Below are 57,671 nucleotides of genomic sequence, written 5' to 3' on the forward strand. Positions count from 1 at the left end.
TAATCCTATCAACAAAATTGATATGTCAGTAAACAGTTTCGGCGAGCCTTTGGCTCGCCGAAACTGTTTACTGACAAAAAAGATAAATTAAGAATTAAATTTATCGGCAAATTCTTTCGCAAAATTCTCTAACTTAACTTCTCCATTCACAACAGAACCATGCTCAATAAAATCTTTCTGAACAACACCTTTTCTTATTCCCAATCCCATTTCAGTATATAATTCTGCCATTTCCTGTGGAAGTCCGGCTTGAAGCATTCCGTTTAAAGAATCTTCATCTTTAAATTCAACCCACGGAAGTTCTGGTTTTCCAATCGCATTTCCAAAAACTTTAGCAAAATCTGATGCAGAACGCACATCACTTACAATATATCTTACATTTTTTCCATCAAAATTCTTAGTTAATTCTTTTGCAGCAGCTTTTGCAATATCAGTCGGATGAACTAACGGAATAGTTGCTGTTTCAGGGAAATTAGCTCCAATAATTCCGGCATTTTTAATTAATGGAATATCATTAAAGAAATTCAGATAAAAATATCCTGCTCTTAAAAAAGTTACGGACGTATGTTCCAATTCGTTGTAGAATTTTTCGATGAAGTGTAGACTTTTTATGGGTCCGTTTTCAACAGGAGATTCTACTCCGATGCTGCTTAACATCACAATTTTCTTAACTCCACTTTGTTTAATTGCTTCGACATAATTTTTACCCGCATTGATTGTATTTTCTACAATATTAGTTCCGCCCATATTCGGAGGAGTCATCAAAAATGCGGCATCAATTCCTTCAAAAGTTTTAATTAAGAAATCTAAATCTGTGATAGAACCGATTGCTGGTTTTGCACCCAAAGCTTCAATTTCATTTCCCTTAGAATCATTACTGCTGATTATGGTAATGTCATGTCCTTCATCGATTAATTGTTGAGCAAGAGGTTTTGCTACATTTCCTAGTGAACCAGTGATTACAATTTTCATAATAATTTTTTATTGTTTGTAAATATTTTTTTATTTCTGAGAACAAAGGTATATTTGTACTTACTTTTATACAAGTACTTACCCTAAAGTATGTATTATGACAGCTATTAAAGAAGCATCAACAATTCAGCAGAACAAAAAATATGCACTCGAACTTTGTCCGGTAACTTATGTGATGGAGAAAATCGGAGGCTACTGGAAACCTATTATCTTGTATCATCTTTCAACAAGTGACAAAAGATATAGTGAATTGAAGCGTGCAATTCCTGCTGTGACAGAAAAAATGCTCATTCAAAATTTAAAACAATTGGAAAATGATGGATTGGTGATAAGAACTGCAAAACCTGTTGTTCCTCCTCACGTAACGTATAATTTAAGCGAGTCTGGAAAAGGTTTAATTCCCGTTATTCATGCAATGGCAGAATGGGCTTTTAAAGAGATGGAAGGGTAAATATTCATGTGAAATATAAAAATTTATCAAATATTAATAAGCTTTAGCCTATTTTGAAAATTAAAATAATTGTATTTCTTTCTTAAATGAAATGCCTTTGTTTTTCTTTAAAACACGATTTCTTTAAAAAAACTTTGTCTCCCTTTGCGATAAGAAAACAAAAAAAAGACTCTCCAAAAAATGAAGAGTCTCAATTATTTTAAAAGTAAGCAATTACAAAGACTGCATATCAATCACAAATCTGTATCTCACATCACTTTTCAACATTCTTTTATACGCTTCGTTGATATCTTGCATTTTGATGATTTCAATTTCAGAAACAATATTATGTTCGCCACAAAAATCAAGCATTTCCTGAGTTTCGGCAATCCCTCCAATCACAGAGCCTGCAACTGATCTTCTTCCCATAATCATCGGTGGAGTAAATAAAGCATCTTCCATTTTTCCGATAAATCCTACCAAAACGTGAGTTCCATTAATATTTAGAGTCGAAATGTAAGGATTTACATCATGATCGTAAGGAACAGTGTCGATAATTAAATCGAACTTACCTTTTACAGAATCCATTTGAGAATTATCTGTAGAAATTACAACGTGATCAGCTCCTAATTTCTTTGCATCTTCAGTTTTTCCCGGAGTTCTTGAAAATAAAGTAACTTCAGCGCCCAAACCTTTTGCTAATTTAATTGCCATATGTCCCAATCCTCCTAAACCAACAACGGCAACTTTAGAATTTGCACCGACGTTCCAGTGTTTCAAAGGCGACCAAGTTGTGATTCCTGCACAAAGAAGCGGTGCAACTGCTGCCAAATCTAGGTTTTTCGGAATTTTTAAGCCATAATCTGCATTTACTACCACTTTCTGAGAATATCCTCCAAAAGTATAACCACCTAAATGCTCATCTTTTCCATTATAAGTTCCGACAAATCCTTCCAAACAGTATTGTTCAAGATCTTGTTTGCAACTGTCACAAGTTCCGCAAGAATCAACGATACAACCAACTCCAGCTAAATCTCCAACTTTAAATTTAGAAACATCGCTTCCAACTTTTGTAATTTTTCCGATGATTTCATGTCCGGGAACTGATGGGTATTTTGTTCCGCCCCAATCATTTCTTGCTGTATGAAGATCAGAATGGCAAACTCCGCAATAAAGAATTTCAATTTCTATATCATTTGCGGTTACTTCTCTTCTTTCAATATTCATTTCTGCTAAATCGGCAGTTTTAGATTCTGCTCCAAAAGCTTTTACTGAAAATGTATTCATATTAATTTTGATTTATTTTTCTTAGTACAAAAATCGGTTCTTTTACTCAAATATCACTTATATAAATAACAGAATCATCTACCAATTTTACAGATTTCTTGTAATCGTTTCGTTCTCAAATTAAATTATTGATTTTATGTTGTTAAAAAGTTAAGTCTTTCCAATTAACTAAAAATGTTAAACTTCTTAAATATAACTGAGCATGTTGGAATCAAGTTTTCGAGCTATTTTAAAATCTTTACTATTTAAATTAGGGATGATACAATATTCAAGCATTGAGTAATTTAGATTGTAAATCGAAACTATTTAGAATCATTCAAAATATGATAAATATCAGTATTTTTTTTGTCAGCTTAAATTTTATTTTTAATTTTACCTAACAAATGTTAGTTAGTTTTATGGGTTTTTCAGTTGAATATTTAAAACTCGACCAATTGAGACAGCTTCAATCTGAGCGATTGAGTGATTTGGTTGGTTATCTTGAGGAAAAGTCAGATTTCTACAGAGGAAAATTTGACGAAATGGGAATATCTAAAAATGATATAAGGTCAATTGAAGATATTGCTAAACTTCCGATTACTTACAAACAGGATTTAAGGGATAATTACCCTTTCGGATTGTTTACCGTTCCCAAGAATGAGCTTCAGAGAATTCACTGTTCAAGCGGAACAACAGGAAAACCGACCGTTGTTGGTTATACTGGAGAAGATGTAGATCTCTTCAGCGAAGTCGTTGCAAGATCTTTGAATGCAGCTGGAGCAAGACCCGGAATGCAATTGCACAACGCTTACGGTTACGGAATTTTCACCGGTGGACTCGGACTTCATTATGGCGCAGAAAAATTAGGGATGAGCGTTCTTCCAATTTCAGGAGGGATGACTTCAAGACAGGTTGATCTGATCATCGATTTTCAACCGGAAGTTCTTTGCTGTTCGCCTTCTTACGCTTTAACCATCGCTGACGAATTTGCAAAAAGAGGAATTTCTGCAGACGAGATCAGTTTAAAATACGCCGTTCTAGGTTCAGAACCTTGGACGGAAATTATCAGACATCACATCGAAGAAAGATTGGGCGTTCATGCAACCAATATTTATGGTTTAAGTGAGATTATCGGTCCCGGAGTTTCGATGGAAGATTTTGAGGAGAAAGGCGGATCTTACATTTGGGAAGATCATTTTTATCCTGAAATTTTAGATCCGGTTACCAAAGAACCGCTTCCTTATGGTGAAGAAGGCGTTTTGGTAATTACAACTTTAACTAAAAAGGCAATGCCGCTTCTTCGTTATTGGACGAACGATATTACAAGTTTATACTACGATGAAAATGCCAAAAGAACCATGGTTAAAATGAAACCAATTCTTGGAAGAGCCGATGATATGCTGATTGTAAGAGGTGTAAATGTCTATCCAAGTCAGATTGAGGAAGCTTTTTCTCATGTGAAAGGTGTAGTTCCGAATTATTATCTGACACCAATTGAAAAAGAACAGATGTGTGTAGCACTGGATATCGACGTCGAAATTGATGATGAATTGGTAGCCGAAGAAAATTTAAATATAAATTCAGATGAATATCTTATTTTCGCAGGAAATTTTGGGAAAAGCATCGAAAACGAAATAAAAAAGAGAGTAGGGATTACCACGAAAGTCAAAATTCATGCTCAGGACAGCTTACCAAAATGCGAAGGTGGAAAAATTAACAGAATACTAAAGACAAAATGAATTCATTTTATAAATTAAAAACTGTAAAAGTTCAAAAAGATACCAATGATGCCGTGAATGTAGCATTGGAAATTCCTGAGGAGCTGAAGGATAAATTCAGGTTCAAACAGGGGCAGTATCTGAATTTTAAACTTATTGTTAACGGTAATGAAGAGCGCCGTTCTTATTCTATCTGCAATGCGCCGAGCGAAAAAAGCAACACGCTGGAAGTATTAGTTAAGCTTTTAGAAGGTGGAAAAGTTTCAGGATATTTCAACGAGCATCTTCATATGGATGAAGTTCTTGAAGTGATGCCTCCGATGGGCGGCTTTAATACATCTTATCACCCGACAAACGTAAAAACTTACGTTGGTTTGGCGGCAGGAAGCGGAATTTCTCCGGTGTTATCAAATATCAAAGAAAGTCTTTACCAGGAGCCGAATTCAAACGCTTATCTGTTCTATAGCAACAGAAGCATGAATCATGTGATGAAAAAGGCTGAGATCGATAAATTGGTTGAGACTTTTAACGGAAGACTGAAAGTTGTTTATTTAGTAAGCCGTGAGCAGCATGAAGATCCGATTTTTGAAGGAAGAATTTCTCCTGAAAAATTAGATTTATTATTTGAAAGATATGCAGATATCGATGTTAAAGAATCTACATTTTTCATTTGCGGACCTTCAGAAATGATTAAAGGGATTTCTGATTATTTAAAGAAAGATAAAAAAGTTCCTGCGATTCAGGTTTTGTTTGAATATTTCTCGGCTCCGGACGAAGAAGATTCTGCGGAAATGAGTGATGAATTCAAGGCAATAGCGAATATTGAAAGTATGGTGACGGTGATTATCGATGATGATGAATATTCGTTCCATTTGAATTCAAAAAAAGAGAGTATCTTAGATAAAGCATTGAAAGACAATCTTCCTGTGCCTTTCGCATGTAAAGGTGGAGTTTGTTGTACTTGTAAAGCGGAAGTTCTCGAAGGAGAAGTTTTCATGGAGAAAAATTTCGCACTTACCGAAGACGAAGTAGCCAGAGGTTTTGTTCTGACTTGCCAGTGTCATCCGACTACGAACGTGGTGATGCTAAATTATGATGTATAATTAACTAATGTAGCAATCTACCAATGTAAAAATGTAACAATCAATTTGTCTTGCTGAGCTTGCCGAAGCATTTCATTGGTAAACTGTTAAATTGGTACATTGTTAAATTATTAACACATTGCTAAATTGAAAAAATTATGGACTTAGAAAAATTTGTACAATACGTACACGATGAAAATAAAGTAGAACCAAAAGATGTAATGCCCGATGATTACAGAAAATTATTGGTTCGCCAGATTTCACAGCACGCGCATTCTGAGATTGTCGGGATGTTGCCAGAAGCGAACTGGGTTTCAAGAGCACCTTCTTTGAGAAGAAAAATGGCTTTGTTAGCTAAAGTTCAGGATGAAGCAGGTCATGGTTTATACCTTTATTCTGCTACCGAAACTTTAGGAAACGGAACCGTTAGAGCCGACAGAGATGCCACTTACGAAGATATGTTGGAAGGAAAAGCGAAATACTCAAGTATTTTCAATTATCCAACGTTGAGCTGGGCAGACATTGGCGCAATCGGTTGGTTGGTTGATGGTGCTGCGATTATGAATCAGGTCATGTTGATGGGGAATTCTTACGGTCCTTACTCAAGAGCGATGGTAAAAATCTGTAAAGAAGAATCTTTCCACCAAAGACAGGGTTATGAGATCTTGATGGCACTTTGCCGTGGTACAAAACAGCAGAAAGAAATGGCTCAGGCTTCGTTAAACCGTTTCTGGTGGCCGGCTTTAATGATGTTTGGTCCCAATGACGACAGTTCGCCCAACTCTAAAATCTCTATGAACTACAGAGTGAAAAGAGAAAGTAATGACAGTCTACGTCAGAGATTTATCGACGTTACCGTTTCTCAGGCCGAATTTTTAGGATTAACCGTTCCGGATAAAGATTTGAAATGGAATGAAGAAAGACAACATTACGATTTCGGAGAACTTCCCTGGGATGAATTCATGGAAATCTTAAAAGGAAACGGCCCTGCAAACAAAAAAAGACTGCAGACTAAAGTAAAAGCACAACAGGAAAATCTTTGGGTAAAAGAAGCGGCGAAAGCTTTTGCTGATAAGCAAAACGAAAAGGTAAACTAATATTTAAAATCAAACTGAAATGTTTTAACCATTAAGATTTTGTTTAGAAGTTAAGTTTAATTAAGATAGAATCATTAGGATTTTTAAACTTAAAGCGAAGCTAAACTTAATATTCTTAACAACTTAATTACTCTTAATGTTTTAAAACTAATAAAATCTAGATAAAAATTAAAATTTGACTATGGCAAATTTAGATATGTGGGAAGTGTTTATTCAGACTAAACCGGGATTATCTCACAAACACGTTGGAATTGTACAGGCACCAACAGCAGAAATGGCTTTGCAGAACGCAAGAGACGTTTATACAAGAAGAAAAGAGGGAACTTCTGTTTGGGTTGTTCCAAGCAAATATATTGTGACTTCGGAAGGAGTGGATAAAGAAGCATTCTTCGATCCTGCTGATGACAAACTGTACCGTCACCCGACGTTCTACAATATTCCTAACGATGTGAAAAATATGTAATAAAGAAGTTAGAAGTTAGATTCTAGAATTTAGTCTAATTTCTAATTTCTAACCTCTAATTTCTATAAAAAATGAATCCATTATATAATTATTTATTAAAGTTTGCTGATGACAGTTTCATCATGGGACAAAGATTGTCTGCGTGGTGCGGTGAAGGTCCTTACTTAGAGGAAGATATTGCTTTGACAAACATTGCTTTGGATGAGCTTGGTCAGGCGAATAACTTTTACGTTTACGCTTCGAGAGTTGCCGATAACGGGAAAAGTGAAGACGATTTGGCTTTCCTGAGATACGAGCACGAATATCTGAATGCACATTGGACAGAACTTCCCAACGAAGATTACGCTCAGACCATTTTGAAAGTATATGTTTTTTCTGTGTACCAGAAATTAATGTATGAAGCATTGTCAAGCTCTGAAAATGAAGAACTTTCAGCCATTGCTCAAAAATCTTTGAAAGAAGTAAGATATCACTACACTCACGCTGCTTCCTGGATGAAAATTTTCGGACAGGGAACTAAAGAAAGTAAAATGCGTTTGGAAAGAAGCATCGAAAATATCTGGGAGTACACGAAAGGTTTATTTGCAAAAACAGAAGGAGAAGATCATTTAATTGCTTTAAATATCGCTCCAAATGTTGATGCTCTTTATGAAGATTTCCTTTCTATTACACAAAAAGATTTTGCAGATTTCGGTTTAGAATATCCAACAAATCCTTTTATGCAGCCAAAATCAAGAACAGGATATCACACAGAATACTTCGGATATATTCTTTGTGAGTTGCAGTATATGCAGAGAGCGTATCCAGGTTGCACGTGGTAAATTTTTTGAAACTAAAATTACCTTTGAATTTAATCTTTATAGACTTTGTTGAGCGAAACGCCTTTAGGAACTTAAAAACAGTTAGTAGTCAAAAAAAACTTAGCGCACTTTGCGTTTAAAAAAAATCAGATAAAAGAAGATTGAAAAATCCTTTAGAAATATTAGAATTAGTTCCCGATCCGGAAATTCCGGTAATCAATATCGTGGAATTGGGCATTGTGAGAGAAGCGAAAGTTACTAGCGACAATTCTTGTGAAGTAACGATTACGCCAACTTATTCTGCCTGTCCCGCCATGTTTACCATTGAGGAAGATATCATCAAAATCATGAAGGAAAACGGATGGGATGCTAAAGTTGTTACCAAAATGTTTCCTATCTGGACAACAGACTGGCTGACCGATGAAGCTAGAGAAAAACTACGTGTTTACGGAATTTCACCTCCCGAAAAAGGAGCAGATGAACATCACATTGGAAAACCGAAAAAATGTCCGCGTTGTGGTTCTATGAACTCTAAGCAAATCAGCAGATTTGGGTCTACTTTGTGTAAGGCTTCTTACCAATGTTTAGACTGTTTAGAGCCTTTCGACTATTTTAAATGTCATTAATTAAAAAAGATTTTTAGCAATATGATAATTCACATCACAATTAATTTCAGCAACCGATGAATTAATAGTAAATTAGAGTATTATTAAAACCTTATAAAAATATAAAGCCATGTACACACAACTTGATATTGAATCACATTTTGATGGTAAACTAAAAATCGCTTACCTCAATCAGCCTGATACTATGAATGCGCTTACAAAGCCGTCTTTAGGAGATTTAAAAGATTTCATTAAAGAGTGTAGCGATGATCCTACGGTAAGATGCGTGGCGATTTCTGGTAGAGGAAGGGCTTTTTGTTCTGGTCAAAATCTGGATGATGCCTTTGTACAAGGTAATGACCATCACGATGATGATATCATCAGAAGAATTGTAACCGATTATTACAATCCTTTGGTGCTTGAAATTACACGTTGCAAAAAACCAGTAATTGCTTTGGTTAATGGTCCTGCAGTAGGAGCCGGAGCAATGTTGGCATTGATTTGTGATTTCGTTTTAGCTTCTAATAAAGCATATTTTGCTCAGGCATTCTCTAATATCGGTTTAATTCCTGATACGGGAGGAACATATTTCTTGCCAAAATTATTGGGAAGACAATTGGCAAATTATTTAGCTTTTACCGGAAAAAAACTATCTGCTGAAGAATCAAAATCATATGGTTTGGTGGCTGAAGTTTTCACTGAGGAAGAATTCAATTCAAAATCCATGGAAATCTTAGAAAAAGTTTCCAATATGCCGACAGTAGGTTTAAAATTAACCAAAAAAGCTTTCGCCGCTTCTTATAATAATTCATTGAAAGATCAATTGGAACTTGAAGGAGATTTACAACAAGAAGCCGCTGAAACTGAAGATTTCAAAGAAGGTGTACAAGCCTTTTTAGAGAAAAGAAAGCCTGAATATAAAGGAAAATAAAATTATAGAATTTAGAAATTAGAGGTTAGAAATTAGCAAAAGTCTGGCTTCTAACTTCTGGCTTCTAACATCTATAAATAATGAAAAATATAGGAATTATCGGTGCTGGAACGATGGGAATTGGCATCGCACAAGTAGCCGCAACGAACGGATGCAAAGTTTGGGTTTATGACGCTAACGCAAAACAAGTAGAAACGGCAACCGTAGGTTTGGAAAAAACATTGACCAAATTGGTGGATAAACAGAAAATTTCGTCAGAGAAAATGGTCGAAATTCTATCTAATATTTCCATCGCTACAGAATTGAAGGACTTCAAAGATTGCGAATTGGTCATCGAAGCCATCATCGAAAATAAAGAAATCAAGACCAAAGTTTTCACAGAATTAGAGAAACATGTTTCAGAAAGCTGTGTGATTGCTTCCAATACATCATCAATTTCCATCACTTCTCTCGGTGCAGAATTACAAAAACCGGAGCGTTTCATTGGAATTCACTTTTTCAATCCGGCTCCTTTGATGCCTTTGGTAGAAATCATTCCATCTTTACTGACCGAAAAATCTTTAGCCGAGAAAATGTACAGTCTCATGAAAGATTGGGGCAAAGTTCCTGTGATTGCCAAAGACATTCCTGGATTTATCGTTAACAGAATTGCCCGTCCATACTACGGGGAAGGTTTGAGAATTGTTGAAGAAAATATTGCAACGGTTGAGCAGGTTGATGATGCCATGAAAACAATCGGAAACTTCAAAATGGGACCTTTTGAATTAATGGATTTAATTGGTGTTGATGTTAATTTCTCCGTAACCAAAACAGTTTACAACGAATATTTCTACGATCCGAAATATAAACCATCTCTTCTCCAACAAAGAATGTCTGAAGCAAAACTTCATGGCAGAAAAACCGGAAAAGGCTTCTATGATTATGCTGAAGGTGATGTAAAACCAGAACCTGTAAAAGATGATGCTCTTTATCAACAAATATTTTTAAGAATCATTTCAATGTTGATTAACGAAGCGGTTGAAGCAAAAAGATTAGGAATTGCTTCTGATGAAGATCTAGAACTTGCAATGCAAAAAGGCGTAAACTATCCAAAAGGACTATTGGCTTGGGGGAAAGAAATCGGTTATACCAAAATCTCCGAAACACTGCAGAATCTTTACGAAGAATATCAGGAAGAAAGATACAGACAAAGTCCTTTATTGAGAAAACTTATTTAGTTGGATAAGAAAATTCTTAGAATAGATTTGTTATCCGATTGGCAAAAACATTTTGCTTTCGGGTTGGGAGAAGTTGTATTAAGAGAAAGAGATTCTCATAATAATATAGTTTATGAATTACTTTTAGCTACAAATGCTTTTGATTTAATAATGAATTTAAGTAATGATTACCTAAGTCAAATACCAGAAAGTACAATCTATAAATATAAATATTCCAGAGATTTTAAAGAGAATGCATGGGCTTCAAGAAATGAGGAATTAATTGCTGATATCGAAGGTTTTTACTGTTATCTCAAAGGCAATAAGAGTAATGTTGATGAAAATTTATTCGGAAAAGAATATAATGAAGTAATAAAAATATGTAAGTCAATCATCAAAAATGAAACTAGTCTTTATTTGATTGCTGATGATTATTAAATTAGAATTATGAATCCAAGACAGGTTGTAGATTACATGATGGAGAAAGATTATTTCTCCCAATTTTTAGGAATAAAAATCATCGACATTAAAGAAAATTATTCTTTGATTGAAATGGAAATCATCAAACAAATGCTCAACGGATTGGGAACGGTTCATGGTGGAGTAACGTTTGCATTTGCAGATTCAGCATTTGCATTTTCATCAAACAACGACGGAAACGCCGCAGTGGCTTTAAGTGTAACAATCAACTTCACTAAAGCAGGAAGAGAAGGCGATATTTTCAGAGCTGAAAGTGTTTTGGTCAACAATACAAGAAAAACAGCAATCTACGACATTAACATTACCAATCAGAACAAAGAATTGGTTGCGAAATTCGTGGGAACAGTATATAAAATCGGAAAAAAAGTAACAGAATTATAAATTAAGATAAAAGACATCAGATGTCAGATATTAGATTTGAAAATGTCTGTTGTCTGAAATCTATTATCTAAAATCTAATAAAAAATGAACAACGTATACATCATAGATTACATTAGAACTCCTATTTCAAAACTAAGTGGAGGTCTTTCAGAAGTTCGTGCCGATGATTTGGCGGCGGTTGTCCTTAAGGAAATCGTAGCAAGAAACCCTGAAGTTCCAGTTGAAGAAATCGAGGATGTTATTTTCGGATGTGCCAATCAGGCGGGCGAAGATAACAGAAACGTCGCAAGAATGGGACTTTTATTGGCCGGACTTCCGTACAAAATCGGAGGTGAAACGGTAAACAGATTGTGTGCTTCCGGAATGTCAGCCGTGGCAAACGCTTTCCGTTCGATTGCAGCAGGAGAAGGTGAAATTTATATTGCAGGTGGAGTAGAGCACATGACGCGTTCGCCTTATGTGATGTCAAAACCAAGTACGGCTTTCGGAAGAGACAGCCAGATGTTTGATACGACTTTCGGATGGAGGTTTGTGAATCCTAAAATGAAAGCAATGTACGGTGTAGATGCGATGGGCGACACCGCTGAAAATTTAGCAGAAATGCACAACATCAGCCGAGAAGATCAGGATAAATTTGCACTTTGGTCACAACAAAAAGCGACTAAAGCTCAGGAAAGCGGAAGACTGGCAGAGGAAATTGTACAAGTTGAAATTCCACAGAGAAAAGGTGAACCGAAAATCTTTGATACTGACGAATTCATCAAGCCAAGTTCTTCTATGGAAGGTTTAGGAAAACTTCGTCCTGCTTTCAAAAAAGAAGGCGGAACAGTAACTGCCGGAAATGCTTCAGGAATGAATGACGGTGCGGCTGCTTTAATTTTAGCAAGCGAAGAAGCCGTAAAAAAATACGGTTTGAAGCCAAAAGCAAAAATATTAGGATCATCAGTTGCCGGTGTCGAGCCAAGAATTATGGGAATCGGGCCTGTTGAAGCAATTCAGAAACTATTGAAAAGATTAAATCTTTCATTGGATGACATGGATGTTATTGAGTTAAACGAGGCTTTTGCTGCTCAGTCTTTAGCGGTAACCAGAAGTTTAGGTTTAAAAGATGACGACTCAAGAATCAATCCAAACGGAGGAGCCATTGCAATCGGACATCCACTTGGCGTTTCAGGAGCGAGAATTATCGGTTCTGCTGCTTTGGAACTTCAAAAACAAAATAAAAAATATGCGTTGTGTACACTTTGTATCGGTGTCGGACAAGGTTATGCAATGGTGATTGAAAAAGTTTAAATCAATTTAAGAATTTGATACACACATATTTTCTATAAATAACGACAATGAAAGGTCTAACTGAAAAGGAACAAAGAATATTTAATTATGGAATTATTGTTGGGAGACTTGAAACAGTAGCTAATTCAATGATAAAACCGACCACGGTTATAATTTTGAGTTAAGTACTATACCTAAATTAAATACTATTGTAGAATCTATAGAAAATAAAGTTGAAAATATTAGTGATAGTTATACATTAGAAAAAATAAGTTCGAAGGACGCGTTTAAATTTTTCTTTAAACTATTGCATGATAAATGGTTTTATTTCTATCAAGATGAAAGTGAATATCATTTATCTGATATAGGAAATAATTTTTCTTTATACTTTGATGAGTGGAAAAGAGAATGGATTGAAGATTTTGTTGATCTTTTACTTCAAACAATAGATCCAATACAAATTTATGAAATAGAATATCAGAATTTGAAAAGCTATTATGCATCAGATTATGATGAATTTATTTTTGAAAGTAAAGATGAGATATATTATTTAAAACTTTCAGTCACTGATTAAAATTTATTAAGAAAGCACAAATAAAATTTATGTATCAAAAGCTAATTTTCAAATTATAATTATGAATATTTACTCATATCACGGAATTCGTCCCATCATCAAACCTTCCGCTTACGTTCATCCGCAGGCGGTGATTATTGGAAATGTGGAAATCGGTGAAGAAGTTTATATCGGTCCGAATGCGGTTATTCGCGGCGACTGGGGTAAAATTATTGTGAAAGATGGTGCCAATGTCCAGGAAAACTGTACACTTCACGTTTTTCCGGGGATTGAAACGATTTTGGAAGAATCTGCCCACATCGGTCATGGAGCCATTATTCATTCCGGGCATATCGGTAGAAATTGTCTGGTTGGAATGAATGCTGTTGTAATGGACAAAGCCGTTATCGGCGACGAGTGTATTATCGGTGCTTTGGCTTTTGTTCCTGCAAATTTTAGATGTGATGCAAGAAAACTGATCGTCGGAAGTCCTGCAAAAATTATCCGTGATGTTTCTGATGAAATGATCAAATGGAAAACGGAAGGAACAAAATTGTATCAGGAACTGGCAAGAGAAGGAAAAGACGCGATTTTGCCTTGTGAACCATTTAGAGAATATGTTCAGCAGATTCCTACAAAAGTTGTTGATTACAGCATTTGGGATGATGTGAAATAACCCACTTTAAAATTAAATATGTTAAAAAAACTTCTCATTTTCTGCAGTATTCTGCTTGCATTTCAATCTCTGACCTTCGCTCAGACTAAAAATGTAAAACCATTGACTATTGGAGAAATCAGAACCATAAAGTCTAAGATCTTAAATGAAGATAGAGTTCTGAACATTTATCTTCCACAAAATTTCGACAAAACAAGATCTTACCCGATCATCTATCTTCTGGATGGAAGTATGAATGAAGATTTTATTCACGTTACAGGATTGATTCAGTTCTTTAATCAAATGTATTCAATGCCGGAAACTATTGTGGTGGGAATTGCCAATATTGACCGTAAAAGAGATTTCACATTTCACACCGATTTAAAAGATTTACAGAAAGATTATCCTACAACAGGACATTCTGATAAATTCATTAGTTTTTTGGAAAAAGAGTTAAAACCTTATATCGAAAGTCAGTTTAAGACAACTGATAAATATTTATTCGGACAATCTTTGGGCGGACTTTTAGCAACAGAAATTTTGTTGAAAAAACCTGAAATGTTTAATAACTATTTTATCATCAGTCCGAGTTTATGGTGGGATGATCAAAGTCTTTTGAAACAGGCTCCTCAATTGTTAGCTAAAATTCCGGATACAAAGAAATTTATTTATGTTTCTGTCGGAAAAGGCGAGCATCCGGTAATGGTAAAAGATGCTGAAGCTTTCTACGATGTTCTGAAAAAATCAAACAAGAAAAACTGGACGGTAGAATATAAAATGATGGAAACAGACAATCATGCAACCATTCTTCACAGAAGTTTGTACGAAGGTTTAGTGAAATTGTTTCCGTATCAAGAACCGAAAAATTAAAAATATAACAATCTAAAAATTTATCAGCGTAACAATTATTGGTAAACTGTTAAATTGATACATTGTTAAACTAAATACTATATGGAAAAGTTAAAAAACTATATCTACGGCGAATGGGTCGAAGGAAATGGAAACGGAATTCCTTTGTACAACGCTGTAACTGGAGAGCAAGTTGCTGTCTCGGATACTGAAGGTCTGAATTTTGAGCAGGCTCTTGATTACGGAAGAACAGTAGGTTACAAAAACCTTTCATCCATGACGTTCTACGATCGTGGAGAAATGTTGAAAAAAGTAGCGCTTTACCTTTTAGAAAGAAAGAAAAAATATTACGAATTATCATATAAAACAGGAGCAACACACGCAGATTCTTGGGTAGATATTGAAGGTGGTTTTGGTACTTTCTTCACCTATTCAGGTTTGGCAAAAAGAATGCTTCCGAATACTCCTTTTTGGGTAGATGGTGAAACTCAGAAAATTTCTGCGAACGGAACTTTCTTGGGAGCTCATATTTTGACGCCGAGTGAAGGTGTTTCTGTGCAGATAAACGCTTATAACTTTCCTGTTTGGGGAATGTTGGAGAAATTATCTACTTCATTGTTGGCGGGTGTTCCATCCATTGTTAAGCCTTCTCCTTTTGGTTCTTATTTGACGAATGCAGTTTTTCAGGATATGATCGAAAGTGGAGTTCTTCCTGAAGGAGCGCTTCAATTGGTTTGTGGTGAACCGGGAAATATTCTGGATTACGTTCAGGATGGAGATTCTGTATTGTTCACAGGTTCTGCAACAACAGGTAGAAAATTAAAAGCTTTGCCTTCTGTTTCAGGAAATTCTGTTCGTTTCAATATGGAAGCAGATTCATTGAATTGTTCAATTCTTGGATTGGATGCAAAACCGGGCACTCCGGAATTTGATTTGTTCATTAAAGAAGTTCGTACAGAAATGACGACAAAGGCAGGTCAGAAATGTACAGCGATCAGAAGAATTATTGTTCCTGAAACCTTAATTGGAGATGTTCAAAATGCTTTGTCTAAAGCTTTAGATCAAACTAAAATAGGAAATCCGTTAAGCAGAGATACAAGAATGGGTTCTTTGGTTGGAAAACAACAATATGACGAAGTTCTTAGAAAAATAAATATCTTAAAATCTGAAAACGAACTTGTTTACGATGGTAAGCATGAACTTGTAGATGCAGACTATGAAAATGGAGCATTTATGAGTCCTAAGTTATTCTTAAATGATTCTCCTTTCACTAAAAATATCTCTCACGATGTCGAAGCTTTTGGTCCGGTTTCTACATTAATGCCTTACAAAGATGCAGAAGAAGCTGCAGCGTTGGCAAAAAGAGGAAAAGGAAGTTTGGTAGGTTCAATTGTTTCTTACGATGAGAAATTCGTAGCAGAGACTTCTTGGAAAATGGCTTCTCAGCACGGTAGAATTTTCGTGTTAAACAGAGATAATGCAAAAGAAAGTACAGGTCACGGTTCTCCACTTCCGACTTTGATGCACGGAGGTCCTGGTAGAGCAGGAGGAGGCGAAGAAATGGGTGGATTGAATGGTCTTCATTTCTTCCTTCAAAAAACAGCAATTCAAGGTTCTCCGGATATTTTGACGGCGATTACGAAAGTATATCAGCAGGGAGCAGAGAAAAAATATGCAGACAAACATCCTTTCCAGAAATATTTTGAGGAAGTTGAGGTGGGAGACTCTCTTGAAACAGCAGGAAGAACAGTAACTGACGCAGATATCGTGAATTTCTCTAATGTTTCCTGGGATCATTTCTACGCACATACGGATGCAACGAGCTTGACAGGAACTATTTTTGACAAAACCGTGGCTCACGGATATTTTATCCTTTCTGCAGCAGCTGGATTGTTTGTTTCAGGTAAAAAAGGACCTGTTATTGCGAATTACGGATTAGAAAACTGTTCGTTCTTCAAACCTGTTTACGCAGGAGATACAATTACCGTTTATTTAACAGCAAAAGAAAAAATCAACAGAGGTGTAAAAGGAAGAAATATTCCTTCAGGCGTTGTAAAATGGTTAGTTGAAGTGGTGAATCAAAGAGATGAGGTAGTTTGTGTGGCAACCATTTTGACTTTGGTAGCTAAACATTCTCCTTTTATTGATTTTAAAATTCAGAACATTCAGAAAAAATTAAATGGTTTGACTGAAAAAACTCAACCTGTTTTTGGAGATTTTACTCCGCAATTGATGGTTGAGCATTTAGAAGAAGTCTTGAGAAATGGTTTTGGTGATTTGAAGCCGGAAGATTTCCCTGAGATTCCTGCAGATAAGTTAGAAAAGCTTCAAGATTGGTTGTACACTGATCAGAAAATTCGTCCAGGAGCAAAATATCCTTTATGGAAAGAAGGTGAAGTTCCTCAGAATAAAAATAAAAATCTGGATGCAGCTAAAACTCAGTTAATAGAAACACTAAAAGAGTTTACTGTTTATTTTAAAGAAAATCCTTTTGTGGAACATTACAATCCGAGATTCGGACATTTGAACAAAGAGATGATGGAATTGTTCCAAAGAAAGCATTTTACGCATCATTTTGAGCAGTTTGGATTGATTTAATTCAATGTAACAATAAAAAAAACAGTGTAACGATTTTGTTGCACTGTTTTTTTATAATCTTTTGTTAAACTCCTTTTTGCATTTCACATCCTAATTTTTATTCCTTAATTTCAAACTTAAAATCAATTCAAAATATTTATCATGGAAAAAAATTGGCAACAGAAATATGTAGAGGTAAAAGATATTCTTATTTGTCCGACAGATTTGGAATCATATTTTATTTCTGAAGAAATCGCTGGAGAGAAAATGGAAGTTATGGAAATTGGGAATGTTTCTCTTCCTTCAGGAAAAGTGGTGGTAAGAGATCCGCTGGTTTATCTGAATGCAAACCAATCTCCTTACTTTGTTCAGGCTCCGAAAGGAAATTTCCCTGTGACAATTGCTGTTGTGAAATCCGAAGATTGGGGCGACCGATATGCCGTTGTAAAAGTTGAATTTACCAAAGAAAAACCTCTTGTTTACAGAGAAGCTTTAGTGGGAATTGAAGAATTGGAAGGCGTAACCGAAGACGATTTCTTTGGTTTTGGAGTAGATGCCGGTTTGGGTTGCATTACCGATGCAGAAGTTCTTCCTTTCGTAGATAAATTTGTGGATGAAGCCGATGTTGATAATCTTTACGATGATTATTTTGCTGAAATTTTTGCACAAAGTTATAAAGATAATCCAAACAACCAGAGAGATGCAGGAGATTGGATCAATTGGAAAGTGCCAAACACAACTTATCAGATTCCGATGTTTGCCAGTGGTTTTGGTGATGGGGAATATCCTGTATATTTTGGATATGATGCTAATGAGAATATTTGTGGTTTATATATTCAGTTTATTGATATTGAATTGGCTCTAAGTGAAGAAGGTGACGAAGAAGATGCAGAATAATATATGAATAAAACTTTCGCCGACCAAGTTGTTGCATTCAATCAAAATTTAAAATATGACGGAAATCTTCCCAGTGATTTCCAGGTTTTAAATCCATATTTAGACAATCCTGAAACGATGATTGTCATGGAAAAGTTTTATCATAAATATTATAATGATTCAAATCAGCGCAAATTTTTAATTGGAATTAATCCAAGCCGTCACGGAGCAGGAATTACGGGAGTTCCTTTTACCGATACAAAACGTCTCGAAAGCATTTGTGGAATTAAAATGGAATCTGCTTACACTCATGAAATTTCCTCTGTTTTCATTTACGATATGATTGCAAACTATGGCGGTGCAGAAGAATTTATTTTAGGCAAAAAGAATGCGGAATTTATTTCAAAAATAAATCAGGAAGTCAATCTTTTTGAAAAAATGACAGTTTTAGAACATCCAAGATACATTCAGCAATATAAATCCAAAGAAAAAGATTTGTATATTGATAAGTACATATTAGCGTTGAAAAACAAATAATTTTCATTTAAATAAACCTAAAATATTATGCCTTGGAATCCTGAAGTCTACAATCAATTTAAAAACATCTGTTATCAACCATTTTTTGATTTAATTGAAAATATTTCATCTGATGGCTTAAAAAAAGCAATCGACATTGGTTGTGGAACGGGCGAACAAACTCATATTTTGTCAGAAAAATTTACAGATACCAATTTTTTAGGAATTGATTCTTCAGTAGAAATGCTTGATAAATCTTCTGGTTTTGAAAATGAAAGACTGAGTTTTAAGCAAAAAACAATTGAAGAATTGTATGATTCAGATGAAAAATGGGATTTGATATTCAGCAATGCTGCTTTACAATGGTAAGATAATCATGAGGAATTATTCCCAAAACTGCTTTCATTGCTAAGTGAAAATTGTCAGTTTGCAGTACAAATGCCGGTTCAGTCTGAAAATATTCTCAATCAGATTTTATTTCAGCTGGCTTCGGAAGAACCATACAAAACTCAGCTTCAAAGTTGGAACAGAGTTTCTCCGGTTTTAAGTTTGGATGAGTATGCGAAAATGATGTTTGATGCAGGTTTAAAAGATTTAAATATCTCTATGAAAGTTTATCCGATTATTGCCGATGATGCTGAAAAATTATTTCAGTTTATCTCTGGTTCGGCTTTGATTCCATATTTGGAAATATTGGATGAAGATAATCAGGAGAAATTTATAACTGAATATAAAAAAAGAATTGAAGAGAAATTTGGAAAGTTTCCTACTATTTATGCTTTCAAAAGGATTTTGATGTACGGAAGGAAATAGTTTAAACTTTCTTTAAAAATAAATTCCCCTTTGTTGGGGAATTTTCATTTATGCCTAGAATCGTTTTTTGAAAACATTTAGTGTTTAATAAAAGTTTTCATGGGAATTAGCTTAATACTTCTTTTATCTGTCACAAAATAACAGATTTTTGGTAGAACATAACAGAGTATAAATACCCAATATTCATATCTGTATTTATACGGATTGAGATTTTAGTATAGATTTTTTTTGCATTAAATTTTTTAACCGAACAATTGTTAGTATTTTTGTTTAAATCAATATCAGACAACTAATGAGCGATTTCGTAACATCAGAAATTAAAAATAATATTGCCGAAATAACTTTCGGAACTGCAAAAAGTAACGCTCTTCCGGGAGCAATTCTTGAAAAATTGGCTCAGACTATTCTTGAAGAAGGAGCAAAAAGCGAAGTAAAAGCGATTCTTGTAAAAAGTGAAGGTGAAAAAGCTTTCTGTGCAGGAGCAAGTTTTGATGAACTTTTAGCTATTGAAGAATTGGAAGCATCCACAAAATTTTTCGGAGGTTTTGCTAAAGTTTTAAATGCAATGAGAAATTGCGGTAAAATTGTTGTTGTAAGAGTTCAGGGAAAAACAACCGGTGGTGGAGTTGGTTTGGCTTGTGGAGCAGATTATTGTTTTGCAACTAAAGATTCTGCTTTAGCTTTAACGGAAATTAATTTAGGAATCGGTCCGTTTGTAATTGGTCCTTATGTAGAACGAAAAATTGGGAAATCTCAGTTTTCAGCAATGGCAATTGATGCAGATTTCAGATCAGCAGAATGGGCAGAACAGCACAATATTTATCATTCGGTTTCAGAAACCGTTGCAGAAATGGATTCTAAATTGGAGAAATTTATGATAACTCTTTCTTCAAGAAGCGAAGACGCTTTAGCTTTAATTAAAAAAGTTTCTTGGGAAGGAACAGAGCATTTTAACGAATTAATGCCTGCAAGAATTCACATGAGTGCAAGTTTGATTTTGGAAGATTCTGCAAAGAAAAATATAGAAGCAATTAAAGAAAGATTAAGAGCTAAATAAGCTAACTCAATTTAATTTATCGAAAAAAACATGAAAACACCCTTTTTAAAAAGGGTGTTTTTCCTTTAAAATATGGCTTTCTTCGGATGTAGTTTTGTAATCAAATAATTTATAAAACCTAAATATTATGAAAGCAAGATTTTTTTTAGCACTATTTTCTGTTGCAACTTTAGCTTTAAGCTGTAGTAACAATGACGATGATGAACAAATTGCCCCACAACCAGAAGCGTTTACTTATAGCGCTGTGACAGGGATGAGTACAGGAACTACTTCTGTCGCAGGAACTGCTGTACCTGCAGGATATACTTGGAGTGAAGTAAAAGCGCCTCAAAGTACTTGGGGACTTAACGGAACGATTACTGACCGTATGCTCGCAGACGATTTTCAGGTACCTTCAGGTGAAAAATGGAATATACAGAACTTCTATTTCTATGCCTATCAAACAGGTTTTTCAGGAACTACATTTCCGGTAAGTGAATTTTATTTTGAAATATATTCTTCTGACCCTTCAATTGCGGGTGCCGTGAAGGTGTATGGAGATATGACTACCAATCGATATGGGTCTGCAGAAGAAACCAAATGGTACAGAATATTGCAGGGACAACCGGATAATACGACCAGAAAAATTTATAAAATGAAAATAAATGCACCCGATCTTAATTTGTCTTCAGGTACTTATTGGATAAAATGGGGGTCAAAAACTTCTACAGGAACTCATTTCTATCCTCAGTTTCCTCATGATGCAGCCAAAATAAATAATGCACAGCAGTTTGTAGTTTCCAATTCCACATGGGTAAACTTGGATGATGGCGGACAAAGAGTAAGTATGCCATTTGAAATTTCAGGAACTAAACTTAAAAACTAAAAATAATTAAAACCAAATCACAAAAAACCATTCTGAAGTTCAGAATGGTTTTATTTTTTAGAGAATTGTTTTCAAAAAATTAGATTTAATCAACTGCTAAACTATTTTATATTCTGATTTTAGCAAAGAATATAAAACTGAATCTTCGAAAACTCCATCAACCAAATAATGTCCACGAAGATTTCCTTCTCTGGTAAAGCCAAAATGATGTAGCAGCTTTTTTGAAGGCGTATTATTTTCGTCAATTAAAGCTTCAATTCTGTTCAAATCCAGTTCCTGAAAACCATACTCAATCACTTTTTGGAGAGCTTCTTTCATGAATCCTTTATTTTTAAACTCATCAGAATTTAAAGCATAACCCACTTCTGCACGATGATGTTGCGGATTCCAGGAGTGAAATCCACAATTTCCGATAATGGCGTTGCTTTCTTTTTCCACAATTTGAAAATTCAGCATCTTTTGATTGTAAGATTCATAACCTTTTTGATGGATTTTTTTCTGACGGATAAACTCCTCATCAGTAACACCTAATATTGTCTTGATTTCGTCATCGTTATTCAACTCAAAAATTTCGTTCATTATTTGTGAGTCAAGTTTTTTTAATTAATAAACGTTCTGTTTGTATCGTTTCAAATGTCATTTTCGTTCTTCTAAATAATTATTTTCTTACTGATTATGCAAATTTAGCAGATATAAAACAGTAAAATGAAATCTGCTTAATCCTAAAAATTTGTATGAGCTTCATTAGTATTCTAACTTTTCAATAAATTAATGGAAACCGTTGCAAGTTCAGAATTCGGGAATTTCCTGAATAAATCTTTGTCGGTTTTCAAACCCGCTTCAAGGCAAATCTTTTTAAAAACATCGACTTCTAAAATATATTGATCTGAAAAACCATGCGTTGCTTCATAAGCTGTTGCCGGAGTTTTTCCTAAATTTTTAGCCGTAAGTTTTGAGTCTAAAGCATGAAGTTCAATAATTAGAAGTCCATTTTTTCGAATGTAAGGTAACCAAAGTTCAAGATGTTCTTTCAAACTTTCTTCTACAAGATTATTTTGAAGTCTTTTTCCACGATAAGCAAATGCTCCTGTTGAAGTACTAGTTCTTTCGGGATGATTGTTTTCAGGAGCTTTCCAAACTCGGTTGTGATCGAGAAAAGTTCTGATATTTAACAAATCTGAGAGATCAATTTCATAGTTTTCTTTTAAATCTTCCGCCAATTGCTTAGGATTTCCAATGTCGCCCCAAATTACTTTTGCCCAAATATCGTTGTTGATGAGGTTAGCTCGTGTAACTTTCAAGGCAGCTTGGTTATAATCTGCACCGACTAAGAAAAGAGGATGTTCTTCAAGCATTTTTCCACGGAGTGTATGTCTTTCGATGGTTTCAAAAATGTGTTGGATAAAAGCGCCGTTTCCGCATCCCATATCAAGAACTCCTTTTGGTTGTAAATGGATTGGCTGATTAAAAATCTCAATAATAAAATCATTGGCAACCTTGAAATAATTTGCATGAGAACCGCCACTTCCCCAAACATTCATTGCACGATCAACGTGAATTTCGTCTTCTCCTTCCGCAATTTCTCTGATTTTTGAGGCATTTCCAAATAAAAGATCATCCATTTTATTCAGTAAGGGAAGATAAGAAACGGTAACGCCATACGAAGCTGCTCTTTTTGCAAAATAAATTCCTGTTTCGGTAAATTTATAATTGTCATTCGATTTTTTGAACCAACCTAAATGGGTCATAAAATCTAAAATAACTTCGAAATTCTCTGAGTTTTTATGAAATTCTGCTGCTTGAAAAGATGTTTCCATAAAATATTTGTGAAACATTCCTGTCATTCCGAGATAAACAATGATCGGTCCGATAACACAACCTTCGATGTGTTTTAAAATTTGGATCTGAACATCTTTTTCTTCGTCAGAATCAGAAAGCTGGATTCCAAAATTATTTTTAACGGAATCACTGAGTTGCTTAAATTCTTTGATAAAATTAGCTTCGTTGATTTGATTCTTAATATTGGTAGAAAGTTTTAAAAAAGGAATAACTTTTAGATAGAGCAGACTGTATTTCTGAAGAAATTGTGCTTTCCCATTCACTGAAATCGTGATAGTATCATTTTCATTATCTACTTCATAGTTGAGAAAATCCTGTGATGCTAATGCACGAATTGCTACATTGAGATAGCCTTCATTCGCTTTAAAATTTTCTGATAGCTCATTTAAATATATATATTCTCTTTGTATGATGAATGAAATAATTTCATTTTTCACGAGAGAAGTGACAATTGGCGCAGTGACAACGCCATCCAAATGTCTGAAAATTTCTGAGCGCAGAATCTCTTTATCCATAACTATGTTTTTTCTAAAGTTAACAATTTGAACAAATAGTTTGAAAAAAGTTTTGACATTTAAAAATTAAATATAACTTTGTAATTCAAAGTTCTTTTATATGGAATCAAAAAACTATCACGAAGACTTATCACACATTCGTTCCATGATGGAGCGTTCTTCAAGATTTATTTCATTAAGTGGATTATCCGGAGTTGTTGCTGGTTTAGCTGCAATTATTGGAATGGGGTATGTCTGTTTTATTTTTGAAAGAGAAGGACTGAATTATTTTGATGGTGACAGAATCAGTTTCAGTAAAAGTATGGTCAATGAATTGGTCATTACCGGAACTGTAATTCTGATTGTTGCCGTTTTAAGTGGATATTTTTTCACAGCTAATAAAAGCAGAAAAAAAGGTCTGAAAATTTGGGATGCGACAACCAAAAGACTTTTGTTTACCTTTGCAATCCCTTTGGTGACGGGAGGATTTGTTTGTTTAGGACTTTTATATCATCATCTATTTTCATTGGTCGCTCCAGTTACATTGATTTTCTATGGATTGGCTTTGGTAAATGCAGAAAGATATACTTTGACAGATGTAAAATATTTAGGATTTTGCCAGATTGGTTTAGGATTGATTTCTTTATTCTTTTTAGGATGGGGTTTAGTCGCTTGGACTTTCGGTTTCGGTGTTTTGCATATTGTGTATGGATTGATTATGCATAAGAAGTATAAATAAACAATGAAAAAGTTTTATACTTTTCTTGTAGTTATACTTTTAATTATATTGAGTAGAAGTTTTTTATTTAATTTCTTCTTTTCATATAAAATAATTGACGAAAGAAAAGTTTTAAAGCTAGAACAGAAAGTATCAAATAAAAATTTAAAAAGTGTAGAAGATATTATTCATGATGAATTAAATGTAACATCATCTTTATTGAGCTTTACATTTAATAAATGTGATAGTGATCCGAACAAACTTTTGGAATCAAAAAAAGCAAATTGCATTGGATATTCGGCTTTTTTGGCTGCTTCAATTGATAATAAATTTTATTCAGAAAGTTTAAATAATGAATGGAGGGCAGAACATAAAGTAGGAGAAATTTATTTTTTAGGGTATAATATTCATCCACTTTTTAAGACAAAGTTTTTTAAAGATCATGATTTCGTTGTGATTGAAAATAGAAAAACAAATGAGATAATTGCGGTCGACCCTGCATTATATGATTATTTCAAAATAAGTAAAATAAAATTAAAGTGATTAACATCAGTCAACTCAATAAAGAATTCGAAAGCCGTGTAAGATTGGGGATTATGTCCGTTCTTATGGTAAACGACTGGGTTGATTTTTCTGAAATGAAAAGCCTATTGGAAATTACAGACGGAAACATGGCAAGTCACAGTAATGCTTTAGAAAAAGCGAATTATATTGAAGTTAAAAAAGAATTTGTGGGTAAAAAGCCCAAGACTTCTTATCGAGTAACTCAAAACGGAAGAACTGCTTTTACGGAACATTTGAATGCTCTTGAAAAATTAATAGGAAGATAAAGACTATATTTTTTTGCAAATTAACTTTGAAATACAAAGTACTTTATAAATTAAAATTAGAAATAATGATGACACAAAAACAAACAACATTGGCAATTTTTGCTGTTCCTGCGCTTTTATTGGCAACAGCATTTTTAGGAAATCTTTTCGTAGAAGGTTGGAACTGGTCAGGATCTGACTTTATCGTAGCGGGAATTTTACTTTTCGGAACTGCAGGCTTAATAAGCTTAGTAAGAACTGTAGTAAAAAACAGGAATTATAAAATCTTAATCAGTCTTTTGATTGTAGCCATTCTCATTTTGGTTTGGATGGAGCTGGCTGTTGGAATTTTCGGAACTCCATTCGCAGGAAGTTAATATCATGTTTTTTATAATTCAAACTAAATAATTCTCACGCAGATAAAGCTGATTTTGCAGACTCCAATACTTCAAAAAATCTGTGTAATCTGTTAAATCAGCTAAAGTTTAAAATTATTACAGATAATTAAATTTAAATATGACAAGGAAAAAATTTCTCAAGAGACTTTTACAGGTTTCCGCAGTTGGAGCTTTACCTTTTCTTTATTCATGGCAGATTGAGCCTTTTTGGGTGGAATTTGTACAAAGGAAACTTCCCATTAAAAATTTACCTGAACATTTAGAAGGAAAGATTTTAATGCAGATTTCAGATTTACACGTAGGAAACAGATTCGACTGGAATTTCCTCATAGAATCTTTCGAAAAAGCTCAAGAATTTAAACCTGATTTTGTGGTTTATACGGGTGATTATGTCAATCATGGAACTTCCGAAGATCATGAAAATTTAGAAAAAGTAATCCAAAAAGGTGTTTTCGGAACATTGGGAACTTTCGGCATCATGGGAAATCACGACTATGGAGAAAACTGGAAAGATCTCGGTTCTTCAGAAGAGATTTGTCGCATTCTGGAAAATAATGGGGTGACAATGCTTAAAAATCAACAGACAGAATCTCACGGTTTAAATATTATCGGTTTTGATGATTTGTGGTCGCCCAATTTTGATCCGATGAAAGTGATGAAAGATTACAATCCCAAAAAAGCCAATCTTGTGCTTTGTCACAATCCCGATGTCTGTGATAAAGATGTTTGGAACGGTTATCAAGGCTGGATTTTAAGCGGTCATACTCACGGCGGACAATGCAGAATTCCGGGAGTAATTACACCGATTCTTCCGGTGGAAAACAGAAAATATGTTTCTGGAGAAATTGATTTGGAAGACGGAAGAATGTTGTACATCAACCGTGCTTTAGGTCATTCTTTTCAGGTACGTTTTATGGTGCGTCCGGAAATTACGGTTTTTGAGCTTTGTCGAGATGAAAAAATTTGAACTAAATAATGTTGCATTAATTTATTTCTGCATCAGTTGGTTGATTGGGTTGTTAATTATATTATTAATTGTATTTAAAACGCAGGATGAACTAGTATACAGTCTACTTTTTTTATCTGCAATCAATTTAGTTGTAAATCTCTTTTCAATAGTACTTCTCTTTGTTTTTTATTATGTATTTCCAGAAAATAAAACAGAATTTAAAAACTCAGCAATTCTACTTTTTTTCAATTTTCCAATTTTATTTGTTTTCTACATAATTATTTTAATGTCTTAATAATGGAAAAAAAATCAAATCTTACAGAATCTCAAATTAGAGAATGGTGGAATGACAAAAGATACCTCTATAATTTAGGATTGTTTATCTCAGGAATTATCGCATTTGTTCTTTATGTGATTGTTGGAATAAATCTTATTATGCCTTATGATGAAGGTTTTGAAATTACATTATTTACTATTGTTTTTCAAGGAATAGGATATTTAATAATGATTGTTTTCGCAAATTTATTATACTCTTTAGGTGTTGCGGAAAATCTTAATCACAATAAAGAAAATACCGATGACTTTCGAGAAAATCTATTCAATCTTGGTTTTTGGTTTTCTGTTTCATTACCATTTTTAGCTCCACTTTGGCTTTTCATATCCTACTTTTTAGAATTTTATTAAATACATCAACTATGAAAAAACTACGCACAAAATTTATTATTTTCATGTACGAAAATTCCCAAAAACAGTACAGAAAATATTTTAAAAAGAAAAAAAGACAGTGGCAGTTCAATGAAGATCAACTGTTGAGTTTTAAACAAGATTCTTTGGGACGAACTTTAGGGGAATTTTACAAAAATCATGGTTTCAGAATGATTCCGAAGATGGAAAATCACGATGTTTATCACCTGATTACCGATTGCAGTACCAATATTCAGGATGAAATTGCAATGCAGTATCTTCTTTTCGGAAACGGCAAACGCAGCGCTTATCTTCTTGGTGTTCTTGCTTTAGGCACAATCGTTTTTCCGGAATATTTAAAAAACTATTTACAGGCTTTCAAAAAAGGTCAACAAATGAAAACTTTCCATCACTGGAATTTTGAAGAACTTTTATGGCAAAATCTCGAGAGTCTAAAAGATTTTATCAAACAAAAAGAAACTCCGGTATTTTACTGACTTTAATAATTTATTTCCATCAACTATCAACTAAAACCTATCAACTAAAATGAAAACACATCACTATATATTTCTCAGCACCATCGCATTTATCATTTTATTTTATAATGAAAATGTAGGTTTAAATCTTGGTATTTTAGGCGTTTTGTACTCAGTTTTAACGCTTTTTAAAACCCCGGAAAAAAATCGCAGCAAAACTTTTCTTCTGCTTTTCGCAACAGGTATTTTGTCGAGCATTGCATTTGCTTGGTTCGGCGATATCAGTTCGTTTTTGGCATTAACGATTTCGCTTTTGCTGCTTTCTTTCCGGTCAAAGAATCGAAGATTAAAAAGTCTTTTCCTCGTTCCTGTTTTTGTGGTAAATATTTTTACGTTTATCTGTCGTGTTTTCAGTTTTAATGAATGGTTTCCGAAAACAGAAAACTCTGGCTTTTGGAAAAAAATGGTTGCCTTTATTTTAATTCCTTTCTTATTTGTTGCTGTATTTTTTGGAATTTATGCAACGGGAAGTGATCATTTTGCAAACGTATTCAATGATTTTGAATTGGATATAAACCTTTGGCAGATTTTATGTCTTGGTGCTTTAGGATTTTTTATAGCCTTTAATTTCTTCAATTTTGTGGTTGAAAAACAAATTTATCAGCAGAATCATGTTTTAGATAATGAATTTAAAACTGAAAGCAAAATCCAAAAGCAGACCTTCTCTTTCTTAGATTTAGATTCAGAAAGAATGGGTGGCGTGATTTCACTTGTTTGTTTAAATGTATTGTTGATATTCTTTATTATTACTTACAATTACGAACAGTTTTACGAAGTCATTAAAAGTCCGAATCAACTTTCTGAAGAAACCCACGAAAGAGTAAACGCTGTCATCATGTCAATTATAATGGCGATTATGGTGATTATGTTTTATTTTAAATCAACTTTTAATTTCGATTCTAAAGCTGGCGTATTAAAAACAGTTGCTAAAATTTGGTTGTTTCTGAATGCAGTTTTGATTATTTCTGCGATGCTGAAAAACACAGAATATATTACCAATTATGGTTTTACTTACAAAAGACTTGGTGTTTATGCTTTCCTGCTTTTATCTTTAATTGGTCTGATTCTTACGTTCATTAAAATTCAGTACAAAAAGAAAAATGCGTTCCTTTTCAACTCAATGAGCTGGTTTTTTTATGGAATGGTTTTAGTATGCAGTTACATCAATTGGGGCGGAATTATCACTTCCCAAAACATGAAACGTTCTGATTTTGCAGTCAATTATCATCTGAAATCAATCTGGTTCAGCGAAAAATATCTTTTAAAATATGCTGAAGAAAAGAAAGATTTAGAACTGAAAAAAGAAGTTTTAGAACAAATAAAAGCTGAAAAATCATCAACAGTTTTATCTAAAATCCTTTATTATGAAACAATTCAAACTAAATAAAATGAAAAAAATTGCTTTTGCTTTAATTCCTTTACTTGTAATTTCTTGTAAAAAAGAAGTTCCAGCAACAGAAACCAAAACAGATTCAATTATTGTTTCCGAACAGTCTGCAAATGCATCAAAAATTGATTCGCAAAATATAGAAATAAAAAAAGATTCTTCGAAAAACAGTAAGATTGATAATAAAGATGAAGCAACAGAAGTGAAAAATGGAGAAATTATAAAAGTTGTTGATGGTGAAAAGCTTCCTTTATTAATCGATGAAAAGTTTACAGATAAAAATCAAAAACTCATTTTGAAAATTAGGAATTACGAAAAAACGGACTTGAAAGCTTCAGTTTTACCTAAAAATAATAATATGAACATCAGATTTAATCAGATAAAAACTCCGGATGGGAAATATGATGGTCCTTTTGGAAGAGAAATCTCTTATAAAATTCCCAAAAGTGGCGAAGTTTGGTTGATTATCGGTAAGAATTTAATGGCAGATGGAGATCTTACTGGTGAGTTTTCTGTTAGAGTAGAGTAGAATTGGTATAATTTGTGCAAATGTAATTTTCTAAAATTTAATCATCATTAAATAATCAATTATGAAAAATATATTTTCATTAGCAATAATATCTTCCATGGCTTTGGTAAGTTGTGGAGCGGTACAGTCGATTGTTCAGAATACATTTCCTTACACAACCAATGTTTTGGTTTCAACGGGAGTTCCAACAGATAAAGAAGTTTCCTCAACTGCAACTGCATCAAATGTGCAAACTTGGGTTGGCGGAAATAACAATGCTCAAATTAAAGATGTAAGAATTTCTGATGCTAAAATTTCTGTAGTTTCACCAACTGGCGGAAATTTGAGTGCTTTAAAATCAGTAAAGATTTATATTTCATCAAACGGAACAAGCGAAAAGCTGGTTGCATCAAGAACTTCCATTGATACGAATTCGTCGAGTTTAAATTTAGATTTAAATAATGATACGGGTTTTCTTGATAGTGTAGTAAAAAGTTCGGGCTTAAATGTACGAACGGTTTATGAACTTAAAAATCAAACAAGTTCTGATATGAACTTAAAAGTAGCACTGAATTTTAGCAGTGTTCCTCAGAGATAAAATATATCTGTTTTAAAAATCACCAAAAGCTTTCTTAAATTTTAAGAAAGCTTTTTTTAATATGATGAATTTGTGTTACCTGATTTTGTAGATGGCAAGCTCAGCGGTTGCATCTGTTAATACACTCAGTCCTAAACCGCCCTGAAGAACACCAAATCTAATTCTTTCACCTGCAGTAAATTGATAAATATGACTTATTTGTCCTTGAGTTAAAGCTAAATTTGCTAACGCAACTGTTACATTGATAATAGGAACCGTAAGATTTCCTAAACTAATTCCTCCAAAATAGCGATAGTCAATTGGTACTGCAGTCGATGCTGCACCTCCTGATGGAGATTTTGTAATGACAAGTCCAGGTCGATTTGCACCAAGAACTTCAAGCATTAATCCTTGTCCAGTTCTGTAGCTGTAATCAATGTGATATAGACCGGTTGATGGAACAGTATAATAAGAATCAATTGGACCATTAGGGCCAGTAGTTATATTTGTAGTTATATTAACAATTCCCGAGACATCTACGCTTATATCGATAGCTGGTAAAACTGTTGGAGCTGTAATATTAGTTGCTGTTGGGAGAGGAATAATTTGCACATCACTACCTAATAAGTTTAAATTAACACCTAAAAGGGCTAAACCACGATTAATTCTAGCAGCATACGCATCTCCTGTGCCTACAGGTGGAGAGGCTGTAGTAGGAAGTTTAAACCAAAGACCAGTTCCACTACTGTTTGCTGCAAATGCATCATACATAAATAATCCCGTTGTTAATACTCCTGTCGTTTTTGGTCCTGTAATAGTGGCAGGTGAAGTTACATAGACAATCGCTCCATTTTGTGCAACAGTATAGGCAGTTTCTTTTAATCTTAATGAATCTCCGGATATTCTTGGTGGGATAATTCCATCAGGAAAAGTAAGTTCAGTTCTTTTTTGAACATGAAGTGTAGCTTTGGGATCGTTAGTATTAATACCCACTTGTGCATTTATGTTGAGTGAAAACATAAAAAGTAATACAATAAGATAGCAATTTTTCATAGTCTGTTATTTTTATTTGGTTCTTAAAGGTAAACAAAAAAAATATTAACTCTTCAAAAAATTGCTTCTTTTTTTATTAATTGTGGTATGTTTCCGTATTTATACGGTTATTATGGTATTTTTTTGTGGTATTTTTTAGCAAATGTATAGACTTACTCTATTGAACTATGATAATTCATTAGACAATGAGAATTATTGTACAGGTAGGGTTTGTTATTGTTTTGTAATTGAATCCATTACGATAGTGACAGGTCCGTGATTTATTAATGAAACTTTCATGTCTGCACCAAAAATGCCACTTTCAACCTTCAAATATGATTTTGAAAGTTCTTCTTTAAAATATTCAAAAAGGGGAATTGCTTTATCTGGTTTTGCGGCTTTAATGAAGGATGGTCTGTTGCCTTTTTTATAATCTGCAATTAAGGTAAATTGACTGATACACAAAATTTCTCCATTAATATCTTTAATCGATAAATTGAGCTTGTCATTTTCATCTCCAAAAACTCTGAGATTTACTATTTTTTGAACCAACCAATCTGCGTCTGTTTTTTCGTCATTTTCATCAATTCCTACCAAAAGCATAAAGCCTGTATTGATTTCTCCAACTATTTCCCCATCAACTTTTACACTTGCCTCGGAAACTCTTTGTACAACAACTTTCATTAATTATATAAGCTTAAATTCTTAGTAGATGCATCATAATTCCAAAAATAAGTTTTGGGAGGAAGAGAAGAAACAGTAGTTGGTTGGCCGCTCAATAAAATCCATGTAGCATTATCTTTTGGACAAACAATACTGATATTATCTTTTACTTCAAGCGTTGTATTGTTGTCCGGACAAATATGTGGTGCATTTCTATCATAAACTTTAAATGTTGCAGGATTATCTCCTGTTCTCACGACGATTAAACCACGTGTTCCGGCTTGTTGCTCATCAACGTAAATCCAGCCTCCGACGAAGTTCAGATTGTTATATGCCGCAAGATTTAGATTTAAACTAACACTAATAGGCGAAGTCGGAAAACAGCTTACCGTATCATCACGGTTACTGCAAGAATTTATATTTAAAAAACTGATTGTCAATAAGATGAAAATTGAAACGATTGAGAAAGTTTTTTTCATTTGAATATAAATTTTTATATATTTGTAAAACAATAACGATTAACCCGCAAAAACATTGTCCGACAAATGTCGGATAATTTTTTTATAATAAAACAAAATTTAAAATTATGGCAAGCTATGTAACAAAGGAAGGATTGGATAAAATGAAAGCCGAGCTTGAGCAATTGGAGAAAATAGAAAGACCAAAAATTACTCAACAGATTGCAGAAGCAAGAGATAAAGGCGATTTATCTGAAAATGCAGAATACGATGCCGCTAAAGAAGCACAGGGAATGTTGGAAATGAGAATTTCTAAACTGAAAGATGTGGTGACTACTTCTAAAGTAATTGATGAAACACAGTTGGATACCTCTAAAGTTTCAATTCTTACAACAGTAAAACTTCTAAATAACGATACTAAAAAAGAGCAGGTTTTCACTTTGGTTCCAGATAATGAGAGTGATTTGAAAACTGGTAGAATTTCTGTAAATACACCTATTGCAAAAGGTTTATTAGGAAAAGTAATTGGAGATAGTGCAGAGATTGTTCTTCCCAACGGAAATAAATTGTCATTTGAAGTTTTAGATATAACTTTGTAGACTAAATTTAAATCTAATTTTCAGAGAAATATGAGCTCAATTTTCACAAAAATTATCAACGGAGAAATTCCTGCCTACAAAATTGCTGAGGATGACAACTTTATAGCTTTTTTAGATGCAATGCCATTGGTAAAGGGACACACTTTAGTTATTCCTAAAAAAGAAGTCGATCTTATTTTTGACATGGAAAGCGAAGAGTACAAAAATCTTTGGGCTTTTGCACAACAAGTGGCTAAAAAAGTGAAAAACGCAATTCCCTGCATCAGAGTAGGAGTAGCAGTTGTAGGATTAGAAGTTCCTCATGCTCATATCCATTTAATTCCGCTAAATAAAGTGGAAGACATGAATTTTAAAAACGAAAGACTGAAGCTTTCTCCGGAAGAATATTCCGAAATTCAAAATTCAATTATTAATTCTTAACAAAATAAAAGGATCGTAAAAAAGAAATTTTTTACGATTTTCTTTAATCATATATCAATAATCAAAATGAATTCAAACCAATGTTCTTTCTGTGGTAAGAAAAGAAATGAAGTACAAATGCTGATTTCGGGACAGAATGGCTTTATTTGTGAAAACTGTATCGAGCAGGCTCATACAATTGTAAAAGATACGGTGCATCCTGCGGGATTTTCACCTGCAGAAAGTATTGATGAGCTTAAAAAGCCTAAAGAGATAAAAGAATTTTTAAATTCTTATGTTATCGGACAAGATCAGGCAAAAAAGCAGCTTTCAATTGCTGTTTATAACCATTATAAAAGATTGCTTCACGCAAAAGACGAAAACAGAGAAGTAGAGCTTGAGAAATCTAATATCATCATGATTGGTGAAACTGGAACGGGTAAAACGCTTTTGGCTAAAACAATTGCCAAAGAATTGAATGTTCCTTTCTGTATCGTTGATGCGACGATTTTAACGGAAGCAGGTTATGTAGGAGAGGATGTGGAAAGTATTTTGTCTAGACTTTTGATGGTTGCAGATTATGACGTGGAAAAAGCAGAAAAAGGAATTGTCTTTATTGATGAGATTGATAAAATTGCAAGAAAATCAGATAATCCGAGTATTACAAGAGATGTTTCTGGGGAAGGGGTTCAGCAAGGTTTGTTGAAACTTTTGGAAGGGAGTATTGTAAATGTACCGCCTCAAGGAGGGAGAAAACACCCCGATCAGAAATATATCCAAGTAAATACTCAAAATATTTTGTTTATCGCAGGTGGAGCGTTCGATGGTATTAAAGAAATCATTGAAAGAAGAATGAATAAGCAAGCGATAGGTTTCAGTGCTGAAAAAATCAATAAGGTGGATGAGGATGAGTATGTATTAACAAATATTAATGCAATTGATCTTCGTTCTTTTGGATTAATTCCCGAACTTTTGGGAAGATTTCCAATCATCACTTATCTCGAAAAACTCACGAAAGAGACTATGATTAGAATTATGAAAGAACCTAAAAACTCTATCATCAATCAATTTGTGGAACTCTTTAAAATGGACGGTACTAAGTTGGTATTCACCGATGAGGCAATAGAGATTATTGTAGATGAAACAATGGAAAAAGGTTTAGGAGCCAGAGGTTTACGTGGTACAACTGAAAAAGTATTGGAAGATTATATGTTTACAGTAGGAGAACACGACGAAATTGTTTTGACAAAAGATAATATTTTGATTAATAAGTGATTTTAACTTTTTTTTTAGAAAAAAATTCTATCTTTGCACAGAATATTGTACTAACACAAAAACTGAGATACAATGAAAAAAAATTTATTAACGTTAGGAATTTTAGCGATAAGTCTATCTGTTCAGGCGCAGATACTACTTCACGTAGATAATACCGCTAGAATGTATGTAAGTAATGGCACTCTTGTTTATAACGGAGGAGGATTACAAACAAAAGGAGATGGTAGAATTGATTTGTATGGTAATTTAATGATTCAGAAGACTTCAGGTTCTTCTGATGTTATTAAGACAATCACAAATCCGGTATCTCCAACTCTTCCCGTCGATAAGGTAGATGGGAATAATATTGTTCTTAAGCTGAATACCGGAACTCCCGCTACTGCAACTTATGGTCAGTTGTATATTACTGGCTTTGCTCAAGATGATATTACCGCAATTGTAGACAAAGAATATGCTAATAGTAGACATGGGGCATATCAGCAAATTGGTGTTCCTTTTTTCAACAAAACCTTTGCTTCTCTCAGTAACGAATTAGCGGGTGGAGCTGTTGGTGCGAATGTTTTCAATGAGACTCGTTGGGCAGGAAAAGAAATTCTGAAATGGAGCAATACTTTTATGAGATTTGATGGATCAATCATTCCATCAGCTCCAATCCCAAATGCGAGTGTTGCAGGTATTACAATCCAATTAAGCACTGCTACGACAGCTGCTGATAGAACAGCATATTATACAGTAGGAGCTCTTACATCAGGAGGTTATGATCCACAGGTTCTCAGAACTGTAAAAGGACGTCCTTATGCTGATGGTATTAGTCCTATTAATTTAATTGCTTCTGCTGTTCCTGCATCATTTGGAGCTGGTGGAACGAATAGAAACGTTTATCAGGAAAGATATAATACTTATATAGGAGATCCTTTTAATGGTGTCGGTTTTGGATCAGGATCTTTTGCAAGAAATCTATATCAATTCTCAAATCCCTATTTAACAAATTTAGATTTAACGTTTATTGGTTTTCAGGAGGCAGGTACTACTCATGATAATAATAGTATCTCAAATATCTACGGTATTACTGTTGATCCACAAAACGTTACTTGGAATAATAGTACAGGAGGTACTTCTCAGTATTTGGAAGCTCAAAAGGTTACTTTTGATGCTACTTCAAAAAAACCAACAGGAAATTTCAATACTTTAGTAATAAAACCTTTAAATACTTTTAAAGTTAAACTAAGAGATAATGCTTCTCAGACATTAAGTTTTGATAACTTGAGAAGATTTGGGTTTAACGCAAGAACTGAAGGGGCTTCGAATCCTTATTCAGTTACAGCGCTAAAAAATACTAATGTTGGTGCAATTAAACAGCTTGGTGTAATTGCCTTGGATTCAGATGGAAATCAGCTTGGTGAGACTTATTACGTTGTAGCTCCTCAGTTTACAACAGGTTTTGTAAGCGATCCTAGTATAAGTTCTGTACAGGCGGTTACTTCTACTACAAACGCAATAATTCAAACATTTGAAGAAGCTCCAGCTGGAGGTATTGATAATAGCTATTCTTCAACATATAGATTATATATCAATGAAGCTAATGAAACAAATTATCTTGGAAAAAGAATTGATCTGAATTTATATGGTCAAAACGTAGCTTCCTTGAAATTTGAATTGAGAGACGATACGGTACTTGTTCCTAATGCAACACATTTATTGTCTAGTGGAACCGGTTTTTATTACAACGTAGGTACCACAGGGCAACCTGTTCAAATAAAACAAGGTGATATCATACCTGTTAATAATTCAAATTTTGGTTTGTATTACGGAACTCCACAAACAAGTGGTAGTTTAAATACAGTTGATACAAATACTAAATCAAGAACATTAATCACATATAATCCTGATATTGATTATCATATTGTGAGATTTGATCCAATTTGGAAGACAGCCTCTGTGGAAGTTTTTGATGCAAGTGGTAAATTGGTTATTTCTGAAAAATCAGTAAAAACAAATTCTGATTACGTTATTAAATTAGATTCAACGATTAAAGGAGTTTATATCGTAAGAGTGGTTGGCAATGAAGGTTCAATTGTTAATGGCAAGATATTAATCAAATAACACGAATTATGAAATTTATTATAAAAAAAGTAATACCCGTTTTCTTTATAGTTGTTTTTGGTTTATTCAATGCTCAAAACACACCCGGTACACCCTGTTTTCCTGGTGAACCTTGTGATAAACCAGCTTCACCTATAGATATGCATGTTTATGTATTAGCAATCATTGCAATAATTACAATTGCTTTTTTCGCTAAGAAATACAAGACTCAAAAAATATAAAAATTATATTAAAATATTTGAAACTCTCTGATTAGTCAGGGAGTTTTTTTATTTTTACATGATAAATCGCTGTAAATGCCGAATCTTGGTTTTTTATGTATAGAATGCGATCATTACTATTAAAAAAGATTTAATATCTACATATGAAAAAGATATTTGTACTATCATCAATGTTGTGCGCATTTTCCTTACAAGCACAATTTTCAATTAATATTCAAACAGAGCCAGGATTTAATGAAAAGGAAGCAATTTTATATACCTTAAATGGTTCAAAAGATATTATTGTTACCAAAGAAAAAAATAAAAACAATGTTTGGACTTTCAAATATCCCAAAAACTATTCGGGAATGATGAAAGTATATTTTCCGACAACTAATAATTCGGTGAGTTTTATTTCTGAAAATAAAAACGTAAGCATTAAACTTGAAACAAAAGCCGATAAAATTCAGAATGTAATTTATCAAGATGAAGCTAATGAAGTAATGAGTAGTATCCAAGAAGGTTCTCAGAAAAAAGAATTAATTCTACCTGCGTTGGCCCAAATTAAAGAATATTATAAAGACAATACAGAATTCGGAAAAGCTTTGATTACTGAGATAGGGAAATTATCTGGTACAGCAAATGGTGTTGATCAGGCAAAACATCCGTTTGTCTACTATTATAATACAAATTACAATAAGTTTTTGTCTAATGATCCTGCAAAAAAAGTAACAAAAGAAGAAATTGTTAATTTCATCGATAAATCAAGCGATATGCTTGAGAGTTCGTCTTTACTAAGACCAATTCTTGTTTCTTACTTAAATGTGGGCGGAAATACAAATGTAGCTGCTTCAGTTGATACTTTAATTGATAAATTGAATGTAGAGACACCAAGAGGACAAACTGTTTTGTCAGAGTTGATCGACATTTTTGATGTGTATGATATGAGTGAATTTAAGACAAAATATCTTAAGCTTGCAAAAGATTTAAAGTGCACTATAAACGATCGTCTTGCATCAACGATTAAATCTAATGCAGATACTGATTTAGGAGCTGTTTTTCCGGCTTATAAATTCAATTCTGCAATAAACACCACTGCGAAATCAATTGCTGATGTAAAAGCGGATAAAAAAGTAATTGTTTTTTGGTCTTCAAGTTGTTCGCACTGCGAAAACGAATTACCTCAACTTTTGGCTAAATACAATGATTTAAAAACTAAGAATGTTCAGGTAATCGGTTTGTCTTTGGATACTGACAAAAGCGCATATACAACCAAAATTGCTGCATTTCCATGGGTCAATGATTCAGAATTGAAAGGTTGGAACAGTTCTTTTGCTGAACTTTACAATATTCATGCAACTCCTACATATTTTATTTTGGATGCTAACAATAAGATAATCAGCAAACCAAATCATGTTGGTGATGTTTTAGAATATTTAAAGGTAAAATAATTTTGGAGGTAAATAAATATTTTCTATATTTGCACCACCAAAAAGGCGAGGTAGCTCAGTTGGTTAGAGCGCAGGATTCATAACCCTGAGGTCACGGGTTCAATTCCCGTCTTCGCTACAATTTTAAACCACAGATTTATTCTGTGGTTTTTTTATTTCCAGTATTTGGGTTTAGTTTTTGATAAATTCCAATTCCAAATTTGATTTTTCAATCATTAATTTTCACTTAAAATCTCTTTTTGCATTATTTAATGTTTCGTTTGGAAGCATAATTTAATTTTAAACTCAAAAAATGGTGTTTCAAAAAAATAATTCACTATTCGGATAGGAGTTTTTTTTATTAAAAATGGTTAAAGTTTTTAATCTCAACCTCTTCCTATTGTTTTTAAATTATATTCTACTGTTTAAGAAATATTTTTACAATTTAATTCCTATAAATAGTATTTAGCGAATAATTGTAAATCTATATTTAGAGATAAATGAAAATTCAAAAAGTTTCAAATCATAAAATTTTCATAAAACTTGCATAAAAAATGATGTAGGATTTTGAAATTTAAAAAAATGTTGTACTTTTACAGTGCCTTGAATGAGGGAACAAGTCAAGGTAATAAATTTTTTTTCATCATTTGTGTTTTTAGAATCGTATCGCCTGATACGGTTCTTTTTTTTATTTAGACTTAGGATTACTGATGCTTTTATAGCGAACTAAAAGATCAATAAAGTACGAATAAGTAATCGAACCCTCCTGTTGATTGCTTTTCAAAAATAGATTATTGGTAAACCCGAAAAAGTCGTTAAGATAACCTTGATGTTCTGCTACGAATTTCCTTTCATTCAATCTGTCTCTTTTCATTCCGTTAGAATAATTTTCCAAAGCCATTTTTACAAACTTTTCATCCTCATAAACGATTGAATTAAGCAGACTTTTTAAAGTAAAATATTCGGTGCTGTATTTCAATTCCAAATTCTTAGAATCAACACCAATCAAATATCCAATAAAATTAGCTTCCTGTTCTCGAGCGAAACCAAATTGATGAGAACTTTCATGAGCTAAAGTAAAAGGCAAATAAGAAGACGGTAATTCAGCGTTAAATTGAGCTTCTGCCGTGAAAGGATTGTAGTATCCCAAAACCCCTGTAAAACTCATTATATTCTTAAATAAACTCGGTTTAAAGGAATCAATATTGTTGCTTTGTTTATCAGTAATAAAACTTGGAAGTATATTTTGTTGACTGAGAATTTCTTTTTGAATAGATTTCAAATCTTTAATAACGAAAACTCCATTTTTATCTTCTTGTACCAACTTTCTTGTTGCTTTAGCTTTTTCTAAGTATTCTAAAGTTAAAGTTTTTCTTTTTTCGAGTGTAATGTCAATCTTTGGGAGTTTTGCGATAATTGGTGTCTGAAAGTAAAGCATTCCCCAAAATATCTGATAGATGAAATAAGAGATATTTAAAACAACTAATATCCTGAGTAACGCGTTGCTTCTGGTTTTCTTTTTTATAAGTTTAATAATTAAATAGACCAATAAAATTCCTAACAAAATGTAAAGTAAATCTCCACATGAAAAAGGAATCCACGCAAATAATAACTGATGAACTTTCTTTTGGAGTTCAAATACATTTTCAAAAAAAGAAACGGCAAATTTCAGTTTTGAAAATATATAAAACGAAAGAAATTGGGCAAGTAAAATACCTGCCCAAAATCTCTTTTTTTTGTATGTTTTTGTAGTATTAATGACCACTTCCTTTTGAGATTTTGTCTAAATCGATTCCTTGGGATTTTAAAATTCCACTCACTCGAATTGCATAGAATGCAAGGTAAGCAAAACATAAAACTCCAACAGTATAACTCATGTGAATTGTCGTTAAATCTGCTACATATCCTTGAATAAGACTTACAATTCCACCTCCCATAATCATCATAATCAAAAGACCAGAACCTTGATTGGTGTATTTTCCAAGACCGTTGATTGCCAAAGCAAAAATACAAGGCCAAAGTGTAGAACAGAATAAACCAACACTTGTGAAAGCATAAACGGAAGTCATTCCTGTTGTAGACATTCCGATAAGTAGGGCTAAAATTCCAGCTACTGAGAAAATAAGTAACATTCTTGCTGGATTTCCTTTACTTATGATATCACAGATAATCATTGCAATAATAATTAATCCGTAAACATAAAACGGTTGTAGGTCATGCTTCGCAATTGCGTTTACCAAAAGGAAAACTCCAAATGCCAAATAAGGTGCTAAAAATCGTAATATTTTTTTGATTCCTGCATTAAAATCGAAAGCGTCTACTGCTCCTGTCCAACGACCAATCATCATCGATGCCCAATAAAGAGAAATGTAAGGTGCAACATCTTTAGTTTCAAATCCTAAATCTTTTTCCATATACGCAGGTAAATTACTCGCAGTAGAAACTTCTACACCTACATAAACGAAAATTGCAATCATTCCCAATATAAGCTGTGGAAACTGAAGTGCAGAAGTTTTTTCTCCCGGTTTTGAATCTTCAATTTTCTCAACATTCGTAGGAGTAATTGCAGGTAATGAAGAAAACTTCAACATAATTGCCACTAAAACAAACGCTGCTCCTAAAATAAGATAAGGAATTTTTACACTTTCAACGCTTATATCAGTACTTGCAGCAGTTGCAGATCCGAAAATCGCAAAAGAAACAATAAGAGGTCCGATTGTGGTTCCTAAATTGTTAATTCCTCCTGCCATTGTTAGTCTCTGAGAACCTGTTTCAGCAGGGCCAACTTCAATTGCTAAAGGGTTAGCCACAATTTGCTGAAGCGAGAATCCTAAACCAACAATAAATAATCCTGAAATCATTAGAGGGAAAGAATGCATATTTGCTGCAGGGTAAAAAAGTAAAGTTCCTGATGCTGAAATCAAAAGACCAACTATTAAACCATTTTTATAACCAATTTTATTGATTAAATCTTGTTTTAAGCCTTTAGAAACTGCCATGTAAATTAAAGAACCGACAGTATAAGCGACGTAAAAGCATATTTGTACCAACATACTTTCGGTCTGCGATAAATTAAATGCCTTTTTGAAAACAGGAATCAGAATGTCGTTACTTGCAGCGACGAATCCCCAGAAAAAGAATACAGTAACCAGTGGGATAAACTGTCCCCAATTAGTTTGTTTAGAATAGTTTGACATATTTGTTTTTAAAAAAATCTTAACAACAAATATATATTATTTCTTTGATTAACTGTGTTCTGCCAAAGTTTTTTTTATTGTCTCAAAAGCTGACAATTTTAAATCTTTTGGATAATTGGTCGGTTCTAGAATATCGTTGAAAAAAACCTTTACTTTTCCGGGATAACCTTTAGAATTATCAAACGGAAACATTTCCTTTAAACCTATAAAAGTGAAAACCGCAATAGGAGAGTTGTGTTTTGAGGAAAGTGTAAATGCACCGTCTTTAAATTCATCCAAAACAATTGAAGTATCATTCGGCACTCCACCTTCCGGAAAAAGTACAATACTGTTGCCTTCTTCCATTTTTTCGGCGCATCTTCTATAGACATCGGCGCGACTTCTCGCACTTTTTCGGTCCACCATCACACAGATTCTTTTGTAAACCGTTCCGAAAATAGGGATTTTCACCAATTCTTTTTTTCCAACATAACAAAGAGGATGATTTGGAAATAAAATACACGGCAGCATAATATCCATAATCGAAGTATGATTGGAAATCACAACATACTGTCTGTTTTTATCGATTTTTTTGTCGGTGAGATTAATGAGTTCGTATCGTAACCCCATTCCGAAAAACATTCCGTAGCACCAGATTCTGATGAGTTTATAAGCGTATCTGTAATTTTTTTTGTTAAAAGACAAAATGTAAACAGGTATTCCCAAAACAATTGTCAGAACAAATGCTAAAATGAAAAGCCAGAATCTCCAGAGGTAATTTAAAATTGTAGTCACAAATCAACCGTTAAATATTACTTTTTTCTTTACCGAATAATTAAGAATGGAAACCAATAAAATTGCGGCAATCTTGCTGATCATTTCCGGACTCAAGGTATAAAAAATTAAATCAATATTATCTTTAAATATAAAACTGTAAAAAACTTGGAAGAAACTTAAACTTAATATGGTAGAAATAATAGATACAACCATAAAATAAGCAAACTCTTTTCGCTTGGAATGTTTTCCTCTTTCAAAAACAAACCAGATGCTCAGGAAATAATTAAATAAGATTCCGCAGCTTGTCGATAAAATATTACTTAGAGGATAATGGATCCCGTGAAAGTTCTGCTCCTGAGAAATAGCTTGTGGAAGATAAGTGCTGAAGATTTTGAAACTCCCGATTTCCACAATCGCACTGAGTCCGCCTGCAATGATAAAAAGTAATACCTGTTTGTGGCGTAGAAGTAGTGTTCTCATTAATTTTAATAATACGCAAATTTATAACTATATGTTAAACAGTGAAAAAAGTTGTTAATTTTTTTTTTCGTGTTGAAATAATTTCTAAATTTAATTTTCAGAACGAAAGAAACTGTACCTGATAAAAAACTCATTTTCAACTTTTTCTGTTGATGGTCTTTCTATCTTGTAATGCTTGATGAAAAGTACCTGCTCAAGTTTTTTTAAACCACATTAATCTAAATATTTGTATGAAATCTCAAAACAAATACAGAAAATTTCAGCTTCAGCAACAAAATATTGAAGCTTTAGAAAAAGAAAATACTCGTTTCAAAAGAGTGTATTCCGAGTATGAAAATATGTCAGACGAACTTTGGAATCTGGAAAATTCAAACGATACTCCTGTTCCGGATGACTTCATTAATGCAATGATGGTACAGACTTCTTATCTTGAAGAAGAGATAGAAGACTGGTTGATACAGTTTAACCAAAATAAATCTGAAATTAAAAGCTAATTTCACGACTTACATTTACAGTACTCAAAAAGAGAGCTGAAAAATTATCAGCCCTCTTTTTTGTATATAATATTCTATGTAATTATTTTATTTTAGATTTCAAATATTCTACTTCTTCTTTTAAATCTTTAATTTGTTGCTCGTAAACATCAATTAATTTTTTTGAAACTTCTGAATATTCGTAATAAATGTTATCATTGTCAATAGCTTGATACCCTGTTCCATTCTCACGTATTTCTTGATTAAAATTTTTTTGCGAATTTATTTCTAAAAACTCATCTAAAGGGGTTTCTAAAATTTTAGAAATATCAACTAATCTTTCTACAGTAAGTTTTGTTTCGCCAGTTTCAATCTTTCTGTAAGCTGAAGTGCTGAGATCTAAATCATGAGCCATATTCTCATAAGAAAACCCTTTTTTACTGCGAATTTCAGCAATCTTTTTTATAATCTTTTCCATAATAGTGAAAATATTTTTCGTAAAAGTAAATATTTTTCCGTAAAAGTAAGTTGTGCACTACAGAATTTATTTTATTATTGCAGAGATAATTAAATTTAAACACAACAATTAATGAAGAAAAATCTATTTCTCAGGCTCTGCCTAATTCTTATGGTCGCAATCACTGCTTACTCCTGCAGGACAGACCAGTTTCCGGAAAAGGAAGCTTACAACAATAGCTCAAAATTCCAGCTTACTTCAAAAAGGATTTCGCTGAATGAAAGTAAGCACAAGAGTATACTTCTTACCGAAATTGAAAAGGCAGAAGCTGGTCTTAAAAATTCTAAAACCAATATAAGCGGAAAGTTAATCGATTACGGCAACGGAGTTTCTATAGATACCGATGATGTGATCTATATTGAGAACGGCCCAAATTTTCACACCTATACTTTTTAAAATCAAAAGAGAGAATGCCCCGGAAACTGCACCTCTGGAAAATCTTTTGCTTATACCGACCGCAGACGGAAGTTATAAAGAATTTTTGGTAACCTACAATCTCACTCCTCAGGAAAGAGAAAAAGTAAGAAACGGAGAGCCAGTAAATACCAAAGGAAAAACTACGATTACCGAACTGGCAGACGGAACGTTCAATTCCGGTGGTCAACTTGCAAAATCTACAATGGTATGCGGATGGAGCAATAGTGTACACTGGGCTCGTTGTTCAGATGGAATACATGGTGAATCTACTTATGGTTCTTGTCAATTTGTTGGTGATTTCGTAGACAATGCAGGTAATCCCGGTTTTCCACCTTATCCGTATCTTGTCAGCACCTACAGTTGTGTGGAACAGGTAGACGAGACATTAATGCCTACAGATCCCGGAGTTGGCGGTGGCGGTGGCGGAGGACCCGCAGGAAATGGTCCTGATGAATGTACAACAGTGGCCAATAATCCTGGTGAAGTAGGTATCATCGATGAAAACGGTTGTCATGTTGGTGGGGCTACACAGCCGAATGATACAAGACCAAAGCAGAAGTATCCTTGTGAGCAATTGGAATCTTTGGGAGGAAAGCAATATTTTAAAAATAGGATGGATCAACTTAAGAATAATGTGGACAGCGGAACACAAGAGTATGGTTTTGCACTGCATGACAATATTAATACACCTATCTCTTATTTATTGATGGGGTCTGGTCAAAGTAATAGTAATACCATTGATTTTAGTACATATTACAGTGGTTTATCAAACGATATGGCAAATTCACTTTATGGTAATGCTCATAATCATTTAGCAAATGACTCCACGCATGTCGGAATATTTCCTCCTGACGATCTAGCCTTACTATCATTATTTGGCATTATAGAAACGCTTCCTCAAAGTACTTTTTATAATCCTATACCTAAGAAGGCTGTTATTTATCTTATTACGGATAAGGGACTTTTTGCATTGAAAATTACTAATTTGCAAAAACTTAAAGCTTATGTGATAAAATATGCTAATATGTTGAAAACTGGAGAATCAGCAAATTATTTAAAAGAAATGTTCCAGGATGAAGATGGATATAATATTCAGCATGATTCTACACACGATGAATTAGTCACAGGATTTTTAAGATTTATTGTAGATGAAGATATTGGTATTGATTTGTATGAAGGAGATAAAGATACTTATCAAAGTTGGAAAAAACTAGAACTCTTAGATAACGGGAATGGTAACTTTAGCTTTAACGAAATACCGTGCAACCTTTAAAAAAAACTTTATGAAAAACAGTATAAAATTATTTTTATTAATCATTCTTAATACGTTTAATTGTAAAAGCCAAACTATTATTGTAAGAGGTGAGAATAATGGTATTTTACCTCAAGGATTTAAAAATACAGGACAATATTACTATAAAGATATACATAATTATCTTGACAATTTTACGGGAACTTGGGAATATGTAAATGGTAATGAAAAATTTCAGATTATTTTGGCTAAAATAATAAAGCACCATACAAATATGCCAAACATTAAATTGAATTTTTATGAGGATGGTATTGCTATAAGTTATAAAAAATATGTAAATGGGAATCTTGTATATACTTCTCCTGTTACTAATATGCCAACTCTTAGTACTAATGATGGAGAAAAACTTGAGGGATATATGACAGATTATGGAAGAGTAACCGTACAGGTAGATTGGCCTACGATTGCTAATTTGGGCGTTCGACTTGAGGGAGGAATAAATTTCAGACCTGATTGTATTATTGAAAAAATGCCACCATTGCCAAAACAACCGGAAAGAATTAAATTTAAATTATATTTAAAAAGCATAACTGGACATATGGGTGACGCACATAATAATCCTGCATACAATGGATTACCAAAGTTTAGCATTCCTAATATGGTAGTGATGAAAAAAGTTCCATAAAATATTAATTGCTTTTACATGACTAATCAAAAAAATGCCAATCTGAGGAAATTGATTAATGTTGTGATAACATTATATCTTCTGATAATCATTTCATGTACGAATGCTAAAGAAATAGTTGGGGAATATAGCCGAAGTGACAACTATAGCAAATGTATTTTAGATCTAAAATCTAATAATACTTATCTATATGGTTGCTATTCTCATTTGCTTGGAGACAATTGTTCGTATGGTACATGGAAAATTAGAAAAAATACAATGTATTTTATGCCCAAATTACTCTATGATACCATAAGACTAAAAAACAAAGACACATTAATTATATCAAGCAACTATCCACCTGAATTGATCAATCGAAAAGATACAGAGAATTACAATAATTTGATGTATTTAGCACAATCACAACTCGGATTATTCTCGCAGAATATAAGCTACATTTTTCCTCAAAAAAATTAGTAAAAAAGAAAAACCGATTGTATCAATTTAACGATAAAGGAGAAATTACAAATGAATTTTTCGCCAAATAAAACAAATTGGTTGGTATGTTAAAATGTTTTTATTTATCACTTACGCATATTGTTTTTCTCAAAATTATTTTGAAAAGATTGTGCTTGTACACTCTAATCAAAAAGAAAATTAATTCATAAAAGAAAATCCTGAAGAAATAAATGTTATTTGTAGTTATTTTTATAATAATAGTAATTGTATTACTACTGATAGGGATTTTTTTTATAATAATTCTGGGAATATCTGTTGATAGATTTATTAAAGGTGATAAAACTGTTGGTTACTTTTTTCTTGGTATATTTTTATTTTTTATAGTATTTGCAGTATTTCTGTTGTTGAATAAAAACACTCCTAAGCAGTCTTTTACAAGTAATGAAGCAAAAGAGATATTAAAAAAAGAAAAAATTATTCTAAATGATAGTATTTCATTTAAAAGTCATAAGTATGAAAATGATTTGTATTTCTATCGACTTCAGTTTAAGATAGAAATATCAGATAGTGATTACAAAAGACTATTAAATAAAGAATTGCATGAGGAATATATTCTACAAGATTATACAAAAGAGGGAATGCAAACACATGACACTTTAAAAATAAGTTTATCTGGTAATATTTTAAGCTTCTACAAAGCTCAATACGATACACATAATTAAACTAGTATTTACTAAAACCGCAGAAATTTTCTGCGGTTTGTTTTTATTTGAAAAATTTTTCTAATTTTACTTTAATAAAAAATACAAATTATGTCAAAAAATGAAACTGGGCATGCAAAAAATATTGCAAATGCCAATTTATTATGCACACACCTTATTGAGCTTGGTGTTAAATATAATCCAAGCAATCAAAAATTACTTCTTACAAATCTTCAGAACATTTATAATAATGCATTCACACATCAGGAAACAGTAAATAATTCTGTTGCTCCTTATTCTCTTGCAGTAGATCATAGAGAAAAGCTTTTTGCACCGGTAAGTAAAAAAATTACCAAATTAAGAAAAATGTATAAAGCTACAGAAGGTGTTACAGTGGCTCAGCTGGAAGATTTTATGACCATTGCAAGAAAGCTGAAAGGGATTAAAAAAGTTAGTCCTTCCGTTACTACAGATCCAAACGAAGAAAAAAATCAGATTTCCGCTTCACAAATGAGCTATGATCAACGTACAAATAATTATGATTTATTGATTTCGTTATTAGAAAGCACTCCAGGTTACACTCCTAACGAGACAGAATACCAGGTTGCAACACTTAAACAGGAAAAAACGGATATGTTACAGGCAACACAATCGGTATCAGATTTTTTTATTCCTTTAAATACAGCCCGTACAGTAAGAAATAATGCCGTTTACAATTCAGAAGATAATCTGGTAGATACTTTCAATAAAGCCAAAGATTATTTGTTCACCATTCTTGATGGGAACTCACTAGAGTACAAGGCAATCTCAAAAATTAAATTTAAAAAGCAATAAGAGCTACATCAAAAATAAATAAAGCTTATGCAAAAATGCATAAGCTTTATTGTGAAATAAACTGAGATTAATTCTAAAGTAAATAATGGGTAATTTAAAATATAACATATCATTGTAAAAATAAAAAAGATATACTCTAGACTAATCGGAGGATAATCCAAAATATATAAGACATCCGCACATTTGCAAATAATATATCTCATGCTAATAATCGCTTATTTTAAAAGATAAATTCATAATTTAGCACTCTTAAAATTAGAATTATGGTTGCTATTGTTGATAGTGGTTCTACTAAATCTGACTGGGTAATTTTGGATGACTTTAAAAATGTCTTCCTAAAGACAGAAACCATTGGTTTCAACCCAAACTTTATCAGCAAAGAGCTTATTGTACCCGAAATCGAAAAAAACAAAAGTTTACAGTCGGTAAAAAATTCAATTACCAAGATATTTTTCTATGGTTCAGGATGTGGTGTGAAACAAAACTGCCAAACGATTGAAGAAGAAATAGGGAAAGTTTTTACCAATGCAAAAATCGTTGTAAAAGAAGACCTTTATGCTGCTGCTTATGCTGCTTATAATGGTAAACCGACTATTGTTTGTATCTTAGGAACAGGCTCAAACTCATGTTATTTCGACGGAGAAAATTTAAGTATAAAACTTCCTTCATTAGGTTATCTTATGGGTGACGAAGGAAGCGGAAGTGCTATTGGAAAACAATTGGTACGCAGATTCTTTATGCAGAAACTTCCCCAAGATTTACATCTCGAATTTAAAGAAACTTACGGCTTGACGATTGATGAAGCATTGAAAAATATGTACCACACGACAAGACCAAATGCTTACTTAGCAGATTTCAATAAATTTGTGGTCGAAAGAAAAGATCATCCTTATTTCCAGGAAATGGTTTTGGAAGAGATGAAAAATTTCTTCGATTATCAGGTTCTTCCTTATGAAGAATCCCAAAATGCTGAGATTAATTTCATCGGTTCTATTGCTTATTATTACGAAAATATTTTACGTTCTGCAGCGTCAGAACTCAATTTGAATGTGGGACACATTGTACAGAAGCCAATCGAAAGCTTGGTTGATTACCACATTAAATATATACTTTAAAAAAAGAAAATTCTATGTCAAGTAAAACTCACCGCGACGAAAAAAACTTTAGTCAGGCAGCGTTAGATTATCATAAAGCAGAGCCAAAAGGAAAAATTGAAGTAATTCCTTCAAAACCACACTCATCGCAGAGAGATTTGTCTTTGGCTTATTCTCCAGGAGTTGCGGTTCCGTGTATGGAAATCCATCACAACCCTGAAACGGTTTATGATTATACAGGAAAAGGAAATTTAGTAGCGGTTATTTCAAACGGAACGGCAGTTCTTGGTTTGGGAGACATCGGTGCTGAAGCTTCTAAACCTGTAATGGAAGGAAAAGGTCTTTTGTTTAAAATCTTTGCAGACATTAATGTTTTTGATATTGAAATTGACGAAAAAGATCCTGATAAATTTATTCAGATTGTAAAAGGAATTGCTCCAACTTTTGGCGGAATCAACCTTGAAGATATCAAAGCTCCTGAAGCTTTTTATATTGAACAAAAATTAAAGGAAGAATTAGATATTCCTTTGATGCATGATGATCAGCACGGGACAGCAATTATTTCTGCAGCAGCATTAATCAATTCACTTCAGATTGCCAATAAGAATATCGGAGAAGTGAAAATGGTGGTGAATGGAGCGGGAGCAGCGGCTGTAGCTTGTACCAATCTTTATATTTCTTTAGGTTTAAAAAGAGAAAATGTATTGATGTGTGATAGTAAAGGCGTAATCAACCATAAAAGAGAGAATCTTACACCTGAAAAAATAGATTTTATTGCTCAGACGGATATTGATACTTTAGAAGATGCCGTAAAAGGTTCTGATGTTTTCATCGGTTTGTCTAAAGGAAATGTGATGACACCGGAAATGTTGAGCAGCATGAATGAGAACCCGATTGTTTTTGCATTAGCAAATCCAGATCCTGAGATTGCTTACGATTTGGCACTTTCTACAAGAAAGGATGTGATTATGGCGACGGGAAGAAGTGATTATCCTAATCAGGTGAACAATGTTCTTGGTTTTCCATATATTTTCCGTGGAGCATTGGATGTTCAGGCAAAAGGAATTAATGAAGAAATGAAATTGGCAGCAGTTCATGCAATTGCAGATTTGGCTAAAGAACCGGTTCCTGAAGCAGTAATTTTGGCTTATAATGTTAAAAATTTACAGTTTGGTAGAGAATATTTTATTCCGAAACCATTTGATAACAGATTAATTACTAAAGTATCAAGTGCAGTTGCAAAAGCAGCTATTGAAAGCGGAGTTGCAAGAAAGACTATTGCAGATTTCGACGAATACGAAACTCAGCTTCTCGACAGAATGGGAAGAGATGAGAAATTGGTGAGAATGATGCAAAACCGTGCAAAGGCAAATCCGAAAAGAATTACTTTAGGAAATGCTGAAGAATATAATGTTCTGAAAGCTGCACAGATTTTATATGAAGAAGGAATTGCTCATCCTATTCTTTTAGGGGACAAAAAATATGTGAAAGAACAAATGGAACGTTTCGGAATCAACATTGATGTTCCGATTATCGATCCTAGTGATGACGATCAGAAAGAAAACAGAAAAAAATACAGAGAAACACTTTGGAAACTTCGTCAGAGAAAAGGGATGAACGAGTACAAGGCAAAAAGATACGTTCGCCAGAGAGATTATTTTGGTCCTTTAATGTTGAAGCATGGTGATACAGACGGATTAATTATTGGTTTTTCTAAAAATTATGTTTCTACTTTAAGACCTGTTTTAGAAGTAATCGAAAAAGATAAAGGCGTTGATAAAGTGGCGGCAATGATGATGATTTTGTCTGAAAAGAAACCTATTTTCTTTGCAGATACTTCAATCAATCAAAATCCTTCTGCTGAAGATTTGGTAAATATTGCTAAAATGGCTGAACACACCGTGAAATCATTTGCGATTGAACCAAGAATTGCGATGTTAGGTTTTGAAAACTTTGCAGCAATTTCCGATACTTCCAAAAAAGTAGCGAAAGCGGTAAGCATTCTACACGAGAAATTCCCTAAAATGGTTGTGGATGGAGAAATTCAGCCTGACTTTGCAATGAATGCAGATCATTTAAGTGATTATCCGTTCTCAAAATTAGGAACAACTCCTGCAAATACATTTATTTTCCCAAATCTTGAATCGGCAAACCTATCTTACAAGATTATCAGAGGAATGAAGGTTGCACAAGTAATCGGACCAATTTTAATGGGACTAAAACAACCGGTTCATGTTTTACAAATGCGTTCAAGTGTTGATGAGATTGTAAACTTAGCAACAGTTGCAGTTTTGGATGCTCAGAGAAGAGAAAGTAAAAAATAAAAATCCCAAAGGGACGACTTACTAAAGCATAGGATAAAATCCTATCAATAAAATAAATTTAAAAAGTCGGTCAAGAATTGATAAGATTCTGCCCGACTTTATTTGTTTAAAAATAAATGTCTTAAGGTCTTGTTGAAAACGTACGTACGTTTTACTAAAAAGATACGTATGTTTTGAATAAAAGGTAAGGTAGTTTTAAATGAAACGTCCGTATCTTTTAAAGTTACTCTTTAGTATGACAATGTTTTAAGACTTTTTTAGTTTAAAATCTAGCCCTAAAATCACAATAAACAGATAACTCTAATTTTTTTTTGAACTTATCTATTTTTACGTTAATTCATTGTCTTTATAATGACAAAAAAAGTTAAATATCATTCTTATGTTAAATGAATTTATTACTTAGTTTAAATTACTATATTTGGAAGTTATAAAAATTAATAATGATATTTTCTTTACAGGGCATCGTTCAGGAGCTTACCCCGACTTACGCAGTAATCAACGTAAACGGAGTAGGATATTACGTCGGAATCAGCCTCATGACTTCTCAAAAACTTACTTTAAATAAAGAAACCTTTCTTTTCATTCAGCAGATCATTCGTGAAGATGCACATCTGCTTTTTGGTTTTAACACTCGTTTGGAAAAAGAAATGTTTAATCTCTTAATAAGCGTTAATGGTGTAGGTGCTGTTTCTGCTCTTATTTTATTGTCTACTTTAAGCCTTGATGAGATTGCTTCGGCAATACTTTCCGGTAACAGCGTTCTCATTCAAAAAGCAAAAGGAATCGGAGCAAAAACTGCCGAAAGAATTATTGTTGATCTGAAGGATAAAGTGCAAAAATTCAGCAACCCAGAAGAAAATATTTCTTTGGCTGTAAATAATAAAGTCAAGGAAGAATCGTTATCTGCATTAGAAGTTTTGGGGATTCCTAAAAGGTCTAGCGAGAAAATTGCTGACCGTTTTTTAAAGCAAAATCCAGATATTTCTGTAGAAGAATTAGTAAAACAAATCTTAAAAAACATTTAACATTTGGTGAAAAATAATAAGTTTCTCAGCATCTATATATTCTTGTCGTTTTTATTCTGTTCGGTCAATACTTTCGGACAGCAAGAAAATCAGCAAGGTTTTTCTATAAAGAAAAATTACGAAGTTACAGACCCTACCTATTACGAAGCGTATTACGATATCAAAACCGGGATGTACTATGTATATCCTAAAATTGGTAATACAATTACCGGACCAGGTGTTGCAATGTCTCCCGAAGATTATAAAGAGTTTATGCTTGCAGAGCAGTCTAAAGCTTTTTATAGAGATAAATCTGAACGTTACAATTTAATGTTCAGAAAAGATAAAACGGACGCTGCAAAAAGAGGTTTAATTCCTTCATTAACGATTAACAACAGACTTTTCGAATCTATTTTTGGAAGTAATAAGATTGAAATTATTCCTTCCGGATATGCTTCATTTGATTTTGCAGGGCTTTATCAGAAGATTGATAACCCAATGATTTTGCCTCAGAACAGAACGAGTTTTACATTTGATATTGACCAAAGGATTCAGTTAGGTTTAATTGGAAAAGTGGGTGAAAACTTACAGTTGAAAGCCAATTACGATACTCAGAGTGGTTTTGCTTTTGAAAACAGAATGAATTTGGTTTGGCAGTCAAAAGGAACATGGAAAGATCTTCAGACAAAAGGTTTGAACGATGTTGATAAACCGAATTCAGGAGGTGAAGATAAAATCATCAAAAGAATTGAGTTTGGTAACGTAAATATGCCGCTTTCTACAAGTTTAATTCGTGGTTCGGAGTCTCTATTTGGGGTGAAAACTGAGTTTCAGTTAGGTAAAACTTTCGGAACAGTCGTGCTTTCTCAGCAACAGGGTGAAGCCCGAAATATTGTTGTACAAGGAGGTGGAACGATGAATACTTTTAAAGTTAATGCTTTAGATTATGATGAAAACCAGCATTATTTTATAGGACAATACTTCTTAAATAATTACGATACTGCTTTACAAAATTATCCTCAGATTAATTCAAGAATCAGCATTTCTAGAATGGAAGTTTGGGTTTTAGATCAGGGGAATTCAAATTTAGCTTATCAAAAGAGTTTAATAGGAATAAGAGATTTAGGTGAAGGTCTTTCGGGATTACCAGATAATTCACAGAATGGATTGTATCAACAAGTAAATTCAGCAATTGGAACTCCAAGAGAACAAGGGAAAAATTACCTACCAAATTTCCAAGGACAAACTTTTGCAGGAAGTACACAGCCTTATGATAACGGAGAGCAATTTGTACTGACTACAAAAGCAAGAAGAATGGATGCAGGTGAATATACCTTTCATCCGCAATTGGGTTATATCTCTTTGAATCAAAAATTAAATGATAATCAGCTTTTAGCGGTTTCATATTCATATACGGTTAACGGAACCAATCAGGTTTATAAAGTAGGGGAGTTTTCTGAGGAAAGTCCTGTTTTGGTAACAAAACTTCTAAGACCAAACAATAAAGTAAACGTTCAGTCTCCAATGTGGAATCTAATGATGAAGAACTTTTATTCTTTAGATGCTGCACAGGTTGATCGCGACGGATTTATTTTAAATGTTTATTATCGTGATGCAAAAACAGGAGGTAAGGTCAATTATCTTCCTGGGACACCTGTTGAAGGAACCAACTTATTGAAGTTGTTTAACTGGGATCGTCTAAACGTGAATGGTGATTTACAAAGCAATAACGGAGTTTTAGGTGATGGTGTTTTCGATTTTGTAGAAGGTATTACAATCAGAAAAGATCAGGGTAGAATTATGTTTACCAAAGTACAGCCTTTCGGAAGCTATATGGCTGGTTTGGTAGGAAATAACCCTCAATATGTATTCTCAGATTTATATACACAACAAAAACAAGTAGCAAGCCAAAGTAATCTTTCTCAACGTTATACGATGGAAGGTCGTTACAAAGGAGCTCAAGGACAGGGAATTTCTTTGGGTGCAGTAAACGTTCCTCAAGGTTCGGTTAAAGTTTCTGCAAATGGAGTGCAACTTACAGAAGGTATTGATTATACGGTTGATTATATGCTCGGAACTGTTACCATTATTAATGAAACAGTAAAACAATCGGGTCAGGCAATTAATATAGCATTAGAAAATCAGTTGACTTTTAATACACAGAGAAAGAGATTTTTAGGTTTAAATTTAGAAAGAAGAGTCAGCGAAAACTTTATTTTCGGTGGAACTGTTGTTAATTATTCTGAATCTCCGCTAACTCAAAAGGTTAATTACGGTCAGGAAGCTGTAAACAATACAATGGCGGGAGTAAATATGATGTATAACAATCAACTCCCTTTCCTGACAAGATTAACAGACAAAATTCCAGGTATTAATACGGAGGCTCCTTCTAACTTAAATTTTAAAATGGAAGCGGCTTATTTAATTCCGGGAATCAATAAAGGAACAAATGACCAATCCTACATCGATGATTTTGAACAAACGACTGCCAAAATTTCATTAAAAGAACCTACAGCTTGGAGCTTAGCTTCTAAGCCTGAGAAAAGTCAAAGTAATCCACTTTTTGCCGGAGCCGGAGCTAATGATAATTTAACAAATGGATTTGGTAGAGGTTTGTTATCATGGTATAATATTGATCCGAGATTTTGGGGAGTAGGAGGAAGAGCCCCGCAGGGAATTACTGCTGCTTCAGTTTCCAATCACGCTTCGAGACGTGTACAATTCACGGAAATTTTCAACAACAGAGATTTTGTAGCGGGAGAACAAACCTTCACCAATACTTTTGATATTTCTTATTTCCCTCAGGAAAAAGGTCCTTATAATGCAAATCCTGCAACTGAAACTACTCAGCAAAGATGGGCGGGAATTATGAGACCGATAAGTGTTTCAAATTTCATTAATTCTAATATTGAATATGTAGAATTTTGGATGATGGATCCTTATGCAGATGGAAATACTTTAGGTACAAGCCCAAAACTACTTTTACATTTAGGAAATGTTTCAGAAGATGTTCTTAAGGATGGACTGATGCAATACGAAAATGGTTTACCGACAGGAGGTTCTCCATCAACTACAACGACATCAAACTGGGGAGTGCAGCCAAAGCAGCCACCAATTTTATATGCTTTCTCAACGGAAGGAGCAGACAGGACTGCACAGGATTTAGGATATGACGGTTTAAGCTCTGACCAGGAATCTGCGAGATTTGGAACAACTTTTATCAATCCTGTAACCAATCTTTCCGATCCTGCAATTGATGACTTTGTATTCTACTTGTCTGATAAATTTACAGGAAGTCAAGCTGCATCAATTGTGCAGAGATATAAATATTTCAGAGGCCCGGAAGGAAACTCGCAGAGTAATTCATTGGAAGTTGCTACACAAACTCCGGATGCAGAAGATATTAATAAAGATTATAATTTAGATCAGAGTGAAAGCTATAACGAATATATTGTCGACCTGGATCCTGCAAGTTTAGTAACGGGAACAAGTAACTATATTGTTGATCAAAAAACAGTAACGGCAACTTTTCAAGATGGTAGAACTGATGATGTAAAATGGTATTTATTCAGAATTCCTGTATCTGATTACGATTCTGGTAAGCCTAATTTGGGAGGTGAAAAAAATCCTGCAATTCTGAATAATGTAAGATTTGCAAGGTTAATGTTAACCGGTTTTGATCAGGCATCAACTTTGAGATTTGGAACTATGGACTTGATCAGATCAGATTGGAGACGATATACCAACCGAATTGCTAGTCCGACTATACCATCAGATCAAGAAGGTGTAGGAGTTGATTCTGGAACAGCACAATTAGAAGTCGGAAGTGTGAATATAGAAGAGAATGCATTAAATCAGCCTCCTTACGTACTTCCTCCGGGAATCGACAGACAGGTTCTTAGTGGAAATGCGGGGGCACAAAGACAAAATGAATCTTCACTGTATTTAAAAGCAACTAATATTACAAATCAAGCTAAAGGAGTATTTAAAAATACCTCTTTGGATATGAGAAGATATAAGAAACTGAAATTATTTGTTCATGGTCAAAATTTAAATGATCCTATATCTTCTGCATATGATCCCAACACAAAATTCTTTATAAGATTCGGTAGTGATGCTACAGATAACTATTATGAATATGAATCTTCAGTTAAGTTTACCTCTAATACAGCTAGAACTCCATTAGAAATATGGCCTGCAGAAAACGAAGTGGATTTTAATATTCAGGATTTTGTAGATGCAAAAATAAGAAGAGATAGACAATTTCCTGGTGATATTATTGCCAGAAGAAAAGATGCACAATTTGGTGATAATAATAAAGGAATCTTCATAAAGGGTAGACCTTCATTAGGAAGCATTACTACTATTATGATTGGGGTAAGAAATGTTGGGACTAGTCGTGAAACTCCAACAGATCTTGTTCTTTGGGTAAACGAAATCCGTCTTTCTGAGATTGAAAACGATGGAGGTTATGCAGGAAATGCAAGTTTAAATTTCAACTTAGGAGATTTTGCTACCGTTAATACAAGTGCTTCCTATTCATCAGTTGGTTTTGGAAATATAGATTCTAAACCGGCAGAAAGAAGTCAGGCGACTCAGTCTGCTTTCAGTATTAATACGGCTGTGAATGTAGATAAATTTTTACCTGAGAAAACGGGAATGAAAATTCCGGTGAACTATTCTTACTCGCAAACCATCGAAGATCCGAAGTACAATCCTTTAGATACTGATGTTGAATTTAGCAAAGCTGCAAACAGAGAAGAACTGAAAAAAGTGGCAAGAACGTATACTCAGCAAAGAAGTATCGGGGTTGTCAATATGCATAAAGAAAGGGTGAAACCAAACAGTAAGCCTAAATTTTATGACGTAGAAAACCTTTCATTGACTGCCGTTTATAATGACGATCATTACCGTGATATTTATACCAAGAAAAACTACAGACAGTATTTCAGAGGATATTTGGATTACAATTATACTTTTAAACCTT

Annotated in this window: 61 protein-coding genes and 1 tRNA gene (1 of these 62 running past the window's edge); 50 read left to right on the forward strand and 12 right to left on the reverse strand. The window is 33.5% G+C overall.

All coding sequences use genetic code 11. The features are described from left to right. Positions 1-87: 87 nt before the first annotated feature. Positions 88-972: an NAD(P)H-binding protein gene (locus tag OF897_RS18575; RefSeq protein ID WP_267267166.1), complete on the reverse strand. Its 885-nt coding sequence runs from the start codon at positions 970-972 to the stop codon at positions 88-90. A 97-nt stretch (positions 973-1,069) separates the two neighbouring features. Between OF897_RS18575 and OF897_RS18580 the strand changes: the two genes are divergently transcribed. Beyond that, a complete protein-coding gene (locus OF897_RS18580) occupies positions 1,070-1,423 on the forward strand; it encodes a winged helix-turn-helix transcriptional regulator (protein WP_267267167.1) in 354 nt (117 codons plus the stop codon). A 213-nt stretch (positions 1,424-1,636) separates the two neighbouring features. On the opposite strand, the gene OF897_RS18585 is transcribed toward OF897_RS18580, so the two are convergent. Then, positions 1,637-2,689 carry an NAD(P)-dependent alcohol dehydrogenase gene (locus tag OF897_RS18585; RefSeq protein ID WP_267267168.1) on the reverse strand — a complete coding sequence of 351 codons (1,053 nt, stop codon included), beginning with the start codon at positions 2,687-2,689 and terminating at the stop codon, positions 1,637-1,639. Between the two features lie 398 nt (positions 2,690-3,087). Here OF897_RS18585 and OF897_RS18590 point away from each other — a divergent pair, with 398 nt between their 5' ends. The 21 genes from OF897_RS18590 (at position 3,088) to OF897_RS18685 (ending at position 21,454) form a co-directional block, all read left to right on the forward strand. Beyond that, positions 3,088-4,407, forward strand: a complete 1,320-nt coding sequence (locus OF897_RS18590; RefSeq protein ID WP_267267169.1) for a phenylacetate--CoA ligase family protein — start codon at positions 3,088-3,090, stop codon at positions 4,405-4,407. Continuing rightward, a complete protein-coding gene (locus OF897_RS18595) occupies positions 4,404-5,489 on the forward strand; it encodes a 2Fe-2S iron-sulfur cluster-binding protein (RefSeq protein WP_267267170.1) in 1,086 nt (361 codons plus the stop codon). The genes OF897_RS18590 and OF897_RS18595 overlap by 4 nt, the downstream gene beginning before the upstream one ends. Positions 5,490-5,626: 137 nt before the next feature. Next, positions 5,627-6,565: a 1,2-phenylacetyl-CoA epoxidase subunit PaaA gene (gene paaA / locus OF897_RS18600; RefSeq protein ID WP_267267171.1), complete on the forward strand. Its 939-nt coding sequence runs from the start codon at positions 5,627-5,629 to the stop codon at positions 6,563-6,565. A gap of 181 nt (positions 6,566-6,746) precedes the next feature. Then, on the forward strand, positions 6,747-7,028 hold the full coding sequence (gene paaB / locus OF897_RS18605; RefSeq protein ID WP_116011949.1) for a 1,2-phenylacetyl-CoA epoxidase subunit PaaB: 282 nt from the start codon (positions 6,747-6,749) through the stop codon (positions 7,026-7,028). A gap of 71 nt (positions 7,029-7,099) precedes the next feature. Further along, on the forward strand, positions 7,100-7,849 hold the full coding sequence (paaC, locus tag OF897_RS18610) for a 1,2-phenylacetyl-CoA epoxidase subunit PaaC (RefSeq protein WP_267267172.1): 750 nt from the start codon (positions 7,100-7,102) through the stop codon (positions 7,847-7,849). A 140-nt stretch (positions 7,850-7,989) separates the two neighbouring features. Next, complete coding sequence (gene paaD / locus OF897_RS18615; protein WP_267267173.1) at positions 7,990-8,454, forward strand: 1,2-phenylacetyl-CoA epoxidase subunit PaaD; 465 nt, start codon at positions 7,990-7,992, stop codon at positions 8,452-8,454. 109 nt (positions 8,455-8,563) lie between these two features. Continuing rightward, positions 8,564-9,364: an enoyl-CoA hydratase/isomerase family protein gene (locus tag OF897_RS18620; protein ID WP_267267174.1), complete on the forward strand. Its 801-nt coding sequence runs from the start codon at positions 8,564-8,566 to the stop codon at positions 9,362-9,364. Positions 9,365-9,444: 80 nt separating this feature from the next. Further along, positions 9,445-10,581: a 3-hydroxyacyl-CoA dehydrogenase NAD-binding domain-containing protein gene (locus OF897_RS18625; protein ID WP_267267175.1), complete on the forward strand. Its 1,137-nt coding sequence runs from the start codon at positions 9,445-9,447 to the stop codon at positions 10,579-10,581. Continuing rightward, a complete protein-coding gene (locus OF897_RS18630; protein WP_267267176.1) occupies positions 10,582-10,998 on the forward strand; it encodes a hypothetical protein in 417 nt (138 codons plus the stop codon). Between the two features lie 9 nt (positions 10,999-11,007). Next, a complete protein-coding gene (gene paaI / locus OF897_RS18635) occupies positions 11,008-11,421 on the forward strand; it encodes a hydroxyphenylacetyl-CoA thioesterase PaaI (RefSeq protein WP_267267177.1) in 414 nt (137 codons plus the stop codon). A gap of 84 nt (positions 11,422-11,505) precedes the next feature. After that, the gene (pcaF, locus tag OF897_RS18640) at positions 11,506-12,714 is read left to right on the forward strand and encodes a 3-oxoadipyl-CoA thiolase (RefSeq protein ID WP_267267178.1); all 1,209 of its coding nucleotides are present in this window, start codon (positions 11,506-11,508) and stop codon (positions 12,712-12,714) included. 286 nt (positions 12,715-13,000) lie between these two features. Then, positions 13,001-13,267, forward strand: a complete 267-nt coding sequence (locus OF897_RS18645; protein WP_267267179.1) for a hypothetical protein — start codon at positions 13,001-13,003, stop codon at positions 13,265-13,267. 61 nt (positions 13,268-13,328) lie between these two features. After that, the gene (locus OF897_RS18650; protein ID WP_267267180.1) at positions 13,329-13,922 is read left to right on the forward strand and encodes an acyltransferase; all 594 of its coding nucleotides are present in this window, start codon (positions 13,329-13,331) and stop codon (positions 13,920-13,922) included. 18 nt (positions 13,923-13,940) lie between these two features. Further along, entirely contained in the window at positions 13,941-14,771 is an 831-nt protein-coding gene (locus tag OF897_RS18655) for an alpha/beta hydrolase (RefSeq protein WP_267267181.1), read from the forward strand. 81 nt (positions 14,772-14,852) lie between these two features. Next, entirely contained in the window at positions 14,853-17,348 is a 2,496-nt protein-coding gene (gene paaZ, locus OF897_RS18660) for a phenylacetic acid degradation bifunctional protein PaaZ (RefSeq protein WP_267267182.1), read from the forward strand. 141 nt (positions 17,349-17,489) lie between these two features. Continuing rightward, positions 17,490-18,224, forward strand: a complete 735-nt coding sequence (locus tag OF897_RS18665) for a DUF4241 domain-containing protein (RefSeq protein ID WP_267267183.1) — start codon at positions 17,490-17,492, stop codon at positions 18,222-18,224. Positions 18,225-18,227: 3 nt separating this feature from the next. Continuing rightward, on the forward strand, positions 18,228-18,740 hold the full coding sequence (locus tag OF897_RS18670; RefSeq protein WP_267267184.1) for a uracil-DNA glycosylase family protein: 513 nt from the start codon (positions 18,228-18,230) through the stop codon (positions 18,738-18,740). 27 nt (positions 18,741-18,767) lie between these two features. Further along, positions 18,768-19,088: a class I SAM-dependent methyltransferase gene (locus tag OF897_RS21615; protein ID WP_323809078.1), complete on the forward strand. Its 321-nt coding sequence runs from the start codon at positions 18,768-18,770 to the stop codon at positions 19,086-19,088. Positions 19,089-19,124: 36 nt separating this feature from the next. Continuing rightward, positions 19,125-19,532 carry a hypothetical protein gene (locus OF897_RS21620; RefSeq protein ID WP_323809079.1) on the forward strand — a complete coding sequence of 136 codons (408 nt, stop codon included), beginning with the start codon at positions 19,125-19,127 and terminating at the stop codon, positions 19,530-19,532. A gap of 292 nt (positions 19,533-19,824) precedes the next feature. Beyond that, positions 19,825-20,589, forward strand: coding sequence for an enoyl-CoA hydratase/isomerase family protein (locus OF897_RS18680; protein ID WP_267267185.1), 765 nt, complete (start codon positions 19,825-19,827; stop codon positions 20,587-20,589). Between the two features lie 127 nt (positions 20,590-20,716). Next, the gene (locus tag OF897_RS18685; protein WP_267267186.1) at positions 20,717-21,454 is read left to right on the forward strand and encodes a hypothetical protein; all 738 of its coding nucleotides are present in this window, start codon (positions 20,717-20,719) and stop codon (positions 21,452-21,454) included. 96 nt (positions 21,455-21,550) lie between these two features. On the opposite strand, the gene OF897_RS18690 is transcribed toward OF897_RS18685, so the two are convergent. Together OF897_RS18690 and OF897_RS18695 are read right to left on the reverse strand one after the other, a co-directional pair. Next, a complete protein-coding gene (locus tag OF897_RS18690; protein ID WP_267267187.1) occupies positions 21,551-22,033 on the reverse strand; it encodes a GNAT family N-acetyltransferase in 483 nt (160 codons plus the stop codon). 173 nt (positions 22,034-22,206) lie between these two features. Further along, a complete protein-coding gene (locus tag OF897_RS18695; RefSeq protein ID WP_267267188.1) occupies positions 22,207-23,808 on the reverse strand; it encodes a class I SAM-dependent methyltransferase in 1,602 nt (533 codons plus the stop codon). A gap of 100 nt (positions 23,809-23,908) precedes the next feature. Between OF897_RS18695 and OF897_RS18700 the strand changes: the two genes are divergently transcribed. From OF897_RS18700 to OF897_RS18745, 10 genes are all read left to right on the forward strand, one after another. Further along, on the forward strand, positions 23,909-24,526 hold the full coding sequence (locus OF897_RS18700) for a hypothetical protein (protein WP_267267189.1): 618 nt from the start codon (positions 23,909-23,911) through the stop codon (positions 24,524-24,526). A 3-nt stretch (positions 24,527-24,529) separates the two neighbouring features. Continuing rightward, complete coding sequence (locus OF897_RS18705; protein ID WP_267267190.1) at positions 24,530-25,048, forward strand: hypothetical protein; 519 nt, start codon at positions 24,530-24,532, stop codon at positions 25,046-25,048. Further along, a complete protein-coding gene (locus tag OF897_RS18710; RefSeq protein WP_267267191.1) occupies positions 25,045-25,335 on the forward strand; it encodes a winged helix-turn-helix domain-containing protein in 291 nt (96 codons plus the stop codon). Before OF897_RS18705 ends, OF897_RS18710 begins: the two co-directional genes overlap by 4 nt. Before the next feature lie 65 nt (positions 25,336-25,400). Continuing rightward, positions 25,401-25,691: a hypothetical protein gene (locus tag OF897_RS18715; RefSeq protein WP_267267192.1), complete on the forward strand. Its 291-nt coding sequence runs from the start codon at positions 25,401-25,403 to the stop codon at positions 25,689-25,691. Positions 25,692-25,830: 139 nt separating this feature from the next. Then, positions 25,831-26,679, forward strand: a complete 849-nt coding sequence (locus OF897_RS18720) for a metallophosphoesterase (protein ID WP_267267193.1) — start codon at positions 25,831-25,833, stop codon at positions 26,677-26,679. Positions 26,680-26,958: 279 nt separating this feature from the next. Beyond that, positions 26,959-27,345, forward strand: coding sequence for a hypothetical protein (locus OF897_RS18725; protein WP_267267194.1), 387 nt, complete (start codon positions 26,959-26,961; stop codon positions 27,343-27,345). Positions 27,346-27,356: 11 nt separating this feature from the next. Then, positions 27,357-27,842 (forward strand): Coq4 family protein, encoded by a 486-nt coding sequence (locus OF897_RS18730; protein WP_267267195.1) that lies wholly within the window; start codon positions 27,357-27,359, stop codon positions 27,840-27,842. Between the two features lie 49 nt (positions 27,843-27,891). Next, the gene (locus tag OF897_RS18735) at positions 27,892-29,268 is read left to right on the forward strand and encodes a DUF4153 domain-containing protein (RefSeq protein WP_267267196.1); all 1,377 of its coding nucleotides are present in this window, start codon (positions 27,892-27,894) and stop codon (positions 29,266-29,268) included. Between the two features lies 1 nt (position 29,269). Further along, positions 29,270-29,797, forward strand: a complete 528-nt coding sequence (locus tag OF897_RS18740; RefSeq protein ID WP_267267197.1) for a hypothetical protein — start codon at positions 29,270-29,272, stop codon at positions 29,795-29,797. A gap of 61 nt (positions 29,798-29,858) precedes the next feature. Next, entirely contained in the window at positions 29,859-30,374 is a 516-nt protein-coding gene (locus OF897_RS18745) for a hypothetical protein (RefSeq protein ID WP_267267198.1), read from the forward strand. 75 nt (positions 30,375-30,449) lie between these two features. Here OF897_RS18745 and OF897_RS18750 read toward each other — a convergent pair whose 3' ends face one another. The 3 genes from OF897_RS18750 to OF897_RS18760 form a co-directional block, all read right to left on the reverse strand. Beyond that, a complete protein-coding gene (locus OF897_RS18750) occupies positions 30,450-31,373 on the reverse strand; it encodes a hypothetical protein (protein WP_267267199.1) in 924 nt (307 codons plus the stop codon). A gap of 246 nt (positions 31,374-31,619) precedes the next feature. Next, complete coding sequence (gene dtd, locus OF897_RS18755) at positions 31,620-32,069, reverse strand: D-aminoacyl-tRNA deacylase (RefSeq protein ID WP_267267200.1); 450 nt, start codon at positions 32,067-32,069, stop codon at positions 31,620-31,622. Continuing rightward, complete coding sequence (locus OF897_RS18760; RefSeq protein WP_267267201.1) at positions 32,069-32,527, reverse strand: hypothetical protein; 459 nt, start codon at positions 32,525-32,527, stop codon at positions 32,069-32,071. Before OF897_RS18760 ends, dtd begins: the two co-directional genes overlap by 1 nt. A gap of 107 nt (positions 32,528-32,634) precedes the next feature. Here OF897_RS18760 and greA point away from each other — a divergent pair, with 107 nt between their 5' ends. The 7 genes from greA (at position 32,635) to OF897_RS18795 (ending at position 38,651) form a co-directional block, all read left to right on the forward strand. Next, positions 32,635-33,105 (forward strand): transcription elongation factor GreA, encoded by a 471-nt coding sequence (gene greA, locus OF897_RS18765; RefSeq protein ID WP_267267202.1) that lies wholly within the window; start codon positions 32,635-32,637, stop codon positions 33,103-33,105. Positions 33,106-33,135: 30 nt separating this feature from the next. Further along, positions 33,136-33,525 carry an HIT family protein gene (locus tag OF897_RS18770; protein WP_267267203.1) on the forward strand — a complete coding sequence of 130 codons (390 nt, stop codon included), beginning with the start codon at positions 33,136-33,138 and terminating at the stop codon, positions 33,523-33,525. Positions 33,526-33,591: 66 nt separating this feature from the next. Further along, on the forward strand, positions 33,592-34,779 hold the full coding sequence (gene clpX / locus OF897_RS18775; protein ID WP_267267204.1) for an ATP-dependent Clp protease ATP-binding subunit ClpX: 1,188 nt from the start codon (positions 33,592-33,594) through the stop codon (positions 34,777-34,779). Between the two features lie 72 nt (positions 34,780-34,851). Continuing rightward, positions 34,852-36,882: a T9SS type A sorting domain-containing protein gene (locus tag OF897_RS18780; protein ID WP_267267205.1), complete on the forward strand. Its 2,031-nt coding sequence runs from the start codon at positions 34,852-34,854 to the stop codon at positions 36,880-36,882. A gap of 8 nt (positions 36,883-36,890) precedes the next feature. Further along, complete coding sequence (locus OF897_RS18785) at positions 36,891-37,103, forward strand: signal peptidase (protein WP_267267206.1); 213 nt, start codon at positions 36,891-36,893, stop codon at positions 37,101-37,103. A 143-nt stretch (positions 37,104-37,246) separates the two neighbouring features. Then, positions 37,247-38,533 (forward strand): peroxiredoxin family protein, encoded by a 1,287-nt coding sequence (locus OF897_RS18790; protein ID WP_267267207.1) that lies wholly within the window; start codon positions 37,247-37,249, stop codon positions 38,531-38,533. A 44-nt stretch (positions 38,534-38,577) separates the two neighbouring features. Next, positions 38,578-38,651: transfer RNA gene (locus OF897_RS18795), tRNA-Met, on the forward strand. Positions 38,652-39,200: 549 nt separating this feature from the next. Here the strand turns inward: OF897_RS18795 and OF897_RS18800 are convergent. Genes OF897_RS18800 through OF897_RS18815 form a run of 4 tightly spaced genes read right to left on the reverse strand, consistent with a single transcriptional unit; the run spans position 39,201 to position 42,945 of the window. After that, positions 39,201-40,277 (reverse strand): DUF3810 domain-containing protein, encoded by a 1,077-nt coding sequence (locus OF897_RS18800; RefSeq protein WP_267267208.1) that lies wholly within the window; start codon positions 40,275-40,277, stop codon positions 39,201-39,203. Then, positions 40,267-41,709 (reverse strand): sugar MFS transporter, encoded by a 1,443-nt coding sequence (locus tag OF897_RS18805; RefSeq protein WP_267267209.1) that lies wholly within the window; start codon positions 41,707-41,709, stop codon positions 40,267-40,269. The genes OF897_RS18800 and OF897_RS18805 overlap by 11 nt, the downstream gene beginning before the upstream one ends. 48 nt (positions 41,710-41,757) lie before the next feature. Continuing rightward, positions 41,758-42,483: a lysophospholipid acyltransferase family protein gene (locus tag OF897_RS18810; RefSeq protein WP_267267210.1), complete on the reverse strand. Its 726-nt coding sequence runs from the start codon at positions 42,481-42,483 to the stop codon at positions 41,758-41,760. Positions 42,484-42,486: 3 nt separating this feature from the next. After that, positions 42,487-42,945 carry a GtrA family protein gene (locus OF897_RS18815; protein WP_267267211.1) on the reverse strand — a complete coding sequence of 153 codons (459 nt, stop codon included), beginning with the start codon at positions 42,943-42,945 and terminating at the stop codon, positions 42,487-42,489. A gap of 230 nt (positions 42,946-43,175) precedes the next feature. Between OF897_RS18815 and OF897_RS18820 the strand changes: the two genes are divergently transcribed. Beyond that, positions 43,176-43,439: a hypothetical protein gene (locus OF897_RS18820; RefSeq protein WP_267267212.1), complete on the forward strand. Its 264-nt coding sequence runs from the start codon at positions 43,176-43,178 to the stop codon at positions 43,437-43,439. Between the two features lie 82 nt (positions 43,440-43,521). On the opposite strand, the gene OF897_RS18825 is transcribed toward OF897_RS18820, so the two are convergent. Next, positions 43,522-43,896, reverse strand: coding sequence for a helix-turn-helix domain-containing protein (locus OF897_RS18825; RefSeq protein ID WP_267267213.1), 375 nt, complete (start codon positions 43,894-43,896; stop codon positions 43,522-43,524). 111 nt (positions 43,897-44,007) lie between these two features. On the opposite strand from OF897_RS18825, the gene OF897_RS18830 reads away from it, so the two are divergent. From OF897_RS18830 to sov, 10 genes are all read left to right on the forward strand, one after another. Further along, a complete protein-coding gene (locus OF897_RS18830) occupies positions 44,008-44,331 on the forward strand; it encodes a hypothetical protein (RefSeq protein WP_267267214.1) in 324 nt (107 codons plus the stop codon). Continuing rightward, positions 44,294-45,625 carry a hypothetical protein gene (locus tag OF897_RS18835; protein WP_267267215.1) on the forward strand — a complete coding sequence of 444 codons (1,332 nt, stop codon included), beginning with the start codon at positions 44,294-44,296 and terminating at the stop codon, positions 45,623-45,625. Before OF897_RS18830 ends, OF897_RS18835 begins: the two co-directional genes overlap by 38 nt. Before the next feature lie 10 nt (positions 45,626-45,635). Beyond that, positions 45,636-46,289, forward strand: coding sequence for a DUF6705 family protein (locus OF897_RS18840; RefSeq protein ID WP_267267216.1), 654 nt, complete (start codon positions 45,636-45,638; stop codon positions 46,287-46,289). Between the two features lie 18 nt (positions 46,290-46,307). Next, positions 46,308-46,745 carry a hypothetical protein gene (locus tag OF897_RS18845; RefSeq protein WP_267267217.1) on the forward strand — a complete coding sequence of 146 codons (438 nt, stop codon included), beginning with the start codon at positions 46,308-46,310 and terminating at the stop codon, positions 46,743-46,745. Between the two features lie 212 nt (positions 46,746-46,957). Beyond that, the gene (locus OF897_RS18850) at positions 46,958-47,449 is read left to right on the forward strand and encodes a hypothetical protein (RefSeq protein WP_267267218.1); all 492 of its coding nucleotides are present in this window, start codon (positions 46,958-46,960) and stop codon (positions 47,447-47,449) included. Between the two features lie 90 nt (positions 47,450-47,539). Continuing rightward, positions 47,540-48,262, forward strand: a complete 723-nt coding sequence (locus OF897_RS18855; RefSeq protein ID WP_267267219.1) for a hypothetical protein — start codon at positions 47,540-47,542, stop codon at positions 48,260-48,262. 263 nt (positions 48,263-48,525) lie between these two features. Then, a complete protein-coding gene (locus OF897_RS18860) occupies positions 48,526-49,377 on the forward strand; it encodes an ATPase (RefSeq protein ID WP_267267220.1) in 852 nt (283 codons plus the stop codon). Between the two features lie 14 nt (positions 49,378-49,391). Beyond that, positions 49,392-51,680, forward strand: a complete 2,289-nt coding sequence (locus OF897_RS18865) for an NADP-dependent malic enzyme (RefSeq protein WP_267267221.1) — start codon at positions 49,392-49,394, stop codon at positions 51,678-51,680. A gap of 440 nt (positions 51,681-52,120) precedes the next feature. Further along, entirely contained in the window at positions 52,121-52,705 is a 585-nt protein-coding gene (gene ruvA, locus OF897_RS18870) for a Holliday junction branch migration protein RuvA (protein ID WP_267267222.1), read from the forward strand. Positions 52,706-52,711: 6 nt separating this feature from the next. Further along, positions 52,712-57,671: the 5' portion of a T9SS outer membrane translocon Sov/SprA gene (sov, locus tag OF897_RS18875; protein ID WP_267267223.1), read on the forward strand. It continues 2,096 nt past the right edge of the window; 4,960 of the gene's 7,056 nt are visible here — the first part of the coding sequence; it begins with the start codon at positions 52,712-52,714; its stop codon lies off the right edge, out of view.

Source organism: Chryseobacterium formosum, assembly GCF_026460885.1.
Lineage (GTDB): Bacteria > Bacteroidota > Bacteroidia > Flavobacteriales > Weeksellaceae > Chryseobacterium > Chryseobacterium formosus.

Coding starts and splice junctions, on each gene's coding strand:
- OF897_RS18785 (WP_267267206.1), top strand. CDS start 36,891: ATGAAATTTATTATAAAAAAAGTAATACCCGTTTTCTTTATAGTTGTT.
- OF897_RS18750 (WP_267267199.1), bottom strand. CDS start 31,373: ATGTTTTCACTCAACATAAATGCACAAGTGGGTATTAATACTAACGAT.
- OF897_RS18730 (WP_267267195.1), top strand. CDS start 27,357: ATGAAAAAACTACGCACAAAATTTATTATTTTCATGTACGAAAATTCC.
- OF897_RS18575 (WP_267267166.1), bottom strand. CDS start 972: ATGAAAATTGTAATCACTGGTTCACTAGGAAATGTAGCAAAACCTCTT.
- OF897_RS18825 (WP_267267213.1), bottom strand. CDS start 43,896: ATGGAAAAGATTATAAAAAAGATTGCTGAAATTCGCAGTAAAAAAGGG.
- greA (WP_267267202.1), top strand. CDS start 32,635: ATGGCAAGCTATGTAACAAAGGAAGGATTGGATAAAATGAAAGCCGAG.
- OF897_RS18705 (WP_267267190.1), top strand. CDS start 24,530: ATGAAAAAGTTTTATACTTTTCTTGTAGTTATACTTTTAATTATATTG.
- OF897_RS18620 (WP_267267174.1), top strand. CDS start 8,564: ATGTACACACAACTTGATATTGAATCACATTTTGATGGTAAACTAAAA.
- OF897_RS18690 (WP_267267187.1), bottom strand. CDS start 22,033: ATGAACGAAATTTTTGAGTTGAATAACGATGACGAAATCAAGACAATA.
- OF897_RS18715 (WP_267267192.1), top strand. CDS start 25,401: ATGATGACACAAAAACAAACAACATTGGCAATTTTTGCTGTTCCTGCG.
- OF897_RS18685 (WP_267267186.1), top strand. CDS start 20,717: ATGAAAGCAAGATTTTTTTTAGCACTATTTTCTGTTGCAACTTTAGCT.
- OF897_RS18700 (WP_267267189.1), top strand. CDS start 23,909: ATGGAATCAAAAAACTATCACGAAGACTTATCACACATTCGTTCCATG.
- OF897_RS18865 (WP_267267221.1), top strand. CDS start 49,392: ATGTCAAGTAAAACTCACCGCGACGAAAAAAACTTTAGTCAGGCAGCG.
- OF897_RS18720 (WP_267267193.1), top strand. CDS start 25,831: ATGACAAGGAAAAAATTTCTCAAGAGACTTTTACAGGTTTCCGCAGTT.
- OF897_RS18665 (WP_267267183.1), top strand. CDS start 17,490: ATGGAAAAAAATTGGCAACAGAAATATGTAGAGGTAAAAGATATTCTT.
- OF897_RS18790 (WP_267267207.1), top strand. CDS start 37,247: ATGAAAAAGATATTTGTACTATCATCAATGTTGTGCGCATTTTCCTTA.
- OF897_RS18805 (WP_267267209.1), bottom strand. CDS start 41,709: ATGTCAAACTATTCTAAACAAACTAATTGGGGACAGTTTATCCCACTG.
- OF897_RS18625 (WP_267267175.1), top strand. CDS start 9,445: ATGAAAAATATAGGAATTATCGGTGCTGGAACGATGGGAATTGGCATC.
- OF897_RS18680 (WP_267267185.1), top strand. CDS start 19,825: ATGAGCGATTTCGTAACATCAGAAATTAAAAATAATATTGCCGAAATA.
- OF897_RS18585 (WP_267267168.1), bottom strand. CDS start 2,689: ATGAATACATTTTCAGTAAAAGCTTTTGGAGCAGAATCTAAAACTGCC.
- OF897_RS18815 (WP_267267211.1), bottom strand. CDS start 42,945: ATGAGAACACTACTTCTACGCCACAAACAGGTATTACTTTTTATCATT.
- paaA (WP_267267171.1), top strand. CDS start 5,627: ATGGACTTAGAAAAATTTGTACAATACGTACACGATGAAAATAAAGTA.
- ruvA (WP_267267222.1), top strand. CDS start 52,121: ATGATATTTTCTTTACAGGGCATCGTTCAGGAGCTTACCCCGACTTAC.
- OF897_RS18860 (WP_267267220.1), top strand. CDS start 48,526: ATGGTTGCTATTGTTGATAGTGGTTCTACTAAATCTGACTGGGTAATT.
- pcaF (WP_267267178.1), top strand. CDS start 11,506: ATGAACAACGTATACATCATAGATTACATTAGAACTCCTATTTCAAAA.
- OF897_RS18745 (WP_267267198.1), top strand. CDS start 29,859: ATGAAAAATATATTTTCATTAGCAATAATATCTTCCATGGCTTTGGTA.
- OF897_RS18735 (WP_267267196.1), top strand. CDS start 27,892: ATGAAAACACATCACTATATATTTCTCAGCACCATCGCATTTATCATT.
- OF897_RS18840 (WP_267267216.1), top strand. CDS start 45,636: ATGAAAAACAGTATAAAATTATTTTTATTAATCATTCTTAATACGTTT.
- clpX (WP_267267204.1), top strand. CDS start 33,592: ATGAATTCAAACCAATGTTCTTTCTGTGGTAAGAAAAGAAATGAAGTA.
- paaI (WP_267267177.1), top strand. CDS start 11,008: ATGAATCCAAGACAGGTTGTAGATTACATGATGGAGAAAGATTATTTC.
- OF897_RS18590 (WP_267267169.1), top strand. CDS start 3,088: ATGGGTTTTTCAGTTGAATATTTAAAACTCGACCAATTGAGACAGCTT.
- OF897_RS18845 (WP_267267217.1), top strand. CDS start 46,308: ATGACTAATCAAAAAAATGCCAATCTGAGGAAATTGATTAATGTTGTG.
- dtd (WP_267267200.1), bottom strand. CDS start 32,069: ATGAAAGTTGTTGTACAAAGAGTTTCCGAGGCAAGTGTAAAAGTTGAT.
- OF897_RS18655 (WP_267267181.1), top strand. CDS start 13,941: ATGTTAAAAAAACTTCTCATTTTCTGCAGTATTCTGCTTGCATTTCAA.
- OF897_RS18740 (WP_267267197.1), top strand. CDS start 29,270: ATGAAAAAAATTGCTTTTGCTTTAATTCCTTTACTTGTAATTTCTTGT.
- OF897_RS18670 (WP_267267184.1), top strand. CDS start 18,228: ATGAATAAAACTTTCGCCGACCAAGTTGTTGCATTCAATCAAAATTTA.
- paaB (WP_116011949.1), top strand. CDS start 6,747: ATGGCAAATTTAGATATGTGGGAAGTGTTTATTCAGACTAAACCGGGA.
- OF897_RS18725 (WP_267267194.1), top strand. CDS start 26,959: ATGGAAAAAAAATCAAATCTTACAGAATCTCAAATTAGAGAATGGTGG.
- OF897_RS18650 (WP_267267180.1), top strand. CDS start 13,329: ATGAATATTTACTCATATCACGGAATTCGTCCCATCATCAAACCTTCC.
- OF897_RS18850 (WP_267267218.1), top strand. CDS start 46,958: ATGTTATTTGTAGTTATTTTTATAATAATAGTAATTGTATTACTACTG.
- OF897_RS21615 (WP_323809078.1), top strand. CDS start 18,768: ATGCCTTGGAATCCTGAAGTCTACAATCAATTTAAAAACATCTGTTAT.
- paaC (WP_267267172.1), top strand. CDS start 7,100: ATGAATCCATTATATAATTATTTATTAAAGTTTGCTGATGACAGTTTC.
- OF897_RS18780 (WP_267267205.1), top strand. CDS start 34,852: ATGAAAAAAAATTTATTAACGTTAGGAATTTTAGCGATAAGTCTATCT.
- paaZ (WP_267267182.1), top strand. CDS start 14,853: ATGGAAAAGTTAAAAAACTATATCTACGGCGAATGGGTCGAAGGAAAT.
- OF897_RS18770 (WP_267267203.1), top strand. CDS start 33,136: ATGAGCTCAATTTTCACAAAAATTATCAACGGAGAAATTCCTGCCTAC.
- OF897_RS18595 (WP_267267170.1), top strand. CDS start 4,404: ATGAATTCATTTTATAAATTAAAAACTGTAAAAGTTCAAAAAGATACC.
- OF897_RS18760 (WP_267267201.1), bottom strand. CDS start 32,527: ATGAAAAAAACTTTCTCAATCGTTTCAATTTTCATCTTATTGACAATC.
- OF897_RS18830 (WP_267267214.1), top strand. CDS start 44,008: ATGAAGAAAAATCTATTTCTCAGGCTCTGCCTAATTCTTATGGTCGCA.
- OF897_RS18820 (WP_267267212.1), top strand. CDS start 43,176: ATGAAATCTCAAAACAAATACAGAAAATTTCAGCTTCAGCAACAAAAT.
- OF897_RS18855 (WP_267267219.1), top strand. CDS start 47,540: ATGTCAAAAAATGAAACTGGGCATGCAAAAAATATTGCAAATGCCAAT.
- OF897_RS18695 (WP_267267188.1), bottom strand. CDS start 23,808: ATGGATAAAGAGATTCTGCGCTCAGAAATTTTCAGACATTTGGATGGC.
- OF897_RS18580 (WP_267267167.1), top strand. CDS start 1,070: ATGACAGCTATTAAAGAAGCATCAACAATTCAGCAGAACAAAAAATAT.